Origin of the sequence: Paenibacillus sinensis, from assembly GCF_019904155.1 — a bacterium.
In the GTDB taxonomy this organism is placed as follows: Bacteria; Bacillota; Bacilli; order Paenibacillales; family Paenibacillaceae; genus Paenibacillus_AQ; species Paenibacillus_AQ sinensis.
The window spans coordinates 115,343-173,013 of record NZ_JAHCMB010000049.1 but is presented as its reverse complement, the minus strand read 5'-3'; the positions used below and the strand labels follow the sequence as shown (position 1 = coordinate 173,013).

Here is a 57,671-nt window from a genome sequence, read left to right as displayed (position 1 = left end):
AGTAATGGCTTTTGCCGCTGCCGGGGATGCCAATCAGCATGTGAATAGTACTCATCTTTATCACCTCCTTTCAAAGCATTAGTTTCATTCGGAGGGATTGATAATGGCCAGAACCTGATGATCCTCCCACACTCCGTTAATCTTAACATTGCTCCGGGCGATGCCTTCCTTGTGGAATCCGGCATTCTCAAGCACGCGGATTGAGCCGGGATTCCGGGGAGAGGCTTCTCCAGTGACCCGGTGAAACCTCAGTTCCTCGAAGGCATAGCTTACGACCTGCTTCACTGCTTCCGTCATATACCCCTTGCCGTTATAATCACGGTCCAGACTGTATCCGATCATGCAGCTCTGGAGCGGGCCGCGCACTACAAAGGACAATCCTATGCTGCCAATAATCCGGTCGTCCTCCGCATGGCATAACACGAAGTTATATTTTCGGTCGTCTTCTCTGTCGGACTTACTCTGATAAATGAATTGGAGCTGATGCTCCAATGTGTAGAACTCTTCCGGAACACTTGGCGAAAACTCTTCAAAAAAGTCCCGATTGCGCTTGTACATTGCTGTCAATTCTTCAGCGTCTGCTTCCTCCGGAAACCGGACATACACTCGCTGTTCGCTCATCTGATTCATCCCCGTCTAGTAATCTATTGAAGTCATTATATCAAACGGGATGGGATTTTAATAAGAAAGACTGCCGGCATATTTCTCCGACAGTCTTTCTCTTCCTTATATCGTAGTATGCTTCTCGTCATATTCGCCGGATAATTCCTTGAGCGACTTGATTTTACCATGGGGATGCTGTTCTTGCTTACGTGACTTCCAGGCAGCTTCATTTCTTCTCTTCTGGTGAGCCATACAAGATACCCTCCTCTGGAAATTGAGATGTATACTACTTCCTTATGTTGTCATTCTCTGGCTCCGTTCATGCATGTAATGTAGTCGTAAAGCTGATGAAATGAACTTTTGCGCAATCGTGCATATTATTGATATATTTAGTCTGACGCATAATTGTAACATGTCTAGAGCTGAACGATTCCGCAGAAAATTAATTTTGGAGGGGACCATATGGAGGTTTTTGCAGAATATTTAGCGCATATTGACAATCCGCAGCACCGGGCTCGAACGGAAGAAATTTTGGCTTGGGTAACTGCGAAATTCCCTGGTTTAGTGCCAAAAATTGCCTGGAAACAGCCGATGTTTACCGATCACGGCACATTTATTATTGGCTTTAGCGTATCCAGGCATCATATGGCCGTTGCCCCTGAACGTGCTGGCATGATTCATTTCGCCGATGAAATTGTGCAGGCCGGCTATGACCATACCAAGGAGCTGATTCGTATCCGGTGGGAGCATCCGGTTGACTATGCTTTGCTCGCAAGAATGATCGAATTTAATATTCAGGATAAGGCAGACTGTTCGACGTTTTGGCGGAAATGAACCAAAGAGCCATTTTATTTCGATTGAACGAATAAATAAAGTTAGCCCGATATTAATTCGCTTTTTAAACGGTCGAGCTGCATGAAATGATGCCGGTAATGCATTTCGACCAGCAAGAACCACTCTGTGGCATTTAATCCTCCGAGCCTTGGATGAAGAACTTTATTCGTTATGGGCGCCTGACTTAATGCGGGTTCCGTGCGCTTCATCCGATCCGCAACAGCACGGAGCCCTTCCTTAATCTGCTCTTTGCTCTCCGGCTGCTGCGGGGTGTATTGCGGCGAAGCGGGAACCCGAACACGTACAGGCGGGAAGCTTCCCGCTTCGAATGCCGCTCTGCCATTCTCCGATAAATCCTCAGTGGATAACGCGCTCGATTCGCCTCCGGCCAGACATTGGTCGACATTTTGCAATTGCATGAACTGGGCCGATTGAATCAGATGCATATACATTTGTCCGATGGACCACTCGTCTTCATTCTTTTTTTCAAGCAGCTGCTTCATGTCGAGGTTGTCCAGTTCGTTCAAATACCGTTCTACCGTCGCCTCAAACTCCTGCAATGCTTCTGATGTGCTTCTCACTAATACAACTCCTCTGCTTCATATGATATTTCCAATATAAAAAACCACTGCTGACAACAGCATGTCAGTAGCGGTTCAATATTTTTTCAGCTTCTGCTCGAATACGTCTGCGGAAAGATTCCGGCTCCAGCACCTCAACTTCTCCGCCCCAGCCGAGGACATAAGGCAGAAGCTCCTCCGGTTGTCTGACCCGAAAAGTGACCAGAAGACCGTCCTTCCGTTCTTCGATTTCTTCCAAATAAAAGGCACAGGTCTCGGCGATTTTATCGGCAAGATCGGGATTCGCCCGAATCAGGATCTGCATATTCCGGTCATCCGGCGGGCGGTATCGGCTCAGGTTAAATCCGGACGGCATGGTGAAGCGCTCTTCCAGCACGTCCAGATCTCTCATCCGTGACAAGCGGAAATGGCGGATATCCTGACGCAGATCGCAGCGTGCGACCAAAACCCAATTCCCCTGCACGAGTGTCAGACCATATGGAGCGACCTCCCGTCTGCTCATCCGGCTGCTATCCGATTCCGAGAATTTCTTCAAATACAAAAAGCTTAGTTTGCGCCGTTCCAGAATTGCGCACCGGGCTTGTGCAAGGTACTCCTTCTCCGTCGCCCCCGTTACAGGCTCGCGGACCTGAATGAGCCGCATCGTTTCTCGGACGCGCCTCGACTCGGCACGCACCGGCTCAGGCAGAATCGTTTCAATTTTGCGCTGGGCCGCTATGGCCACGCTGCCGTATTCAGCATCCAGCCTCTGCCCGACGAAATCCGTACCGAGAAGCAGGGCTACGGCTTCCTCCGCCGTAAAGCCGACCGGAGGCAGGAAGTATCCCTCCATCAGCGAATACCCCTGCCCGGGAGCCCCGATTATGGGAACCCCCGCTTCGCTCAGAGCTTGAATGTCACGGTAGATCGTCCGCACGCTCGTCTCGAACTGAGCAGCCAAATCCTCCGCCCGGAGCATCCTGCTCCGCTGCAGCTCAAGTGTTATGGCGAGCTGCCGTTCGGTCTTGTTCATTTTCGTATCCTCCACCGCTGCTTGTATTCTCGATGCTGCCCTTATCCATTTCTACAGAATCATACCCTTCACCTTTCCGATAACCTGTGAATAGTAGAGATTTTCTCGATAACACAAGGAAAAACGCCTGACGGCGTCCTTAGACGCCATGCGTTTACCGAGAAATAGAAGACCTATTGTAAGCAACAGCTTATAAAGTCTTATATTTTGACAAAAGAACCTGGCAGACCGGTTGTTCACACAGTCACCAAGTTCTTGGAATAGGTCTTAGGTCAAGGTGCGCGACCGGCGTTTTGATCGGACGATCAGGAACAGCGAGCTTATCAGCACGGTTGCGAAAATGGCGATCCCCGCCGCTTCGGCGTTAACTTCCACATCCGGGTTAAAGAACGCGAAGACTTGATAGAACGACACACCGTAAGCGAGCAGGACGATCAGCCATCCGATGGCGCGCAGCGAGGATTCGCCCGCTTTCTCCGTGCGCCGGATCATACGATATGTAATCATTCCTCCAAGGGTATCGGTGATCATCATACCGAGCATAAAGACGATTCCCAGCACAACCGGCAAATAGGCGGACTGAGTGCTTGCGGCAAGTGCCCACACAGAGGTTTGACTGATCGTTTCGGCTGCAAGAGCGAAGAGGCTCCCGACCAGAATAATCATCAGCGGATTGGTAGTCCCGCCTGATATTTTGCCAAATATGGCGCCCTTGAGCCCTTTCAGCTCAAAATTCCGGCGCTGACCGGATGATCGCAGCAGATGAGTTAAATTTAAGGTCCCGATTATAAAAAGCGCTGCGATCGAGACCCAGCCTGCGAACGTATCAAAGCCTTTCGGGAGCGTCCAGGTTTTGGCGAGCTGGTTCAGAGCAATGGACATAATGGCGACCATTCCACCGTGCCCAAGTGAGAACAGACTGCCAACCCAACGTGCGATCGGGCTTCCGAGGCGTTCGTTGTAACGAGTCTGACCGTCTATAAAAGCGATATGATCGGCATCCAGTCCATGCCTCAAGCCAAGGACAAAGACAAATAGAATTAGCGAAACCGTGGACATTCAAATCCCCTTCCTGCTGCCGGATTTACGGGATAAATCCGCAGCTTATCGTGGCGGTTCAAGCATCAAGCATATCCGGGCACAGTCCGGTAATTCGATAGACTTCACGGATGTCCAAATGACTCCTGACATGATCGGCCAACCGGTCGAAAGCAGCTTTCTTGCGATGCCGGAAGCAGATCCCGTTATCTATCGGCGGCAATCCTTTATCCTGCCTGATCCGATTGAGCCAGCTTCTGCGGAATGCATCGTTCTCGAAGATGCCGTGAACATATGTGCCCCAGATCTTGCCGTCGGCGGAGATGACGCCTTCCTTCTGCCCTGAGAAATCAAACAGGGACTTCGCGTATTCCCGCACCGCCGTGCGTCCCATATGAATTTCATAGCCCTCAACCGGCATTCCCTCAAGCTCCGTCCAATCTGGATGAGAACATGCCACAATGCCGCGTACCCGCTCCGTTCGTTTGTCGGGATAGAAGACGGTCTCCATCGGCAAATACCCGAGGCCCAGGGTCTCTCCTTCTTCCGACTCCACTTGTTCGGGATCGCTCAATTTCTCGCCCAGCATTTGATAACCGCCGCATAATCCCACAAGCCGGGCCCCCTGAAGCACCTGGGCACGGATCGCTTTTTCCAGGCCGACTTCACGTATCGTTCTCAGATCCGCGAGCGTATTCTTCGTTCCGGGAATGAGAATAACATCCGGGTTCCCCAGTTCATCAGGGTTCTCGACATACCGGACCTTAACATCCGGTTCGTAGAGCAGCGGGTCCGTATCCGTGAAGTTCGAAATCCGGGGAAGCCGGATTACCGCGACATCCAGCTCGGCATCCGATTTCTCGGAGCTCGCCTTATGTTCCAATACAACCGAATCCTCAGCTTCGATTCCAATATCCTTCAGGTAAGGAATAACACCGAGAACAGGAAGACCTGTCCGCTGCTCCAGCCAATCCAGTCCGGGCTGTAAAATCGCAAGATCGCCGCGGAATTTATTGATAATGAAGCCCTTCACCCGGCTGCGCTCATGATCTTCCAGCAGCTCCAGCGTACCGACGATGGAGGCGAATACGCCGCCCCTATCAATGTCCGCGACCAGAATGACCGGAGCGTCCGCCCATCCGGCGAGGCGCATGTTGACAATATCCCGGTCCTTGAGATTAATCTCCGCCGGACTTCCCGCTCCCTCGATCACAACGACGTCATACGCCGACCTCAAGCGGTCAAGCGCTTCCCGGACAATCGTCTCCGCGACAGGCAAATACTCTTCACGGTAACGCCAGGCGCTCATTTCGGCATGCGGCTTGCCATGGACGACAACCTGGGCGGACATATCTCTTGTCGGCTTGATCAAAATGGGATTCATATCCGTAGTAGCCGCAATTCCGCAAGCCTCTGCCTGAACGCCCTGCGCCCGGCCGATTTCCTTGCCGCACAGTGTAACGTAAGAATTCAGTGCCATGTTCTGTGATTTATAAGGAGCCGTTTTGAAGCCATCCTGCACCAAAATCCGGCAGAACGCCGTTGTCAGCACACTTTTGCCCACATCGGACGCCGTACCCTGAAACATTATCGTTCTTGCTCTACTCAAATTTCCTCACCTCCCGATTTCTGGTTTCTAACCGCATTCAATCCATTCTCCATGCTTCAGCGGCTTACCCCAGAAGGACTTGGCGCCGATATGCTCAAGCCATGCGTTGATGACCCCGCCATGGGTCACGATCAGCACAGAGCTGTAAGGCAGCGCGTGAAGCTCTTCCATGAAATTGGAGACTCTGCCTCGCAGCATGGCCAGCGTCTCCCCGCCGCCCGGCGGCGGGATATTCTCCGGATCATCGTACCAGCGGGTCACCTCATCCGGACAACCTTTCATCGCTTCCTCGTATGTCCAGCCTTCGATCGCGCCGAAGTCGATCTCTCGGAGCCTCGCGTCCGGAATCAGCGGAAGATATGTCCCTTCGGTGTTGTTAATAGCCCACTGTACCTCAAGGGCAGTGTCGCGGGTACGCCTTAAATCGCTGCAAAAGACGGCCTCCAGTCCATGATGGGCCAGCGCGCCGCCAAGCTCCTTTGCCTGAATTAAGCCCATCTCATTTAGCGGTATGTCGGTTGTTCCGAGATAGCGCCGCTCGCTGTTCCAATCCGTCATGCCGTGTCTCGCCAGAATAATCCTGGAAGGACTTTGACGTTGCGAACCGATGCCGATGCCGCCCACTTAGGCTCCCTGCCCGCACTCAAGTGTGTTCCGAAGAGCGGCTGCAAGCCGTTCATTCTCCGGACGCGTTCGAACAGCGATGCGGAAGAAGCGGTCGTCCAGCCCCTTGAATCCGGCGCATCGGCGAACCAAAATTCCCTGAGCGCCCAGCATGCGCTGCACTACCGCGGCATTCGGGGCTGTCTCACCAAGGCGGACAAGGATGAAGTTGGCCTGACCCGGATACGGGAAGCAGCCCATCGATCTTAGCTCTTGTTCCAGCCATAACCGTTCCTGAGCAATGATCTGCCTCGTCTGTCGTTCGTATTCGGTCTGCGCCAGCGAGAAGACTCCAGCGGCTTGCGCCAAATGGTTCACGCTCCACGGTACCTGCATCTCCTTCAGAGTCTTGACCATATCCGGATGCGCTACAGCATATCCTAGCCGCAGCCCCGGTATCGCATAGAACTTGGTCATCGACCGGGTGACAATGAGATGTCTGGATTCAGCCGCTTCCCGGATAAGAGTCAGTTCCCGCTCTTGTTCAAAAAAATCAAGGAATGCTTCATCCGCTACGATCACCGTGTTGTGCGAGGCAGCAGTTTCCATCAAACGCAACAGCGTATCCCGGGATAACCAATGTCCTGTAGGATTGTTGGGCTGTCCAATAAACAGCAGATCCGCTTCCCGACATGCGTCAAGCAGTTCTTCCTCAGGGACCGCGAATTCATGCTCCGCATAAGTCGGCACGGCCATAATCTCAGCTCCAGCCTTGATCGCTGCCTCGGCATATTCCCTGAAGGCGGGCTCAATAACCGCCGCTTTCGTCGGCTTCAGGGTGCGAGCGATCAGATCGATCAGCTCTGCGGCCCCGTTCCCGGTCAGAATCGAGGCGGCGTTCACCTCATATTTGGCCGCGATGGCTCTTCTCAGCTCCCGGGATTCGGGGTCGGGATAGTGGGTAAGACTCTCCCACTCCCGCGCCAGAACATCCCGGAGTCCCGGCGGAGGTCCGAGCGGATTGATGTTCGCGCTGAAATCCAGCATCCGCCTGGCCGGCACACCGTACAATTCCTGCGCCGTCGTCAAGTCTCCTCCATGGCCGTTTCGCTCCAGCATAACAATCCTCTCCTGTCCTTCTATACCATCAAATACGCCGCGGCAAGCAAGCCTGCGGTCTCCACCAGCTCGTTCAATGCACCATAGGTATCGCCGGTCAAACCGCCAAGCTTCCTGACAAAATAGCCGGCGAACAGCCCGCCCGCCGCAATCTGGGCGAGCGAGATCCAAAGCCAGTCCGCCGAATGCCACAGAAACAACGGTATGAGCAGCAGCATCAATGCCCCGCATAGATAGCGGGGACGCGCTTCCCGGAACAAGGCTCCCATGCCCTGTTCCCCTCTTAGATAAGGCAGGCGGATGATGGCGGCTGCCATAAGCCACCGGCTCAGCGCCGGGATGGTCAGCAGTATGCCAAACCAGGCGCTCTCGGGTAGAGGCCTATGATCTAGCCGGGTAAGCAGGGTCCAAAGAGACGCCCACTTCAGGAGCAGCACAAAAATTGCGGCAAGCACGCCCATCGCTCCGACTCGGCTGTCCTTCATAATCTCCAGCATTTGCTCCCTCGGCCGGTGGCTGCCGATTCCGTCAGCCGTGTCCATCAAACCGTCCAAATGCAGTCCTCCGGTCAGCATGGCCCAGGCCAGCAGCAGCACTGCTGCCGACAGTGGCGCAGCTTCGTGCGGAAGGAGAGCCGCCGCCAGACTAACAATCGCCCCGATCACCGCTCCAGACAGCGGATAGAACAGTAAGCTGCGGCTTACGTGGTGCTTGTTATAATCCACCCGGACTGGAATCGGCAGCCGGGTGAGGAATTGAAGCGCCACAATCAAAGAAGCCAGCCATTGTCTCATATCACGCATCTCCATTACATTCGGATTTTGCCCGTAAGCAGCCATGCTGTAAGATGACCAAGCACCAGCAGCAATGCGAGAATCACCGCAGTCCGTCTCAAAATCTTGACCGCCTTCCGAATATCTTCGGCGGCCAGCTCCCGGCTGGCAGTTCCCATCCGGGCACGCTCGGACGAGACCCCGCCGTAACTGTTGAGCCCGCCAAGCTGAACCCCCAGCATCCCGGCAACCGCCGCTTCCGGAATGCCGCTGTTCGGGCTTGGGTGCTTGGAAGCGTCCCGGTGCATAACTCGCCAGGCATTCGCAGCGTCAAGTCTGCGGGCAGTCAGGGCGCAGAGATACAGCAGCAGTCCCGTTATCCGGGCCGGGATATAATTGAGGACATCGTCAAGCCGGGCGGAAGCCCAGCCGAAATAGCGATATTTGTCGTTCTTATAGCCGACCATGGAATCCAGCGTGTTGACTGCCCTGTACAGCAAAGCCAGCGGAGCTCCTCCAAGAAGCGCATAGAAGAGCGGTGAAACCACGGCATCGACGATATTCTCGGCAACAGTCTCGACGGCGGCCCTGGTAATTTCCTTCTCTGTCAAATTCCCCGTGTCCCTGCCGACGATGAGGCCGACGGAAGCTCTTGCACCAGCCAGGTTTCCGGCCTTCAAAGGATGGAACACCTGCATGGCCGCATCACCCAAGCCCTTGATTGCAATCGTGGTGGAGATCAGCCACACCGTAGCCAGGGAACGGATTGCGGGATGAAGGAGACCGCATAGCCACAAGACAAGCCAGGCGGCTCCATACGCAGCGGACGGCACTATTATCGCAAGCAGCACACCCTGCGCACGCTCTTTGGCCCGCCCTGTTCCCCATTTGCGCAGAAACCCTTCCAATCGCGAGATCAGCTTCCCGATTCCAACTACCGGATGCGGAATGCCGCGCGGATCACCGATCAGCCAATCCACACCGATGGCCGCCAGGATGTACAAGCTTCCCTGCAAGCTCATTGGCTTCCTCCAGCGGGCCGCCATGCCGCTTCGCGGAGGTTAACGGGCAAGCCGCATACCACCAGAAACACTTCGTCGGCGTGCTCCGCCATAAGCTGGTTGGCCTGCCCGGCGATATCACGGAACACTCTGCCCAGCGGATAGTCGGGAACCAGTGAATCGCCCACTTCATTTGTGACAACAACAGACGAGAAAGGCGCCTGCTTCAGCAGAAGGGCCAGATCCTCCACCCGCCGCAAAATACCCTCGCGATGGTCATGGTTCTCCCATAGCTCTTGTCCCGATTCACCCGGCATAAGCAGCAGGTTCGAAAGCCATAACGTCAGGCAGTCGATCAGAACAACGGATACCGGCTCCCTGGACAACCGCCGGATTTCTTCCTCCAAAGCATAAGGCTCCTCGATTGTCCGCCACTCTGACGGACGCCGCCTGCGGTGAAGCTCCGCCCGTTCGCGCATCTCATGATCCCATAGCTGGGCAGTGGCGATATAGATGGCAGAGCCATCCGATGCGCTGTCCAGCTCGCCGGCGTATTGCTCGGCGAACCGGCTCTTGCCGCTCCGCGCGCCGCCGGTGGCGAGAATCATTTTCTTGTTTCCAGACTCCGTCACAGGCCGTTTTCCCCTCCTTGCAACTCGGGCTTCTTTCAAAATTCGATTCCGGGAATGGCGGGAACGCCATCCCGGTAATAATGCTTCACCGGCTGCATCACGGTCACCAGCTCGGCCGCCTCCATCACTTCCGGCTTCGCCTCGCGTCCGGTAAGCACAAGATGCACATGGCTTGGCTTGCTGGCGATCAATTCCAGCACCTCGGCAGTTGGCAGCACATCGTCAACCGGAAAACGGCTGATTGCCAGCGCGTTGTTGATCTCATCCAGCACGACCACATCCCAGCCGCCTCCCATCACCTCATCACGGGCCGTCCTCCAGGCCTCTTTCAGTGCGGCCCGATGCAACTCCGGTGACCCGGTCCGGGTAAAACCTGCGCCAAGCGACCGGATGTCCACTCCCAGCTTTCGTAGCGCAATATGCTCGCCGCAGATCCGTCCGGATGATTTGATAAATTGCAGAATGAGCACCTTGAACCCTTGTCCGGCAGCCCGGACAGCCAGGCCGATGGCGGCTGTCGTTTTGCCTTTGCCATCGCCTGTATAGACGAGGGTATAGCCTTTCCGGACATATTCTGGATCAGTCTGTTCCATCGGCCAATCCTCTCTTCCGGCTGTATTCGAGGCAGCGCCTCACGAAGCGTTCCGCCGCCGCGGGGTTCGAAGCGAAGTGGACATGCGTATACCCGGCGAGCAGATTACCCGAACGATAGCCTTCCAGCCCCGTTCCGCGCGAGCCTGTCGTTTCAAAGGCGTATGGATAGGATTCTGTTACTTCCTCGACGCTAGGGACCAACCGGGAATAATGAAATTCATGTCCGCGGATGATCTCACCCGCGTTCAGGAGCAGGCAATCCCGGGTGGCCTTGGCTTCGCGGTATCCAAGCGCGGCAGGCCGGTCCTGCATGGCGATGTCAACGGGGACCAATCCCGCCATGACGTGCAGCGTTCCGGCGCGGTCCGTAATCGAGCGGGCCAGATACATGTATCCCCCGCACTCGGCGAACAGCGGCATGCCTTCCTGAACCCGCTTATGCAGCGTTCGCTTCAGCAGTTCATTCGCGGCCAGACCGGCGGCGTACTCTTCGGGAAATCCGCCGCCAAGATACAAGCCGTCGGCTTCCTCCGGCAAATGGTCTCCAGCCAGCGGACTGAAGACTATCAGCCTCGCTCCATACTGCTCTAACAGCTCCAGGTTCTCCCTGTAGTAGAAGTTGAATGCCGCATCATTGGCGACGGCGATCACAGGGTGGGAGCCTGCTGCGGCCGGATCGCCGAACAGCCGCTGCTTGGGCCATTCAAGCTCCGGCACTTCTTCTGCGATAGTCAGAATCGCATGAAGATCGATCCCGGCTTCGACCTTATCAGCCGTCTCGCTGAACAGATCGGCGAGTTCACCGCGTTCGATGGCCGGTATTAAACCGAGATGCCGCTCCGGAATTCCGGGAGCGGATTCTCTTTTGAGCCACCCGACCACCGGTATGCCGCATTCCTGCTCAATCGCGGCTTTAACGATAGCGTAATGCCGTTCACTTCCGCATTTGTTAACAATCACCCCGGCGATCCGGATGCTCTCGTCCAGCTTCTGATAACCCAGCACAACAGCCGCCGCACTGCGGGCCAGACTCTGCGCGTTGACAACAAGGATCACAGGACTGGCAAGCAGCGAGGCTATTTCTGCCGTCGATCCGGTGTTGGACAGAGCTTCTTTACCGTCATACAGTCCCATGACACCCTCAATAACGGAGATATCCGCATCGTGTGATGCTCTGAGAAAAATTTCACGATTTGTCTCGGTCGGCAGCATCCAGGTATCGATGTTCCGCGATTCCCTGCCCGTTACAGCCGTATGGTAAGTCGGATCAATATAGTCCGGGCCGCATTTGAAGCCTTGTACCTGAAGCCCCCGGCGTCTCAAGGCTGCCATCAGGCCGATGGCTACTGTGGTCTTGCCTACGCCGCTGCCCGTGCCCGCAATGACGATCCGGCTTCGCTTCCCGTTCATGTCCGTCCCCCTCCTTCCTCATCGCATCTCTCATAACGAGGTAGCCCGGATACCGATTCAGGGGTGGAAACAGGAATACGGGCAATGGATAATGTCACGTTTCCCTGCTTTTTTTTCTCCAACAGCCAATCACTCGCTCCTGATGCGCGTAGAGCGGCGGGCTCGCTGACTCCATACGCCCCGGTATGTCGGTATACCGTCTCGGAGGGATTGCGGAGAGGAATTTCGTTCAATTGTTCCGGGTTGTAAAAATCCAGTGTCCAGCCATATTTCCGGCAGACGTCCAGCAGACCTTGTTCATTCTTCTTCAGATCGATGGTGGCGGCTCCACGAACGCTCTTCACAGACAGCCGAAGCTCGGCAAGCGAGGACAGCACTGTCTGTTCAATTTCCTCGGCAGAGGTTCCCCTGTTGCAGCCGATTCCGAGAATCAGCGATTTGGGCCTGTACAGAATCCCGTTGCCCAGCAGCGCCTGCTCTTCCTCCTGCTCCAGCAAACGGTCCGTTACAACGAGCGCTGCATCGAAGCCAGCCTCCATTGCGTCCAGCGCGCTGCGGTATGATGTGATGTTCGACGGAAGCGGATTATCCCGTTCCCACCACGAAGGCTCGCCCGCTTCCTGGATTACAGCGATACGCTCTTCATTGATCACAGACGCGCTGACAGTTGTCGTCTTTCCGAAGTTCTCGATCTCCCAGCCGAACCGGCGGCCGAACAGATCGACGGCAATTGTGCCTTGCACGTCTGAGGCCGTAGTAATCACCGGATGGGCGCCAAGCGCCTCCGCCACCTTCAGCGTTAGCTCATTCCCTCCGCCAAGATGACCCGACAGCATGCTGATGGCATGCAGACCGAGTTCATCCGCCACGACGATCGCAGGATCTCGCGTTTTATCCTCCAGCAATGGCGCAATCATCCGCACAGCAGCGCCAAGTGAGATGAACAGAATCAGACCATTGTAGGTACTGAACAACTGTGCCAGCAGCGGTTTGACCGGCCCTTCGAACAGTGTGATGCCAAGCGGCGCTTCATCTCCGCGGGCGAATTTGCCGGGAGCGAACACGTCTGTATCCCGGAAGGCTTCCGCAAGTCTGCGCGCCGTCTCCACTCCGTGTTTGGTAATTGCGACTGCGGCATAACGCTTACTCATGTTCCGCTAGTCCTTGGCGGTAACCGTGGGTGAAAGAACGGTCATACAGTTTCGAGCGGTGAAGACCGCGCTCGCCGAGCTCCGGATCAAGTGCCCAGCCTGCGAGGATCATCGCATGTCTGTCGATCTTTGCGTCCCGGATGTCGCGGACGAGATGTCTCAATGTTGTCCGTACGATAATCTGATCCGGCCAGGTCGCCCTCTGAACAACGGCAACCGGTGTATCCTCCGACCAGCCCGCATCCAGGAAGGAGGAGACGGCTTCTTCAGCCAGCCCGGCGCTCAGGAACAGTGCCACAGTACAATGATGCGCGGCAAGGCTGCGCAGCTGCTCGCGCTCCGGCACAGGCGTTCGTCCTTCTGCCCGGGTCAGGATCACCGTCTGGGTCAAATCGGGAACCGTCAGCTCCGCGCCAAGCGCAGCTGCCGATGCGAAAACGGAGCTGACGCCCGGGATGATCTCGTAAGCGATGCCGCGCTGGCGAAGCAGCGCCATCTGTTCCAATATAGCGCCGTAAAGAGAAGGATCGCCGGTGTGGATTCTGGCCACGCTATTCCCGGCGCGGACAGCCTCGGCCATGGTCTCGGCCAGCTCCTCCAGATTCATGCCCGAGCTTCGCAGCACCGTGGCATCAGCAGAAGCACGGGCGATCAGTTCTTCGCTGACAAGAGAATCGGTGTACAGCACCAAATCGGCATGCTCCAGAATTCGCAGCCCTTTGACAGTGATCAGGTCCGGGTCGCCGGGTCCTGCGCCAACGAGGTAAACCTTTGGTTCGAGCTTCATTATTTTCTCACCGCCATCAGCGTCAAGTATTCCAGCTCACGGCCCTTCAGTTCCCGCACGTCACGCCAGATCATTTCTCCCGGCGAGGTCGCCTTCATCACGACCGACGCCTTGTCTGCGAGGTTCATCTCTTCCAGCACCTCAATGATCAGGTCGAGCGCTTTGGCTACCTTCAGGAAGACCACCGCGTCATGTTCCTCGATCGCCTTCCTCATGGCCGCGCGGTCAAGGGTCGCCGGTATAATCGCGACCTGGTCGTCGCCGTCCGCCAGCGGCATTCCGAGCCGGGCGGCCGCGCCAAGAGCGGAGGTTACGCCCGGAACGGACAGCACCGGAATTTCGGGATGCCGCTCCCGCATCAGACGCGCCAGATGGATAAAGGTGCTGTACAGATTGGGGTCGCCCTCCGTGACAAAGGCAATGTCGCGGCCTTCCTTCAGCTGTTCATAGCAGAGGGCGATCGTCGCCCCCCACTCCCGGTCGAGGGTTTCCTGGTCCCGCGTCATCGGAAAGACGAGCCCGAGCATATTTTTCTCCGTTGTGTCGATATACAGCTCTACGATCTCCAGCGCATAAGAGGCGCCGCCCATCCGCTTCTTCGGGAAGGCGATAACGGGGCATTCTTTCATCAGCCGAAGCGCCTTCAGCGTAACAAGCTCCGGATCGCCGGGGCCGACGCCAATACCGTACAAGGTGCCGCATGGCAACGTCTTTTTGCTCATGATTGCTCTGTTCCTCCTCTTATTACCTTGCCCGGCTGCCTGAATCCGGTAATGATATAAATCGGGTTCAGTCCGACAAACCGGGTTTTGTCCATTATCGGTGCGCTCCGCGATACCTGCATAAGCGTAGCCCGGGAGTCGAACCCTTGCTCGGCCAGCGCCTGACGGGTCTCATACAGCGTCTCTATCGTGGCCGCGTTCACCACAATCCGCCCCTCTGCTTGCAGACGGGAACAGCAGATTCGAAGCAGCTCCCGCAGTTCTCCTCCGCTGCCGCCAATGAATACCGCGTCGGGATCGGGCAGCGCCTCAAGTCCCTCCGGAGCTTTCGAGTGGATCGCGGTGAAGTCGGCGCGAAATTTAATACGATTCCTCTCCATATTGGCCAGTTCTTCCCTATTCTTCTCAATGGCGAACACCTGGCCGTTCCGCGCGGTTAACGCGCATTCGACCGCGACCGAGCCCGAGCCCGCTCCGATATCCCAGACGATGCTGTTCTCCCTGAGCTTCAGCTCGGACAAGCTGACAACCCGGATCTCTCTCTTCGTAAGGAGTCCTTGGTCGGGCCGCCGTTGATGGAACTCTTCATCCTCGATTCCAAATCCAAACCGGGAAACTTCCGCCTCCACCCGGCGGCGCAGTATGACTACAGACAAAGGCGAGCAATCAGCCTCAGCCAGCTCTTCCAATTTCCAAAAGCCGCAAATTTCCCGGTCTCCGCCCAGATTTTCAGCGACGAAAGCTTCATATTCGGTCATCCCGAAGTCAAGCAAGTAACGGGCAATGGCGGCGGGATTGTTCACCGGGTCCGTCAACAGGGCAATTTTCTCCCGTCCCCCGATCCGCTGGGCAAGACCTTTCAATGGACGGCCGTGAACGCTATCCAGCAGGGCGTCCTGCCAGCTCTCCCCCATTTTGGCGAAAGCGAGCTGAAGGGAACTTACATAGGGGTATACGTCTACCGAGTCTGGACCCAGCCTTTTCGTCATATAACCGGCAATGCCGCAGAACAGCGGATCGCCCGAGGCCAGCACCACAACCTCTTTCTTCAGCCGCAAACGGTCAAGTCGTTCGACCATGACGCTTATTCCTTCACCTAGTTCCAGCTTCTCTCCCGGATGCCCCTCGAACATGGACAGATGTCGCGCGCCCCCGGCCAGAATCTCCGCCTTGTTGATCGTTTCCAGTAATGATGCCGGAAGCCCCGACGGACCTTCATCACCGATGCCGATAATCTTAATGCGCTTCCCCATCATATTCCTTCCTCCCCAATACATCGCCCTTCAGAGTAAGAAGGACGACCTCCACCGTCAGTCCACCGCCGACATGCCGAAGGCAATGCTGACAGGCGTACTCGCACAGTATGTCAAAAAAAACGGCAAGCCCGGCTTCCGCTGCAAGCTCGGCCGCCTGAGCGGCGGTGTTGCATCCCTTGATCGCATCAACCAGCTCTGCAGCTGCCCCCGCCTTCTCGGCGACTCCGGCGAGAAACCCGAAGTCGACGTCAACTTTGCGGGAGTGGATCAGCATAGCGCCCTGAGCCAGCTTCGAGAACTTGCCGATCATACCGACGAGGCTGACACGGGTCAGTCCTAGACGCTTGGCCGCTCCAAGCGTGAAGCCGACGAAATTCCCCATCTGTATTAAAGACTCTTCCGGCAGCTGCGGATATAGGCCCATCGCATACTTCTCGCTGCTGCCTCCCGTAGTCAGCACTACATGATTCTGACCAGCGGCGCGGGCTACCCGGAGGGCTTGAACGATGCTAGCCTTATAGGCAGCGGTTGAGAAGGGAACCACCGTTCCTCTCGTGCCCAGAATCGAGATTCCTCCGACAATGCCCAGCCGGCTGTTGAGTGTCTTCCCGGCGATCTCTTCACCGCCGGCAACCGAGATGACGACCTTGACTCTTCGGAGAGCGCCGTATTCGTCCAGAATCTCCTGCACTTCCCTTCGGATCATCCGCCGGGGAACCGGATTGATCGCTGCTTCTCCTACCGGAACGGGAAGTCCCGGCTTCGTCACGCGCCCAACCCCAGGACCGCCGTCAAGCTCCAGCCCCGTTCCTTCCAGCCACTGCGCCGTTGCAGCGATCTTCGCCCCGTGCGTGGCGTCGGGATCATCACCCGCATCCTTGATCACGGCGCAGCTGGCGATATCCCGGGCGCACTCGCTCTCGGCAATGTCGAACGTATGGAAGAAGCCGGCGGGAATCCAGACCGTCGATTGCCTTGCGGGAGAGCCTGTAATCAGCGACAGGACCGCTGCTTTGGCGACTGCCGCCGCACAGGAACCGGTTGTGAAGCCATGACGCATTGATGGACCCTTCTGATTATCCGGCTGTTCTCTATGCTCACTCATGAAATCCCTTTCCTGAATTCATGCCTGCTCTGCCATAATGGAGAGCGCGTTAACAGCGGCGGCGACTGCCGTGCTGCCGCCCTTGCGGCCGAGATTCGTAATAAACGGAATATCGAGTCTGCGGAGCTCGTCCTTCGATTCCGCTGCGGACACGAAGCCAACCGGCATGCCGACAATGAGACCGGGCTTCGCTTCTCCGGTTTTGATGAGCCGGATCAGCTCAAGCAGGGCTGTCGGCGCGTTGCCGATGGCATAGATGCCGTTCTCCGCTTCTCGTGCCGCCTTCCGGATGGCCATAATCGCGCGGGTTGTGTTGAAGCGCGCTGCCTCCGCAGCGACATCCGAATCTGAAATATAAACGCTGACGCGCCCCCCGTACTTCTCGATTCGTGGCTTGCTGATGCCCACTTGCACCATCTGCACATCGGCTACAATGGTTCTTCCATCCCGGATCGCTTTGATTCCCGCCTCTATCGCTTCGGAATGAAACACCATGCTTCTTCCTAATTCAAAGTCCGCCGTCGCATGGATGATCCGGCGTACAACCGGAAATTGCTCGGGAGTGAAGGGATGCTCTCCGAGCTCCTCAGCAATCATCTTGAAGCTTGCGCTCTCAATTTCCTGAGGTTGAATCGTCTGGGGCTGAAATTCCGTCCTGAAATCCATGCTGCGCCCTCCTCATTCCTTCTCTTCATGAATCGTATCGTTCAGTTCCCGGATCACATCTTCGAAATTCCTGAACACAGTTCCGAAATCAATGTTCGGCCTCGAAATCATAATTACATGAATTCCCATTTGCATCGCGGCATCCACCTTCTCGTCGACCGATCCGGGAACACCGCTCTCTTTCGTAATCATCACGGTCGTTTCATACTGCCGGTACAGCGCCTCATTCAGCTCCCTGGAGAACGGTCCCTGAAGCGCAATAACGTTACGCTGCTCGATGCCCAGCTCCTCGGCTTTTTCAATACAGTCGCGCCTTGGCAGTGTTCGGATGGCAAGCCGAATCCCTGGATCGCCAAGCAGTTCCCTGGTGAACAGATGGAGCGTCTTGCTGCCGGTCGTCAGCATAACGGAGCCTTTGCGTCTCTTCGCTTCAGCTGCTGCTTCTTCATAAGAAGCAACGATGGTCAGCTTCGGATCGCTGCCATATTCCTGTGAGGTCCGTTCATAGCGGATATAGGGAATCCCGTTCTCTTCGGCTGCCGCCATGGCGTTCCGGTGTGCCTCTTCCGCAAAGGGATGACTCGCGTCCACAATAGCCCTGATCTGCTCCTGCCGCACGAGCTCTACCATTCCGTACCGGTCCAGCTGGCCTGTGCGAACGGGGATTTCCGCTTTACGGAGGCTGTTCGCCGCCTGATCGGTTACGACTGAAGCCAAGAGGCGGAAGCTGTTACTTTGGATCAGGACGGCAAGTTCCCTGGCGTCGCTGGTGCCGCAAAGTGCCAAGATCATAGTTCCTCCTAAAGGGGCTGATATCCGCAAGGCGGTTCTTGCCGCTGCTTATCTTGAACTTTGCTATCGGCATGAGCGCCGCCCTCATGGTCATGATTGCTGAGCGAATGAGGGGTATGTCCGCCACAATGCTGCCCTTCATGCGAATACTCATGCCCATGGTGCTGCTCGTGATGATGCTAATGTCCATGAGCATCGGAATGACCGTGTCCATGTGAATGCCCATGTACATGCGAGTGGTCGTGTCCGTGAGAGTGTCCATGTCCATGCGAATGATCGTGTCCGTGTGAATGTCCATGTCCATGCGAGTGATCGTGTCCGTGAGAGTGTCCATGTCCATGCGAGTGATCGTGTCCATGGGAATGATCATGTCCGTGATGATGCTCATGCCCGGCGGATACAGCCTGCCGGTAATCAAATATCCCGTCATTCGTGAGCGCTTGTCCGCCCAGCGCCTCTTCGATCCGTTCAACCAGCATCTCCACCAGCTTCGGGTGGCTGCCGAAATATCCGGCCAGTTCGAACTCAATGTTCGGGTACCGGAGTGCGAAGCCCCCCGCCATCTCCTCAATTCGCTTCATGAGCACGCCGGTAAAAAGAAAGTAAGGCAGCATAAACACCTTCTTGGCCCCTAGCTGCAAACAGCGCTCCAATCCTTCCTCAAAGGTAGGCTCTGTCACGCCGATGAAGCCGTTTTCCACCCATCTCACCGGAAGCCGCTCCCAGAGAAGACGGGACATTTTGTAGAAATCGCCGTTGGCGTCCCTGTCGCTGCTGCCCCGCCCGATCAGAAGCACGGCAGTATCCGGCTCGCGCCGGGGCAGCTCTATCGGGAACTCGGCGCTGCTTGCCGGGAAGCCTGCCGCTTCCATCCGGCTGGTGAGAATATCCATGACCTTCTGGTGAACGCCGATCGGACGGCCGTACACGAACTCCACATCAGGATACCGTTTGCTGGCCTCATTGATTTCAAACGGAATATGATACTTGGCATGCGCCGCTGCGAACAGCATGATCGGGATTACGATCACCCGGGTAGCCCCAAGCCGGACACAGCGAGCAATACTCTCGCCGATATCCGGCTCCACAAGCTCCAGAAAGCAGGTTTCAATGTTATACTGCGACGCGGCCCGCCGGACCTCGTCGACAAAATGCAGCAGTTCTTCATTACCCTCGGGGTCCCGGCTTCCATGACCCACCAGCAAAATCACGTCCATCTTGTTCCTCCTTGTGAATTATCGATTTATCATCGCTTTAATAAGCTTAATCGTATATTTATGAGAGCTTTGTTCCTTCGGCGCCAAGAGCCCATGGCTCAGCCTCCGCTTTCAGACGCTCATGCGGCCGCAAGGACTGCTCATCCGAGTTTAGCTCGTATTTTCGCTGGTAGCCTCTTGGCGTAATCATGACCCCGTTATAGACGGTGGTTGTTGAATTGCCGATGATCACCGTGGTCAGCATCCCGATTTCATGCTCCAGCATATCCGCAAGCGTCGTCAGCACTACCTGCTGACGCTCCCGGTACGCGCTCTTTACCAGCCCGACCGGAGTCTCCGGCGACTTGTGCTTCAGCAGAATGCGCTGCGCCTCTTCGATCTGACGGGTACGTTTTCCGCTTTTCGGATTGTACAGGGCGATGACGAAATCCGCCTCCGCTGCCGCGTCAACCCGCTTCGCAATCGTCTCCCAGGGAGTCAAATGATCACTGAGACTGATCGTACAGGCATCATGCATAATTGGCGCTCCCAGCAGGGCCGCGCACGAATGGATGGACGATATGCCGGGGATCACTTCCACTTCAACGTTATCCCCATCGTTCCAGTTTCTCTCGGCCAGCACCTCGTAGATCAGCCCTGCCATACCGTAGACGCCTGCGTCACCGCTTGAGATTACGCCCACACTTCTTCCCGCATAGGCCTGATCGACCGCTTCCCGGGCCCGGCTTACTTCCTCCGTCATGCCGGTGCTGATGAGCTCTTGACCATTCAGAAGATCACGGATCAATTCCACATAGGTGTTATATCCGACAATGACTTCGCTCTCTTCAATTGCCGTGCGGGCGCGTTCCGTTATATGCGCGGCAGCGCCCGGGCCCAATCCGATTACCAGCAGCTTTCCCTTAGTTCCAAGCATATGACGCTTCTCCTTTGCTCCTCGATTCTTGTTCCGTCACTTTTAATGGGAAGCCGACTCTTCATGGAGACCTGCGGCAGCTCCGCTGTCCACATTCAGCGCGTATTCATCCTCATCGGGAGCCGGGCTTGGAATGCCCAAATCATCAAAGGTAGCCATTTCCGAAACCAGGCGGATAGCCGATTCGATGATCGGCAGGGCTAACGCGGCACCGGTCCCTTCACCCAGACGCATGTCCATTACGAGCAGCGGCTTCAGTCTTAGCTCGTCCAGAACGATGATGTGCGCCGGTTCAACGGAGACATGCGAGGCGAACAGGAACTCCCGGCAGCGGGGTTCGATGCGGCAAGCCGCAAGCGCAGCCGCTCCGGTAATAACCCCGTCCACTACGACAGGAATTTTGTTCGCAGCTGCTCCCAGAATCACTCCGGCAAGCCCGGCAATTTCCAATCCGCCCACCTTGGATAGCACGTCGACGGCATCCCCGGGATCGGGGCGGTTGACCCGGATCGCCTGCTCGATTACCTTGATCTTGGAGTTCAGCGCCTCCGCCGTTATTCCCGATCCAAGCCCGGTGATCATCTCAACCGGCTGGCCGGTCAGCACCGCAACGATGGCGCTGCTGGGCGTGGTGTTGCCGATTCCCATTTCTCCGAGGGCAATGATCCCGATCCCCTGATCGATAAGCTCCCGGGCGGTATCAATACCGGCATGAAGCGCCGCAACCGTTTCCTCCTTGCTCATCGCCGGTCCTTGGGCCATATTGGCCGTGCCCGCCCTTACCTTCCGGCGAATGACGCCTTTCGGCGGGTCGGACAACAGTGTCCCGACATCCACAACATGCACCTCCGCGCCCGCTTGACGCGCAAGTACATTGACGGCAGCCTTTCCGTTAATGAAATTGGAGATCATCAGGCTTGTCAGCTCCTGGGGAAATGCGCTGACGCCTTCCTCGACCACTCCGTGATCACCGCACATGACGACCACCGCTTTGCGGCCTAAACTAGGCATCTCGCTGCCGGTTATCCCGACCAGACGAACGGCAATCTCCTCCAGCCGTCCGAGACTTCCCAGAGGCTTGGTCAAATTATTAATGCGTCTGCGCATTTTGTGCATCGACACCACATTCGGGCGTTCAATCCGGTTGATGATGTTCCATAACTGTTCCAACACTTACACGTTCCTCTCTGTGCGATTATTGGCGATCCTATACATTACAGAAAGATAGGCAAGAACTTGCTTGGGCACCGGCATTATATGCGGCTGGACGCAAAAAAAGCACCACCCACGCAAAAGGAAGCGTAGGAGTGCCTTGTAATCGTCGAAGATATGAGCGCTCTACGCCTCCCTATCCTCGTAGGTCAGTCGTTCATTGCGGAATAAGGCAGGTCTCCTGACTCATGGATCAAACGCAATGCACGGATGTTCACATCCGCTGCCTAAGCCTTCCCGTTAACACAGTGACTTAAGCTTGCTCTCCATTTACAGTGGCGGGACCGTGACGGATTTGCACCGTTCTTCCCTTTTAAGAAACGCCTGGGCGTTTCACCATATTCGCCTATGAAGTTGTTGGCATATTATAGTGTTGAACTAGGAGAACTGTCTGTGAATCAGGTCATAGCTCGTCCGTTTAAAGCGCTTATAACATTCATTCCCTTGTTTTATTTTGAGCTAATTTCATGACTGGTTTCTGCCGTGGGCTGTCTTCGCAGCTTCATTTCGTTTTCAAGCAATTTCCCGTTATAGTCGTTGATTTTTCTGTCCAGTTTCTTGATTAAATGGTCATATTCATTCCGTTTCCCGATCAGTTTCTCTCTTTCGTTAAGCAGGATGTTTTTGCGGGCACCGATCGTATGATCTCCTTTGATAAATAAAGCGGTATATTCATTTAATGCCTCTATGGATAATCCGGCATCACGCATGCATTTAATAAATTCTATCCATTTGACGTCATTCCGGGTAAAATCTCGCACGCCGTTTTCATTTCGTCTTACCGGTGGAATTAGGCCTACGCTTTCGTAATATCTCAGTGTTGCAGCCGTTAAGCCGAACTGGTCGGCAACTTGTTTAATGTTCATTATGTCCACCCCGCCGCATCATACTTCTTGCTCCATAGTAGGCAATATAGATCCAAAGCCCCATCATAGCCAGATATTCCGCAAAGAATAAGATCGGCGAACGATCAAAGTCAAAAAAAATGAACGTGTTCTTCAAAAAAAGATATGATGAAATATCGTGCCGAATTAACCCATACACGCCGTATGCAGCAATCGCGGTGGCTATACCCCGTGCGACAACCTTGCGGTTACTGGAAGCCGGAGCGGCTTTAGCCGTTTTTCTCACCATGCTCATGATCATGTTCCAATGCAGCCCAAGATGCAGCGACATAAAGATATAACCCCAATAGGAGGCAAGCATGTGCAACTCTCTTGCGAAAGACATTCCACCATTAATAGATAAAAGAGCGAATACATAACCGGACATCATGATACCGCTGACCATCAGCCCGATCATGGACATAAGCACTGCGAGATTCACTACTGTCTGGACGATGCGCAAGGGGGTGTATCTGCCCTTCAGCAGATTTTTGTACCATTTGAAATTCAGGATGTTGTGAGTGATGAACATTACAATCATTGCAGCTCCGAACCATTCATGCGCTTTCTGTCCGGTAAGCATAAATGCCATCAGTATCAGAAGCAATATTGTCATAACTAGATCTATCCCAATTTTTACGATTGCTTTTGGTTTCATCTTTTCTCCTTTACGATGCTTCGTTTAACATTCCAAGCTGCTGCAGCCATTCGTACACATCACGCTGTGCGCCGGCGGCTTCACTGCCTCTGACGGCAAGACCGTCCAGTACGGTTGCGCCTGTCAACTTCTTTTCAATCGTATCCCTGTTGCCAGAAAATCCGCTGCCTTCATGGGTGGTAAACGGAATAACAGTTTTTCCCGAAAAGTCGTACTCCTCCAAAAAGTTGTATACAGCCATAGGCAGGTCGTACCACCAGTTCGGAAAGCCGATAAAGACCGTATCGTAATCCTGCATATCGGCCACATGGGCGCTCAGCTCCGGACGTATCTGATCACGCTTCTCCTGCTGAGCGAAATCGACAACCGTGTCATAATCAGCTTGATATTTATTTACGGTTTCAATGCGAAACAGATCGCCGCCGACAGCATCATGAATCATATCTGCTATCAATTCTGTATTGCCTGCCAGCGCACCGTTTTTATTAAGGTTAAGACTTGCGGAGGAGACAACGTCCACAGTGTCATCAAAATCCGTATTCCCAACCCGGGAAAAGTAGGCGATCAGAATCTTCCTGTCGCTGTTGTCAGAGGTGGCGGTTTCAGCGGATGGAACCAGAGCAGAAGAACCGGGAGTGGAGGGAAACGAAGTGCTGCCCGCACTGCTTGTACGGCTCTCAACCGCGCTTTTCGTTCCGCACGCCGCCAGAGTAAGAATCAGAAGGATTACCTGAAATAATAACAATGCCTTTTTCATGATTAATGCCCCCTTGCTGAATATCGTTAGATTGGGTTCAAATAACCATCCCACTTCGCTGCTGCCTAATTGATCAACCCCGAAGCATATCCGGAGTTTTTATAGAAAATCGCCAGATTTACCCGAGGAGTAGGCTTGTATTCCCTTTTTCAGACGCTGCAATCCATCTTCAAGCCGACCGATCGGGCATGCGTAGTTTAATCGAATGAAATGACGGCCATTCCCGCCAAAAACACCTCCCTCTGAAACAAATAATCCGGTTTCTCTCCGGATATATTCGCACAGGGTTGTCGTATCAGCGGTCACTGCCCCGCAATCGATCCAGGCTAGATAGGTAGCTTCTGAGTGAATGATGCGAAGCTCCGGGAGTTCGTTTGAGAGATACTGCTCAAGAAATTGTTTGTTCGCCATCAGATAATCCAATAACGACATAAGCCATGGCTCACCCTCTGTGAAAGCCGAAATGGCTGCTTCAACTGCAAACACATTGGGTTCAGCAACCTCATCCGTATTAATCCCGCGATTAACGAGTTGCCGGATATGGGGGTTGGGAACGATAATACTCGACGATTGAATTCCAGCCAGGTTAAAAGCCTTCGTAGGCGCAACGCAGGTGATGCTGTTCTGGGCGATTTCTTCTGATACGGAAGCAAAGGGTGTATATGGGTGGCCGGGATGAGTCAGATCACAATGGATTTCATCGGAAAGGATCAGGACATGATGCTTGATACACAGGTTGCCTATTCTTTGCAGAGTTTCTTTGTCCCACACCTTGCCTATTGGATTATGCGGATTGCAGAATATCATCAGAGTCGTTTCGGGATCGGCCAGTTTTTCTTCCAAATCGTCAAAATCGATCGTGTACCGGAGATCCTTATACACCATTTCACTTGTAATAACATTTCGCTGATTGTTCACTATGGAATTGTAGAAAATATTATAAACCGGGGCCAGTACAAGAACGTTGTCGCCGGCTTTGGTCATTTTGCGTACGATCGAGGATATCGCCGGCACAACACCGGTGCAGAACATAATCCATTCTTTTGTAACATGGAATTGATGCCTCTTCCCCCACCACTGCGTGATCGCATCATAATAGTCATCCGGTACGGACGTGTATCCAAAAATACGATGATCGAGCCGCTGTTGAAAGGCAGCAATAATGGCCGGAGACGTCTCGAAGTCCATATCCGCCACCCACATGGGAAGTTCATCGGGACCAACATCCCATTTATATGAGTTCGTCTCGAAGCGGTTCGTCAGTTTATCAAAATCATAATTCACAAGGTTCACCTGCTTGATCCAGCTCATACCGGGTTAAGGCGGGAATAATCTCTTCATCATCCAGAATGATTTCACCAATACCTTTTGCTTTAATCGTTCCTGCAACCGGGTTTTTCACACTGTCTATCTGTGTTGTCGCATCCACATTAATCGTCGAATATTCAAACGCCAAATCCGTATTGAGGATCGTTCCATTCTCTATAAGTAAATGCTCCATATAACACATTCCCTGATTGCTTTCGATGGTGCAGTTAATGAAATTGATATTTTTGGAGTTCCAGCCGAGATACTCGCCGATGATGAGCGAATCATAGACGGTAACATTCTCGCAGTTCCAAAAAGTGTCTTTGGAAATGAGCTTCGCATTGCGAATTTCAATATTCTTGGCTCCATCAAACGCATAGTTCCCTGTCAGGCTGAAGTCGTCGATTCGTATATTCTTGCTGTTCATTCCGAAGTAGTCCCCTCTGGCCGTCACATGCTTCAAGTCTATATCTTCACAATTCCATAGAGTCTCCTGCGCATTAGGCAGATCTACGTTCGTCAGGCAGATATCGCTGGAGCGGCGAAAAGCCTTGGGCGCTTCGATGACGCTGTCGCTGATTGAAATATGATGCGTATACCAAATTCCCGAGCGTGCCATTTCCAGCAGCGTACTGTTCGTAACACGGATGTTGTCACAATACCACAAAGGATATTTCCATTTGAAAATGCTATTATGAATCGAAATGTCGCGGCTTTCCTTCAGCGGGGATTCACCATCCGCAAAAACAGAATTTGTGATGATGAGATCCCTGCTCTTGAACAGAGCACGTTCTCCGGCTAGCTTTTGCTGATTTATTGTTTTCAAAGATTATTCCTCCCATCTCTAAAGATAAGCGTACTCCTTAAAGCTAACTTTAAGTCAAATCAAAAAGGCGCAAGGAGTCCTTTTTCTGATGAAAAGTTCTTCCCCGGCCTCTTGTGCCTAGAATTATTCTACGATGGGTATATTTTTGAGTTCAGCCTCGATTTCAGTCATGTTACCGTCGCAGTCGTTAATTTTCACATCCAATCTCTTGATAATCTGGTTAATCTCTTCCCGCCTCTCGATCAGCTTCGTTCTCTCGCTAACCAGAATTTCTTTACGGGCTTTGAGAGTCTCGTCTCCTTCGGAAAATAATGCCGTGTATTCGATTAATGACTCGATTGTTATTCCGGCGTCCCTCATACATTTAATGAATTCGATCCAGTAGATATCTTCCTGGCTGTAATCGCGAATGCCGTTGTTTCTCCGGTTTATCGGTGGAATTAAGCCTATCCGTTCGTAATATCTCAGTGTTGCAGCCGTTAAACCGAACTGGTTGGCGACTTGTGTGATGTTCATTCTTCACTTCACCTCGCTTCTCTGATAGACCGAATTTATCACTTGAAGTTCACTTGAAGTCAAGACAATTTGACCAACAGCATTATCTTTCCAGTGGACAAAAAAACACTCCCTACACACCCAGTATTAAGGTGCTTCAGAAGTGTTTATTGTTAGTTCTGTCAGAATCCGATTAGCAGCAGCAGTTGCACTTGCATGATTCTTCTCTTCTTCTCATCGGCAAAAAATAACCTCGAACGGCATACAGCCGCCGAAATCCGCGTCTCGCAAGAATTCTGGCCGCTTTCCTTTGCTGCAACCAGTTCCGGGAGACAATGACCACTTCATCATCGGGGGATAAATCCTTTCCCCACACTACAGGCAGCCGGCCAACCGAAATATTGATCGAGTCCGAAAGATGATCCTCCCAATACTCGCTGGAATCTCTTACGTCGAGAAGCTTCACCTGTGACCAGCGTACAAACGACGGGTCCCATTCCTCACCGTCCACATAAGTAAGAGAGGGTACGGGCCATAGCTGAACCAACGCCCACAAGAGTAAGATCCCAACCACGAAATATATAAATGTCATGATAATGATGTCCTTTCTGCAGAGCTTCAAGGGTATTATAGCGCTCGGCTAAGCTTGACACAACCCGTGAACACGCGGAAGGGTAAACAAATGGCATCCCCCCTTCAGCTTGCCTCCGATTTGCTTGAAAGCGGCAAACTGCGGGAACGGCTGAAGGCTACGGCCGCAATGCCTAAAGCAACGGCGACGGATACTGCTCCGGTCCAGCTTATCGCCAGCATAGAGGAGCCGGAAGCGGCGATCCCGCCAATGCCTGCGGCAGCGGCAATGCTTAGCTGAAGAACAGAACCGAATAGGCTAAGCATAATTCCCGCGGCATTGGGTGCGGTCACAATCAGGTTATATTGCAGGCCGGGGCCGGACGACCATGCCGCAAATGCCCATAGCATCAGCAGAGGAACAGTGACGAAGACTGAACCGGAAATCGTCGAGAGCAACAGAAGCGCGAGTACATGAACCGTTAAGCTGCCCAGGAGTGTTCGGTGGATGCCGAGGCGATCAGTCAAATAGCCGCCGGACTTGGAGCCGATCAAGGTTGCGATGCCGAAGGCAAACAGGGACAGGCTCACTTCACGCTCGCTCATATGATGAATGGTTAGCAGGAACGGAGCAATATAAGCGAAGAGCGCCGCATATCCCAGCTGCCAAAAGAACGTTACAAGTAGTCCGGTGAAGATTTTAGGTTCTTTCAACAGTGCGAGTTGGTTCTTCAATGGAACGGTCTCCGCTTCTTTCGAAGACGGAATGGTCCTTGATACGGCAAAGATCGCCAGCAGACTGAACAGTCCGATCCCCCAGAAGATAACCTTCCAATCGTATATCGAAGCCACGACCCGGCCAATGGGAACACCGATAATTAGAGCCGCACTGGAACCTGTAATAACGGTAGCAATGGCTCCGGCGCGCCGCTCGGGAGACGCCAGCTGGGAGGCGTAAGTCTTGGCGATGGTGCCGAACACTCCTGTGCCTACAGCGAGCATTATGCGGGAGAGGATTAGAAATCCAAAGCCCGGGAGGGTGATAGTCATAACGCTGCCGATCACAAGGATTCCCAGGGCCAGCATCAGTAAATGCCTGCGGTCCACTCTGGCTGTCGACATCATGACAATGGGTGAGCCGATCGCATTGGCGATTGCAAAGACAGTAATGAGCTGTCCCGCTGCCGCAACCGGAATATTTACAGAGTCAGCCACCTTATCCAGAATCCCGGCAATGATAAACTCCGTCGTGGCAGTCATAAAGGTAATGAACGCGAGCATGTAAATCTTCAAGTTGTTGCTCAATAGTAGTAATCCCCTTTCGCTTTCGTGACAGCAAATCACAAAATCAATATTGATTGAATAATCAACATGCGTCTATAATTATAGAAAGCGAAGGAATGTATGCAATAGTTAATAATCTTGGATTCGTTCATTACTGTACAGTTGATTTCAAATTGTTCAATATATAGGAGGCAAGGTGAAAGAGGAATAAGCAGGAAACTTGCTGGAGGGAGATTTGTGAATTGCCTACGAACAGGGAGGGGCCAGCCGTTTCAGGCTGACCCCTCCCCTACTTTATTCAACGCTATCGCTGGAAGAATGCATCAAGGCAGCTCCGGCAATTCCCGGTTCCGTCATTTCAAACGGGTTAAGTATCAGATTCAGCGCTTCCTGACTTAGAATCCCTCTCTCCAGACAAATATCCCGAACGGGCTTGCCGGAGCTTAGCGATTCACGGGCGATCATGGAAGCCGTCTCATACCCGATATGGGGATTTAACGCTGTGATAAGTCCGATGCTCTTCTCGACATATTCCAGACACTTCGCTTCATTGGCTGTAATTCCGTTCAGGCACAGCTCTGTGAAGGATTTCAGCGACCGGTCCATCATTTTGAGAGACTGGAGCAAGTTGAATACAAGAACAGGCTCCATTACGTTAAGCTCAAGCTGCCCTGCTTCGGAAGCCAGGCTAATCGTATGGTCGTTGCCGATTATCTGAAAGGCGACCTGGTTGACGACCTCGCACATGACCGGGTTGACCTTGCCGGGCATAATCGAAGAGCCAGGTTGTCTGGCGGGAAGCTGGATTTCATATAATCCGGCGCGGGGACCTGATGCCATCAGCCGCAGATCATTCGCGATCTTGGACATATTGATCATGCTGATTTTTAATGCGGCTGACACTTCCGTGTAAGCATCCGTATTCTGGGTTGCATCAATCAAATTGCGGGCAGGAGTCAACTCATAGCCGCTGATCGCGGTTAGGAACCGGGTCACCTTCCCGATATAAGTTGAGCTGGCGTTCAATCCGGTGCCGACGGCGGTCGCCCCCATGTTAATTTCAAGAAGATTGCTGCGGGTACGTTCAATTCTCTCGATATCCCGGAGGATTACACTTCCATATGCGGCGAATTCCTGGCCTAATCGAATGGGAACCGCGTCCTGCAGATGTGTTCTTCCCATTTTAATTATCGAATCGAATTGCCGGGCCTTGCGGGCGAATGCCGCCTGCATATTCTGAAGGGTTAATAGAAGACGGTCGATTCCCTTCAATACAGACAGATGGATGGCTGTTGGAAACACATCATTGGTCGATTGGGACATATTTACATGAGTATTCGGACTCAGGAGCTTGTAATTCCCTTTTGAATGCCCGAGCAGCTCAAGCGACCGGTTCGCAATAATTTCATTCATATTCATATTCATGGAGGTACCGGCTCCGCCCTGGATCGGGTCCACAATAAAGTGATCATGCCACTTGCCGGATATGATTTCCTCGGAAGCCTGGACAATTGCCAACCCCCGCTCGGAGTCCAGCTTTCCAGTCTCCATATTCGCCAGGGCCGCCGCTTTCTTGACCATTGCCAATGCGGTGATCAGCTCTTCCTGTACCTTGTATCCGGTAATTGGAAAGTTCTCCGCCGACCTTAGAGCCTGAATGCCATAGTAGGCTTCACCCGGAATATTCTTCTCTCCCAAAAAATCATGTTCAACTCTATATTTCACATCAATCATGAATGAGCTCCCCTTCTGATCCTTGATTCCGTTCAGTAACGACGGTCTGTGAGCTGATTTCTTCCTTGGATAATTTGAACAGGACAAGTGCCGTCAGGGCAGTGCTCAAGCAGGACCAGAACACATTCCGATAACCGAGCCATTCAACCAATACTCCCCCTCCCACATTTCCCAGCAGCATACCGAAGCTTGCCGCATTGGAATAGAGGGTGGTAGCCACACCGGACTGATTCGGGAGCAGGTCCTGAAAGTAACTGATGCCAATGCTTGTGGCGATTGCAATAAAGACAGCCAGAAAGAATTGGGCGGCCAGAATATGCCACACTTGCGTAGATAGAATCACGATCACGAAGAACATAACGGAGCACACACCGCCCAGTATCAATAGATGCCGGTTGGAGACTCTCCTTGAAGCCAGCACGAGGAACAGCATCGTCACAATTTCCAACCCGGCGCAAATGCTGGATGCCAGGCCTACATAGCTGGCTGAACCCTGGAGCTGTCTGGTGATTAGCAATGGGCCGCCGATTCCATAAATCGAGTTGGATGCGAAGAACAGCAGAAGGGCCAGAAAGGGAAACAGGATGTTCCGGTTCTTCAATTGCTCGCCTATGCCTTGCACTTTCGCGGCGGAGCCGGTGCTTGCAGGACTCCGTTTCAGAAAGAGAAGAACCAGGACGCCGAAAGATAAAAACATTGTTGCAGAGCCCAAGAACAGAGCATTGTATCCGCCCTGTGCCAGCAGGAAGGTTCCCACCAACGGTCCGATGAGAAATCCTGCTGAAAATAGCGAACGAAGAAGCGCGTTGGCGGATGAGCCATTACGGCGATCGCTGCTTTGATTGAGGATATCTCTTGCATGAGCGAAAATTTGCGGCAGCGCAGGAGCGCCTAGCCCGAGAAATACAGGAATGACAAACAGCAGAAACCGGAGATCATGGTATACGAGATAACAGCCAATATAGGCGACAACCGAGAAGGCGGATGCCAGTATTATGAGCTTTTTCCGGTCAAATCCGCTGTCCGATCGTTTGGCAAGCAGTGTGTTGACGAGAATTCCGCACAGGGAGTTTGCCGCAATCCAGGCACCGAAAATCCCCGAGCCCAGGCCCAGCTCCTCCACACCGAACAGAAGCAGAAAAGGTGCGGTCACGGCATTGCCTATTCCCAGAAATAATAAGCTGATCGCCAGAATTCTCATTTCTTTATTCGCAAATAATTGAAATCGCTTGGCAGGCATTGGCTACACCTCTTGCCCATCTGCAATGAGGATATCATCAGGGATTACAAGTGCCGCTCCAGTCTCTGCTGCTGCGAGAATCACGGCCTTTCTTACGTTGGGAACGATTTGTTCATTAAATATGTCCGGGATTATATACTGGGCGCTGCGTTCTGCGTCGGACACGGAAGCCGCGATAGCATGAGCCGCCGCCATCTTCATCGCGTCATTGACTACCTTCGCCCTGCAATCGAGTGCCCCGCGAAAAATACCCGGAAACGCCAGCACGTTATTGATCTGGTTCGGAAAATCGCTTCTTCCCGAGGCATACACCGCGACATAAGGAAGCGCTTCGGAGAGCATGATTTCGGGCTCCGGGTTGGCGAGCGCAAATACGATGGCGCCTGGATTCATGCGCTGTAAATCCTCTCCCTTCAACAAGCCCCCCTTGGATACCCCTATGAACACATCCGCTCCATGAATCATGTCTTTCAAACTGCCGGGTTCCTGGCCGGTCTGCGGCTGGTCGGCAAGCCACTGCCACATCGGGTTCTCATAAGCGCCCCCCTGGACAATGGCTCCCTGTCTGTCGACAGGGATAATCCGGCCTACCCCGGCTTTTATCAATAATTTGCAGATCGACACACCAGCGGCGCCAATCCCGTTGACAACAACACGCAGATCCTCCATACGCTTGTTAACAACCTTGATCGCATTAATCAGGCCGGCGAGTACAACGATAGCCGTACCATGCTGATCGTCATGGAATACCGGAATGTCCAGCTCCTCCACCAGACGCTTCTCAATCTCAAAACACCGGGGGGCACTAATATCTTCGAGATTGATTCCGCCGAATACGGGACTTACCGCTTTGACAGTGAAAATGATTTCCTCCGTGTCCTGCGTATTCAGACATAACGGGAACGCATTGATATCAGCAAGCTGCTTAAACAGCATCGCTTTTCCTTCCATTACAGGCAGGGCCGCGGCAGGTCCGATATCGCCTAGTCCGAGGACAGCGGTTCCGTCCGAGACGACAGCTACCGTATTGCTCTTCATAGTCAATGAATGGACATGCTGTGGATTGTGGTGAATGGAAGTGCATACTTGTGCCACTCCGGGTGTATATACCTTGGATAGCATTTCCCTATTCTTGATTTCCATGGAGGATTGAACAGATATTTTTCCTCCGAGATGAACCCGGAATACCGGATTGGCAAGATCAGCATCAGCGGCCGAAGGCCGGGTAGACGGTGCAGCTTGGTTATGATCCATCGTTTTCTTCCTTTCCTTTTCAAAGAATCCCTATTACTAGTTAATAAAAAATGAAAGAAAGAAAGTAGGACTTCGTTTTTATATTTTGACTCTTCAGTTGAGAGAAATTGCGCCGTGTCATTCAGAAGTGTTCTTTTTTTACTTCGTGGTTAAAAAATGATACCTGTTAGCGATTTTGATGTCCGATAATGTTACAATAAAAAACGCTAAAGCATGAATACGCCAGATTCCAGCCATAATAGCTAACATGGCTTCTTCTGTTCTACCCTTTATTGAAAAGTAATGTTACTTTTTCTTTCATATTGATTTGCCTTGGGGGGTCAACACATGTACAAACTTCTTATCGCCGATGACGAGAGCGAGATCAGAAATGGCTTAAGCCAATATTTCCCCTGGAACGAGATTGGTTTCGAAGTGGTTGGATTGACTGTGAACGGCTTGGAAACCCTTGATTTCATCTCTAATCATGCTGTTGATATTTTGCTGTGCGATATTAAAATGCCGGTCATGGGCGGTCTTGACGTCGCCAAAGAGCTGTACGAGCAGCGCTCCAAAGTGAATATGGTGATGCTCAGCGGCTATCGGGAATTTGAGCTCGCGCAAATGGCCCTGAATTTCGGGGTTAAGCATTACTTGCTCAAGCCGACGAAGTACACGGAACTGACCCGGGTATTCGAGCGTTTGAAGGAGGATCTCGATCAAGAGAGGAATCTCGCCCGTGAAGGGGAGGAAACCGGGGATTCAGGCCAACAGGCGGTCAGCGAGAAGACCATCGACAAAGTCAAGGCCTATATAGATGAGCATTACAAAGAGGCTTCACTTGAGAATGCAGCCAAGATTGCATATATGAATCCCTACTATTTAAGCCGCTATTTCAAGCAGAAGACTGGCAAGAATTTCTCCGAGTATTTAATGGAAATCCGAATGGAGAAGGCAGCTGAACTTCTGAAGGATGAAAGCTATAAAACCTATGAAGTCAGCGAAATAATCGGCTACAGCAACGCGAAGAATTTCACACGCACTTTTCGCCGCCATTTTGGCAAAACGCCGCGGGACTACAGAAACGAAAACTAGAGGAAGCTGCCTATGAACAACTTATACCGAAGCTTTTTTGTCAAAAATCTGCTCACACTTCTGATTCCGCTGCTTATCCCGATTACGATTCTGGGAATATTGTCCACGGTGTTGATTCAGCAATATATCCGCGCCGAGATCAGTCAGGCCAATAAGAATCTGCTTCAGCAGAGTATGGAAAATATTGAAATGATCTTCGACGAAATGGACACGCTGAACATGCATATCATCGCCAGCGCGACCCAGTTCACCAATCTGAAGAGCATGATGCAGAAGAATCTGCCAACACTCGATGACTATCAGCAGCTCTCGACGTTAAAGAGCTTTATCGACTCCCCGTCGATCAGCAAGCCGTATATTAACTCCATTTATATTTATATCGAGAATTCCAACCAGAGGTTTATCTCCTCCGCTATGGGCGGGATCGTGTCATTCGTAGATTACTTCGATACGGGTTGGTACGAGGATTACGTGAATCATTCGCCTAATGATGAAATTTGGACGGAGCAGCGCTCCTTCGAGATGCCGGGTGCGAATAATACGAATGTGAACACGGAGGTCATTACTATTTTTCGCCGGATTACATTATCGGATAATAGTAAAGGAGTGATCGTCCTTAATATTAAGCCTTCGTATATCTCCGAGCTTTTGAGCAAGCTTGAGACCCCTCAGGACCAGAGTTATTTAATTCTCGACAGCAATCACAGACTGATATTCACGAATATGTCCGAGCCACGCTTCTCTCTGCAAGATATTCAGACGATTGCCGGCAGGGTGTCATCTTCCTTCAGGATGGATGTGGACGACAACCAGGTAGTAGTGAATAAAATGATCTCCGCCAAATATCCCTGGACCTTTATTTCCATAGTGCCCAGCCGCTCGCTGTACGGTATTCCGTCCCAACTGACCGTCACTACGGTGGTTCTGCTGATTATATCGCTAGTAATGGGAAGCCTCCTGGCCTATTATTTGACGAGAAAAAATGTGAATGCGATCAAGCTCATTATTTCCGTATTCGACTCCGCGCAAAAAGGTGTCCCGCTGCCGCCTATGCCGAGCAAGGACAAGGACGTATTCGGGTATATCATACAGAGCATCTTGAATAATTTCATCGAGCGTAATTATCTGAGGGTGCAGTTATCGGAGAGAAAATACAAATCCCAGGCACTTGAGCTTGCGGCATTGCAATCCCAGATGAACCCCCACTTCCTGTTCAATACGCTGGAGACGCTGAACTGGAAGGCGCTGAAGCTTGGCGGGAAGCCTAACGAAGTGAATGAAATGATCGGCAACCTCTCCGACATACTGAGGTATTCGCTGGAGGGGAACGGAGAACTGGTTACCCTGAAGACAGAGGTTAAAGAGACGCTTCCGTATATTGAGATTCAGAAAATGAGATATAAGGACAAATTCAATGTCATCTGGGACTGTGATCCAGAGACTCTGAAATATCATGTTCTCAAGCTAAGCCTTCAGCCGCTGATCGAAAACAGTCTGTATCACGGGATCAAGGAAAAGGAAGGTAAAGGGCAAATCAAGGTCAGAACCCGATTAATTAACTCCCGACTTGTAATATCCATCGTCGATAATGGAGTAGGCATTCTCCCCGAGCGTCTGGAGGCGATACGCGAGACACTGGAAGAAGATCCGGACAGTCAGAATCATATCGGATTGTTCAATACCGACAAGCGAATGAAGCTGATCTACGGAAGCGCGTACCGGATACAGATTCGCAGCAAATTCGCCTGGGGAACCGCGATCTATATGAGTATTCCGGTAGACTGAACGGCTCCGTGAATGGAATACAACAAAAACAGGGCATCCCAGGCAGCCAATTCATAGCTGCTTCCGGGATGCCCGCTTAATTATCCTTTTATTATGGGTTGAGGCACAAAGCCTTCGGGGATGGGACACTCGTAACGTCTGTTCTTCATTCGTCCCGACCACTCCTGCTTCGCCTGCTCGATGATTTCAGGATGCTCGAACAGACCGACTACCGCTGCGCCGAGCAATTTGCTGGCATGGAGCATTCCCTTATGTCCAATGGATGTGCCGAACTGGCTGACGGCCTGCCAGGAATGCAGCGAGGTGCCAAGCGCCATGCTGGCAATCCAGGCCTGCGCGGTAGGTACGTTCCAGCTAACATCGCCAACATCGGTGGAACCCATTGCGACTTTAACCTCTTCGGTCGGCTTGTACGACTCAATACGGTTCGTAAATACCTCGTCGTTCAATTCCTCCGGAATATGACGAAGCTCCGCTTCCGACATTGTCGAACGAATTTCAGCGGCAAATCCCTTCTCCAGCTCGCTGAATTCGGGAATCCCGAGCTCGTTCAGCTTGTCGAACAGGAATTGCTCCAGAACCCGGTTCACAATCAATTCCGATGATCCGGAATCATACTGGATGCTCAGCTCCGTGCCGGTCATTAATGCCGCGCCTTTGGCAACATTACATACCCGTTCATATAGCTCGGCGAGCTGCTCGGATTTCGGTGTGCGAATTTTGTACAGCACCTCCGCATCCGATTGCACGACGTTGGGGGATACTCCGCCTGTTCGGGTGATTGCATAGTGAATGCGCGCTTCCGGAATAATATGCTCGCGGAGATAATTGCAGCCGACATTGGTCAGCTCAACCGCGTCCAGGGCGCTTCTGCCCAGATAAGCATCTCCGCCGGCATGGGCGCTCTTTCCCTTGAAGCGGAAGAAGACTTGGGATGTTGCCAGACTGGATACGTCCATAATATTGGTTAATCCGCCAGGATGCCAGGTAACGGCTGTATCTACATCCGAGAACAGCCCTTTCCGTACCATATAGGCCTTTCCGCCTCCCCCCTCTTCAGCCGGGCATCCGTAATAACGCACCGTTCCTTGAATGTGATGCTGCTCCATAAAGGTTCGAACCGCCAGGGCGGCGCCAAGTGCGCCTGTCCCCAGCAAATTATGTCCACAGCCATGGCCGTTCCCGCCGGGCATCTGCGGGATGTACTCCGGTTTGCCTTTTTCCTGGCTAAGATCGGACAGCGCATCGTACTCGCCCAGAATGGCAATGACCGGCTTGCCTTCGCCATAGCTGGCGACAAATGCCGTCTCGATCCCGCCGGCGTTCCGTTCAACCGTGAATCCTTCCTCTTCCAGCACGGACGCAAGAAGCTCGGCGGACTTGTACTCCTCATAGCGCGTCTCCGCGAAGGACCAGATTTGATCGCTTACCCTTGTCAGCAGCTCTTCCTTCTGCTCCACTATCTCGACAACCTGCTTGCTGTAGTTCAAATCATGCCGTTCAATCGCCATCAGGCATACCTCGCTTTATCAAACTTATTCGGCTACATCCCATTTATAAACATCGATGAATGTTCCAAAGTTCTTCGGCTCGCCAACCGTTACTCTTTTATTGATCGCCCGTAGTTGCTTGTCCGAATATAAGGTGAGCTGAGGGAGCTCGGCCTTGAATTTCTCCTGGATTTTATTGTAGATTTCCTTCTTCTTCGCCGGGTCCATCTCTTTGTTGCCGGATGCCAGCAGCTGCTCCATTTCGGCGTCTTTGTATCCGCTCAGATTGAAGCTCCCTTTCTCGGACAATGTGGTCGTCAAGTCGGGATCAATGGTAATCGCTTGTCCCAGAAGGTCAATATCAAACTGTTTATCCTGGACCTTCTGTACCGAAGTCGCAACATCATACTTCTGAATTTGCGTCTCAATGCCGACGGCCTTCAGATTCTGTACGATTATATCGGCAGCCTGTTCTCTCGTCTTGTTGCCTGTCGGCACGACGAACGTCAGCTTCTTGCTGCTGTCCCAGCCTGCTTCCTTAAGCAGCTCTTTGGCTTTGGTCGGATCATAGGCATAAGGAACAAGCTCTTTATCGAAATAAGGCTGCTGACTTGTATAAGGTCCGTCAACGATTTCAGCCTGGCCTTTCAGCAGATTCTCAACAATCAATTGACGGTTAATCGCATAGGCGATGGCTTGTCTGACTTTCACATCCGTAAGCGACTGCATGTTAAAGATGATCGTCTGGTAACTGACAGGGATGCCCTCAACGGTACGGAGATTGGACATATTCTTGACCCGTTCATAATCTCCTACGTCGATTGCGCCCACACCCGGCAGGTTCATATCAATCTCGCCGCTCTGCAACTGGGCGACCAGGTTGGCGGAAGGCATAATTTTGAGATTCAGTTCATCAATTTTCGGAGCGCCCTTGAAGTAATCCTTGTTGGCTTCGAACTGGATGTATTGATCCTTGGCATAGCTTACGAACTTGAATGCGCCGGAGGTTACGTCCGGTTTCTGGAAGAATTCATTCTGATCCCAGGTATCTACGGCAGCATCCTTCAATACATGCTCAGGCAGCGTCTTGACGTTGGTTCCAACTTTGGATTTGAACAGATCCAGATCCATCTTGTTCTTCGTGCGGAATTCCAGCGTATGGTCATCCACCAGCTTGACTCCCGTCACGCTCTCAAAGCTGCCTTGGACCTTGCCTGTATCGTCAAAGCCTTCGAGTACGTTCAGGTTGGAAGCAACACTGGCATTGATTTTCGGGTCAGCGATCATCTTGATCGTAAACAGGACATCTTTGGCTGTAACCGGTTGTCCATCACTCCATTTGGCGGCCGCGTTCAATTTCACGGTAAACACCTGATTGTCGCTCGTTCCAATACTGTCTGCGAGCATCGGTTGAAATTTCATTTCATCGTCCTGCTCGACAAGCGGCAGGAACATGATCGAGGTTACGATAGCTGTAATATTGTTAGGCGTATTAATCGGATTAAAAGCGGAAGGAGAAGTTACAATACCGACATTAATTACTTTTTTGGCGGCGGCTGTCGTTCCACCCGTCTCAGCTTGCCCGGAATCCGCCGATTTGCTGCTGCATGCAGTCAAGAATAACAGAAGGCACAGGAATACAGGACTAACCCCTCTTTTTCTCATAAAAATCCTTTTCACTAAAACTCCTCCTCGATATTGGTTTATCTATCGCAAGCTTTTTGGATCCATGGCATCCCGCAACCCATCGCCGATAAAGTTAACCGACAGTACGCTAAGGACAATCATAATGCCTGGAGGCAGCCATAACCAAGGCTCGGATGTGAGCACGGTCAACGATTGGGCCCCTGTCAGCATATTCCCCCAGCTTGCCGTCGGCGGCTGTACGCCCAGGCCCAGGAAACTCAGCGCTGCTTCGATCATAATTGCGCCGGCAATTCCGAATGTTGCATTAACCAGGATCGGTGCGACTGTATTCGGCAGAATGTGACTGATCAGTATACGAGGGGTGCTAAAACCCAGTCCTACACTGGCTTTCACATAATCCATTTGCTTAATGGACAGAACGCTGCCTCTGACCAGTCTTGCGACTGTCGTCCATCCCAGTATGCCCAGGACGACAATAACATTGGTTAAACTTGGTCCAACCACACTGACAACTACCAGAATCAGCATTAATTGCGGAAATGACATGAAGATATCGGTGAATCTCATGATCACGTTGTCGATCCACCCTCCGAAATAGCCGGAGACAAGTCCAAGCACGGTTCCGATAATTACGCTGATCGCTACCGAACCCACACCTACAAGGAGGGATACACGGGCGGCATAGATCAGCCGGCTTAATACATCACGGCCAACCTGGTCCGTACCGAGAAGATGCTCCGCGCTTGGGGGCGCCTCGAAGCTTGCCGTTAAATCATAGGGATTGCCTGGTGATAACCAGGGAGCAAAGATGGCGATCAGCGCGAGCAGGATCATAACTACGAGTCCGGCAACCGCCAGCTTATGCTTGGTGAATCTTTTGGCAACCATCCGCAAGTAGCTTTCCTGCCTGGCTGCTGTTGTCTTGTCTGCATCGGAGGGTGAACCGCCTCCTTTGGTATCCAGACTAATGTTTGCATTGACCGTGGCCATTTCATACCTCCTTATTGATACTTGATGCGCGGATCAACGATCGAATAGACGATGTCGGTCAGGAGATTGCTGAACAGTACAATCAGAGCCGCCATCATATTAAGAGCCATTAGCGTAGGATAATCGCGATTGCTGATTGAGCCGATCGTCAGCTGCCCAAGTCCGGGCCAGGAGAAAATCTGTTCAATCACGACCGCCCCGCCTAATAATGAAGGAATCTCCAGTCCAACGACGGTTATGATGGGAATCAATGCGTTGCGCAGGGCATGCTTGTTGACGACCAGAAATTCACGGACACCCTTTGCCCTTGCGGTACGAAGATAATCCTGATCCAGAATTTCAAGCACGCTGGATCTGACGTAGCGCATTTTTTTTCCGGCCATCCCGATCCCGAGCACCATGACCGGTAAGATAAGGTGCTTGAGCACATCCAGAAAGCCTCCCCCTTCGCCCAGGGTGAACATTCCGCCGGTTGGCAATATTTTTAACTGCAAGGCGAAGATATAGATCATGCCCAAACCGAGGAAAAAATGCGGAACAGAGATTCCGATAAGGGACGACACAGATGCCAGATAATCCAACTTGGAATACTGCTTGACCGCACTCAGGATGCCTAACGGGATAGCGATAATCAGTCCGATAATCATGGCCAGTCCCATCAATAACAGCGTCGGTCCGATCCGCTCGCCGATCATCTGGGCAACGGGCTGATATGTGGTATAGGAGAATCCCAAATTCCCCTGAAAGACATTGCCCAGCCAATGGAAGTACTGCATATACATCGGATCATTCAACCCGAGTGCTTCCTTCTTGGCTTCAATGACAGATGCCGGAATACTCGGGTCGATCATCATGTCCACCGGGTTGCCCGGCGCCATATTGATAATGATAAAGTTAATTATGGTTACGCCGAACAGCACGGGAACGGCTATTAATAATCTCCTGATAATGTAGGACAGCACTCCGATCTCACCTCTTCATTCTTATTCCGCAGCAAAACAAGCAATCGCATGCGTCGTTCCCTTTAATTCCGGCTCCTGTTCTCTGCAAATCGCCTTGGCCAGCGGACAGCGGGTATGGAATCTGCAACCGCTCGGCGGGTTGGCCGGACTTGGAACATCCCCCTGGATCACAATTCTTTCATTGGATCGCAGAGTCGGGTTCGGAATCGGGTAGGCGCTCAGCAGCGCTTTTGTATAAGGATGCTTCGCGTTCGTGAAGATGTCCTCTTTGGTTGCGATCTCAACCACTTTCCCCAGATACATTACCGCGATCCGGTCGCTGATATATTTGACCGCACCGAGACCGTGCGCAATGAACAGATAGGTCAGGTTGAACTCCTTCTGTAAATCCTTTAGAAGGTTCAGGATTTGAGCCTGTATCGATACATCCAGCGCAGATACCGGTTCATCGCAGACGATCAGCTTGGGCTTCAAGGATAACGCTCTTGCGATCCCGATTCTTTGTCTCTGTCCGCCCGAAAATTCGTGAGGATACCTGAACTTGTAGCTTTTGGGCAGGCCGACTACCTCAAGCAGCCTGTCTACTTCCTTCGAAATTTCGGAAGCGGGGATGATGTTATGAACCCTCATCGGCTCTTCGAGAATGTCGCTGATCCGCTTTCTGGGATTGAGCGACGAGTACGGGTCCTGGAAGATCATTTGCAAGTCCGCGCGAACCTTCTTCATTTTTCCATTGGAGTAATGGGCGATATCCTGTCCCTCGAAGAGAATCCGCCCCTCTGACGGCTCTTCGAGCCGGACAATCGAACGGCCAATCGTCGATTTGCCGCAGCCCGATTCACCGACCAGACTTAATGTTTCCCCTTGATAAATGTTCAGGTTCACTCCATCCACAGCTTTAACGTAGCCCGCTGTGCGTGATATAATGCCTTTGCGTATCGGATAATAGGTTTTGAGCTGTTCCACTTGAAGAAGCGGAGCAAGGTGAGATTCAGCCATGTTCGACCTCCTGAGCCTTATTCGTTATGATGGAGAAGCCAGCAGCGCGCTTTATGATTAACCTCAACCTCTGCCAGCGGCGGCGCCTTGGTCAGGCAGCGTTCTTCAGCTAATGGACAGCGTTCAAAGAACCGGCAGCCGGAAGGCATGTTCATCAAGGAAGGAACCGTACCCGGAATAGAGGCAAGACGTTCTTCGCCATCCAGATCCAGATGAGGGATCGACCGCATCAACGCCTGGGTGTATGGATGCTTCGGCTCCTTGAACAAGGTGAATACATCGGTCTCTTCCACAACCTGCCCCGCGTACATCACAATAACCTTATCCGCCATTTCCGCGATAACCCCAAGGTCGTGAGTGATCAGCATAATCGCCGTACCCGACTCCTCACGGAGTGATTTCATCAGTTCAAGAATCTGGGCCTGAATGGTGACATCAAGTGCCGTTGTCGGTTCATCCGCAATGAGCAGCTTGGGCTTGCAGGACAGTGCCATTGCAATCATGACCCGCTGTCTCATACCGCCGGAGAGCTTATGCGGATATTCGTCGATAATGACCTCCGGGCGGGGAATTCCAACCTTTCGCAGCATGTCTACTGCGTAGCTCTTTGCTTCTTTCTTCTTCATGTTCAGATGCAGCCGGATTCCTTCGATCATCTGATGCCCTATCGTAAACACAGGATTAAGAGATGTCATGGGTTCCTGAAAAATCATAGATATTTCGTTTCCTCTAATATCCCTCATATCGCTCTCGCTTTTTTGGGCCAGATCAGTTCCGTTAAAGAGCAGGGAGCCATTAATGATCCGGCCTTTTTTACCGAGCAGCCGCATGATTGAGAGAGAGGTGACACTTTTTCCGCAACCCGATTCCCCCACGATACCGATTGTCTCGCCCGGCTTCAAAGAAAAGCTGATATCGTCGATGGAGACGACCTCCCCCAGGTCTGTGTTGAACCCGGTTCTTAAATGATTGATTTCCAGCAGATTTGTCATTCTCTCACCACTTTTCGAGCATTTTATTGTCGTTGGATAGGCATCATGTTGGAGCGGATGTCACTATCTATAACATAATTTAATTAAATAAAAAAAGACGCCCTGTGAACAGGCGTCGGATTTTAGATAATCGCTCCAATTCTTGCTTCATTCACTGCCGCTTTCTGCAAAAAGGTATCCGTTTTTAACAGAATCACTAGTAAGGATACCTTGTTAAAAAAGGGGAGCCTCCATTCGTTCTTTTATGTCAGTTTATTTGCCGCGATAAGATAGCTTGTTGATCGCTTCATTCGTCTGCTTCATGCGTCCAACCTGTTCGGATTTATCGAATCAGCTCAAGGAGCTCTTCAGCGCTTGCCTTGTACTGCGGCTTGAAGTCCGGAGATTTCATGTATCGTCCAAGACTGGACAGGAATTGTCTGCCTTCCGGCGTGCCTTCTATCTTGCCAGAGTCCAGCGGGCAGACCAGCAGGCGGCCTGCGCCAACGCGGCACTCAAGCAACAAGCCCAGCTTGTGATTGCGCTCGAAATTGTCGATGGTCTGGACAATCGGGCTCCATTCCTTGGCGGTTTCGTCCATGATGAGCGACTTGGAATTCTGGACGATATTCCACCACGGATATGTGGAATGCTCCTCGCTCGGGAAGTCGCGTAATACGGGATGACGATTATCGATCAGCAGCCCCATAGTGCCGACCGGCACCGGCCGATTCATGCTCTCGGAGATGGAGCGGAACATCGGGTAGCACCAGAACTCCGTGCAGTAGAAGCCTTCAACCGCATTTTGAAGAAGCTCCGGCTTCGGCATAAGCAGCACGTCCCCGCCTTGTTCCAGCAGCGCAAGCGCCTCGGTGGACAGCTTTTCGAATACCTGGATGCCGGTCAGTCCCGCATCATTGATCGAGGGATAAATCCAGAAGTTATAGCATTTCCGGATATCGGTTCCTTCGATTTGGAGCGTGAGCTCGGCTTGGGTCATCCCCGGTACATCTGGAAGGAGAATGTCGATATCACAAATGTCGATATAGTTCGTTCCAGCAGGAATACCCGTTTCCTGGCTTCCTTGAGCCAGCGTGCTGCCGTCCGCCGTTACTCTCCAGCTCAGGACAAGAGGAGCGTAAGTCCGGCCCCGGAACCAGCTCAGCTCGGCGTGGGCGCTGAACATTTCGCCGGAGACATAGTTATATTTGGGGAATCTCGCAAGCAGAACCGCATCATTGCAGAAGGTGCGCCACTCCTCGGGCGTGATCATTCCCTTGGAATCCATAAAGGCGTCGAGAACGCCTACAAGAGCCGTGCCCTGGCCGCTGAAATCCTGCAAATCCAGCAGCTGGAATCCGGCAAGCCGCCGCGTGCGGAAGGCTGCCTCCAGCTCTTCTTTGTAACAGGCTACCGCCAGCTGACCCGAGATCTCGAAGTATTTGGCTGCCAGATGGCCCAGTCCCTTTTCCTCCAGCCGCTGACGGAAGATTTTGAAATTCTCGGCTTTAAGGGAGCCTGTGTACTTGTCAATCTCATCAAAATCCGGAAATGTCGCATACTGCCCGATCTCATGGGAGACGACCGGAACTTGCGGAATCCATTCTCCGGACGCATCTCCAAGCTGTACCGTCTTCGCCTCGGTGCCGTATTGAATCTGGATCGTGCCGCTTGCTTCCGTGCCAAGTTCCCCGTTGCTGCGGAGGTCAGGAGGGACGATCTGGTCGTCGTAATCCTTCATCGTACCGGGCAGGTCGTTCTGGACATGGCCCAACGGGGCGTCGCACATTGCATACGAGCCTCTGAAGAGACGGTCGCGGGAGAAGCGCACACCGCTGAAGAAATCGTCATGCTCAAGCACGCTCGGCATGAACTGGTGGTTATTGGAGCCCTGTGTATATAAAACCCTGTCATCGAGTTCCTTGTACGCTTTCAGTATGGCATCGATTCTCTCTTTGCTGCCCCATAGCTCATTGCCAAGCGACATCATAACACAAGAAGGATGATTGCCAAATGCTTTCAAGATCGCAAATCCCTCTTTGACCAAATAATCCTGCTCCGCCTGGTTATGGTTCTCATCGCCCTCCTCCGTGATGGTTCCCCAGAACGGCAGCTCGGGCTGCATGTAAATTCCCAGCATATCCGCGGCGGTGAAAGCAGCTTCCGGTGGACAGCAGGTATGGAAGCGGTAGTGATTGATGCCGTACGATTTGGAGATGCCGAGGATTCTCAGCCATTCCTCCACATCGGTCGGGGCGAATCCGGTCAGCGGAAAGATCAGGCCGTCATGCTTGCCCCTCAGAAAGGTGTTCTCACCGTTTATCGTGAATTTGTCGCCGTTCGTCTTGAATTCTCTCAGGCCGAAGATCAGCTCCTGCCGATCGCTTTCCGCTCCATTCTCATCCTTCACGATGACACTTAATGTATACAGATTGGGCTCGGCATCACTCCAGAGCAAGGCGTCTTGTCCCAGCTCGTAGCTGAGGTCAATGCTGCCCGGTTGAACGGTGAATTTCCGCTCATCAGCCTTATGCGAGACAGTTCCGTTAGAGCTGACAGCGGATATGGAGACGGTTCCTGAGAAAGCGCCTTCCAATTTCGCTGCAATCCGAACCGATCGGGATGACAATTCCGGAGTTAGCCGGATACCGCTTAAGTACGAAGCGCCGAAGAATTGCAGCTCGATGCGTCCGGTGATCCCGTTCCAGTTCGTCTGGGTATCCGGCGAGGTCAAGTGGCCGCCTTTGGTGAGATAACCGGTATTGTCAACACGGATGGTGAGTGTTTGACGGCCGGCCCGCAAATGTCCGGTCAGCTCATATATATGAGCCGTGTTCAGGCTGTCACGGCTGCCGATTTCCACTCCGTCCAGCCACACTGTCGTCAATCGCGTCCGCTCCAGATAGAGTGAGCAGGTCTTTCCGGCCAGCTCATCCGGAATCGTCACTTCCTTCGAATACCAAGCAAACCCTTCGAACAAGTATTCATCGGTTAGAGAGCCGACTAATACTTCTTCGTTCTTCGGACCCTTCCGAGCATGAGACGTTGTGCCGGGCAGCGTGATGACATCCGTGAACGGAAGCGACAGTCCCTGCTTGCCTGCGTCCAGTTGCAGGTTCCATTCGCCTTCCAGGCTGATTTTGGTTTGCATCATATTCCTCCTAAACCAGGTGCATCCTGTAATTATAATTTGAGAACGTTTACTTCAATCCATTCTCAAGTATCATAAGCGGCATTGCCCCTGACGATCCACCTAATAATTAGTGCAAAAATCATATGCTTTTTTCAGTAAACAAACGGTAAACAGCAGCTGTCAGCGCATATCGGTCCGCCTGCCTATCTGGCCGGCTCTGTCACATTCGGGTCGAAATCAGCCACGATCAGCATGTCCATATGCCGCGCGTTCCGGAGCAGGTAATGGACAAGGCTTTCTTTGAACCAGGTCAGCCACAGAGGCTTTCGGGACTGTCCAATAATAAGTTGGGTCGTATGAAGGACGTTCATCCGGTCCAGCAGCTGCCGGTTAACGTCTACTCTGCCCTTGACTTCGGTGATCTCCATGTTGCCTCCAAGCCGCTCGGTCAACAGGCGAAGCGCATCCAGCCGCTTACGTTTCTCTTGTGTCAATTCCGCTCCGCAGTGAACATAATGCACGTACCATTCGGCCTTAAGACGATGCGCGATGCGAAAACCGCGGCGAATAAGCCGTTCCGCTCGAGCATCCATGTCCACGCAGACGAAGATGACCTCCTGCCTGCTCCATGCTCCCCGAAAGGCAGAGTCCCGGTCCCATGCTTCCAGCCGCTCATCCACATCGTCGGCGATCTCCCTCAGCGCCAATTCCCGAAGGGCGATCAGATTGCCGATTTTGAAAAAGGACTCCAGCGCCTGATTGACTTTATCTGCTGCGTAAATTTTCCCCTCCCGCATCCGTTCCTGGAGCATTTGCGGCGTAACGTCAATCAGCTCAACCTCATTCGCCATTTTCAGAATGGCATCCGGCACCGTCTCTCTTACCCGTACGCCCGTCAATTGCGCTACCGCGTCGTTCAGGCTCTCCAAATGCTGCACATTCACGGTCGTTATCACGGAGATTCCGTTCTCCAGCAGCGTGATTACATCTTCATACCTCTTGCGGCTCCGGCTGCCCGGTACATTCGTATGTGCAAGCTCATCGACAAGCACAACCTCCGGATGCCGCGCAATGATGTACTCGGTATCCATTTCCTCGAGTACGGCGGATTGATAGGCGATCTTGGCACGCGGAATAACCGGCAAGCGCCCGATCTGCTCCTGCGTCTCTTTTCGCCCATGCGTTTCCAGCAGACCGACCATCACATCGATGCCTTTGTTCAGGAGCAGGTTGCCCTCCTGCAGCATTTTATAGGTCTTGCCTACACCTGGGGACGCGCCGATATACACCTTGAGCGTGCCATGCCGTATTCTCTCGATCTTCTTCTGCATCTCCTGGCGGGTCAGACGGTGAAAGGGCTCCTCAGGGCTTTTGGCCCCGGGTTTAATAGGCAGAATGCGTTCCCCTTCCCGCTCGGCCCGGTCCGCCATCAGGAAGACATCGATATTCCTCGTCTTGCGCAGCACACGGTTGGCGATGGAGCCCTGCCATTTTTCCTGCCAGCGGCTTTTTTGGGAGTGGCCCATCACAATTCTTGTCACCTTGCTCCGGATCGCGTAACGTACGAGCAGCACAGGCAGATGGCGGATATGGATCAAAGGCAGCTCTTCGAATCCCGCATCCACACGCTTGACCAGCTTCGTGATCGACTGCTTGAAGGTCATCTGCTCTTTGCTCAGCGGCTTGCCCGGTTGCACAAAGGTGACAACCATTAACTCTCCGTTCAGCCGTTTGGCGATTTGCTGCCCTCTTCTTACATATAAAGAGCCGTTCCAGTGATACTGGGCGGATACCAGAATTCGTTCAATCGCCCCGGAAGGTCCGACCAGACCATTCTCATCCCGGTGTTTCTCAAGCGAGTCGTTGACGCCCTCTGCCACCAGACGCAGCGCAGCCTCGCGAAGCACAGCCAGATTTCCCCTGCGTGACAGGGCGGGATGCGCCGATTGGCCAAGCACGCCTTCTTCAATCCGGGACAGAATGGTCTCAGGTGAGACGTCGATCAGGCGCACTTCATCCGCGAGCTCCAGCGTATCCAGCGGAACCGTTACCTCTGCCCGGATACCCGTTTTCTGATAAATGACTTCCCCCGCTCCTTCCAGCTCATAGACATTGACGGTTGTAATGACACTGATCCCGTTATTCATCAAGAACCGGATATCCTCAAGTCTAGTGCGAAACTGCGCACCCTTACGGTTGCGATGGGCGAGGCCGTCGACCAGCAGCACTTCCGGATTCCGTTCCAGAAGTACCTCTACCGGAAGGTCTTTCTGCTCCTTGCCATCCATCCACCAATGAACACTCGGTATACGCTCCAGATCGATGAGCTGCTGAACCGTCTCCGCCCGCTGCATGGTTGAAACGGCGCTGTATACCACATCGATGCCCTGCTGCTTCAGCTGTCTGCCCTCCTGGAGCATATGGTATGTTTTGCCCGATCCGCTGACCGGACCGATAATAATCTTCAGCCTGCCCCGGTGCAGCCGGGAGATTGATTCCAGAATTTCATCCGGCGTCTTGCGTTTATACGGTGCCATCCGCGTACTCCCCCCATCATATCCGAAAGGCAATCAGCCCTGTCACCTCGTAAAGGCAGACAGGGCTTATGCTCGATATTATTGCTTGTTCGCCGGCAATTTCGATAATGCGATATTCAGCTTCAGCACATTGACATGCTCCTCGCCGAACAATCCAAGATCGCGTCCGGCCGTATGCTCCTTCACCAGCTGCTCCAGCTTCACCGCCGGAATTCCGGTCAGGCTGCTGATTCTTGGGATCTGGGCGCGCGCCGAAGCGGGTGAAATATCCGGATCTAGACCGGAACCCGAATTCGAAATGAGATCGATAGGTAGCTGCCGGATAGGCACCTCCGGGTTATTGGCCTTCCACTGCGCGATGGAATCCTGAACCCGCTTCAGCATATCAGGATTGGAAGGAGCGTAGTTCGGCGTGCCTGAGGATACCGCGTTGTAGTCAATGCTGGAGACTCTTCCTTGAAAATACCTCGGCGAGGTGAAGTTCTGTCCGATCAGCTCCGAGCCAATCAGCTTCTTCCCGTCGTAGAGCAGGCTTCCGTTCGCCTGATGCGGCATCGCTGCCTGCGCAATGCCTGTAACCGCCAATTGATACACGAGTATGAGCAGCATGAGCACGATGCTCGTTCTGACCGTTACGATAATCGTCTTCATGGATGTTGTCTTCATCTATTGGTCATCTCCTAAACCATAAATTGAACGAGCAGGTCGATCAGCTTGATGCCGATGAACGGTGCGATGATGCCGCCGAGTCCATAGACCAGCAGGTTGCGGCTCAGGAGCTTGGATGAGCTCATCGGCTTGTAGGCGACCCCCTTCATCGCCAGAGGAATCAGCAGAGGAATAATGATGGCATTGAAGATAAGAGCCGACAGTATGGCTGACATCGGTGAATGAAGCCCCATTATATTCAGCACTTTCATCTCGGGAATTGCCACCATGAACATCGCGGGAATGATTGCGAAATACTTGGCGATATCATTCGCAATGCTGAAAGTCGTCAGCGCTCCGCGCGTCATCAACAGCTGCTTCCCGATCGATACGACCTCAATAATCTTCGAGGGGTCGGAATCCAGATCGACCATATTGGCCGCCTCTTTGGCCGCCACGGTCCCGCTGTTCATGGCGATCCCGACATCCGCCTGCGCCAGTGCCGGAGCGTCATTCGTTCCGTCGCCCGTCATGGCAACCAGCTTCCCTTCCGCTTGCTCGCGACGGATAACGGCGATTTTATCCTCCGGCTTGCTCTCGGCGATAAAAGCGTCCACGCCTGCCTCCGCGGCGATCGTTGCGGCCGTCAGCGGATTGTCGCCTGTACACATGATCGTCTTGATGCCCATCTTCCGCATCTGATCGAAGCGTTCTCTCATCCCCGGCTTGACGGTATCCTTCAAATAAATCAGTCCGTATATCGTCTGATCCACGGCCACCGCCAAGGGCGTGCCTCCCGCGGTTGCGATGGCGTTGCTGTTCTCCTGCAGCCCGGAGGGAATGACGCCTCCCTGATCCGATACCCACTGTTTGACGGCATCGACCGCTCCTTTTCTGACCTTCCGGCCGTCCTTCAGATCAACGCCGCTCATACGGGTCTCCGCCTTGAATTCGATAAAATCGGCGCCCTCCGCCACACTCTGTGGGAACGACAAGCCTTGCTTGTTCAGCAGCTCCAGCACAGAGCGGCCCTCCGGCGTCTCGTCCTGAACCGAGCTGACTGCGGCCCATACGCCCACTTCCTGAGCGCTGTAATTGCCGACCGGAACGAACTCGCTGGCCATGCGATTGCCGTAAGTAATCGTCCCCGTTTTATCAAGAATGATGGTGTTGATATCTCCCGAAGCTTCGACAGCCTTGCCGGACATCGCCAGCACATTGAACTGGGTGACGCGGTCCATCCCCGCAATCCCGATTGCGGACAGCAGGCCGCCGATCGTCGTCGGGATCAGACATACAAGAAGTGCGATCAGGACGGGAACCTGAAGCTGAATGTCCAGGTAATCGGCGAAGAACGGCAGCGTGATGACCACAAGCAGAAAAATGATGGTCAAGCTCACCAGAACGGTATTGAGCGCAATTTCATTAGGCGTCTTTTGGCGTTTGGCTCCCTCAACCAGCGAAATCATCCGGTCCAGAAAGGATTCGCCGGGATCGCTCGTAATCCGCACCTTGATCCGGTCGCTGATTACCTTGGTCCCCCCGGTTACCGAGCTGAAGTCGCCGCCCGCTTCCTTAATGACAGGCGCAGACTCGCCGGTAATTGCCGATTCATCAACCGAAGCCAGCCCCTCAATTACCTCACCGTCGCCCGGAATCATCTCGCCCTGGACGACAACGACCACATCGCCTTTGCGCAGCTCGGTAGAGGGCACCTGCTTGATGCCCTGTCCGGTTATTTTATTTGCCATAATCTCTTTCTTGGTCTTCTTAAGTGAATCCGCTTGAGCTTTCCCTCTTCCCTCGGCCAGCGCCTCCGCGAAATTGGCGAACAGCAGCGTAAAGAGAAGAATCAAGGCGACGGAAATGTTGAAGCCTGTTGATACTCTCACACCGAACGCATCCGGCACAAAGATCAGGAACAGGGTGATCAGAAATCCGGCCTCCACAACGAACATAACGGGATTCCGCAGCATGATCCGAGGATCGAGTTTGATAAAAGATTGCTTGACCGCCTGACCCACAATGTCTCGCGTTAACACAGTTTTTCGGTTGCTCATAGGTTTGGTTCCTCCATCCGGGTAGCTCTATGGTTTCAGCGTCAAATATTCGGCAATCGGTCCGAGCGCGACGGCCGGAAAGAATGTCAGTGCTCCTACAATGAGCACCGCTCCTATAAACACGGTCCCGAACAAGGCATTGTCTGTTCTGAACGTCCCCGCCGTCTCCGGCACACTCTTCTTGGAGGCCAGAGAACCGGCAACAGCCAGCATGGTGATGACGGAGAAGTAACGGCCCAGGAACATCACGATGCCGGTGGAAATGTTCCAGAACGGATTGGCATCTCCAAGCCCCTCGAAGCCAGATCCGTTGTTAGCCGCAGAAGATGTGTATTCATACAAGGCTTGAGACAATCCGTGATAGCCGGGATTCGAGATCGTATCCGGATGAGCGTACAGCGCCAGGGCGGTAGGCAGCAGGATCAGGAGCGGGTTAATAATCAGCGTGACCGCGATCAGCTTCATCTCCTTGCCCTCGATCTTCTTGCCGAGGAATTCCGGTGTCCTCCCGACCATCAGCCCGGACAGAAAGACGGCGATCATGGCGTACATCAGTACGTTGATGAATCCGGTGCCTACCCCGCCGAAGACCGTGTTGAGCATCATATTGCCAAGCGTGACGAGACCGCCAAGAGGCGTCAGTGAATCATGCATCGTATTAACCGCCCCCGTCTCGGAGGCTGTAGTTACGACTGAATACAAGGCCGATTCGGCGACGCCGAAACGCACTTCCTTGCCTTCCATGGAACCTTGATTATGCTGAACGCCCATTGCGTTGATCACCGGGTTGCCTGCGTTTTCGCTCGCCAGAGAGGTGCCCAGCAGAACGATCAGCATCACGATCATGGATACGAACAGAACGCGGCCCTGCTTCTTGTTGCCCACCATTTTGCCATAGGTGAAGGGCAGCGATGCCGGCAGCAGCAGCATAAGAATAATCTGGACAAAATTGCTGAGCCCGGTTGGATTCTCAAAAGGATGCGCCGAGTTGACGCCGAAGAATCCGCCGCCGTTATTCCCGAGCTCCTTGATCGACAGAAACGATGCCACAGGTCCTCTGGCAATCTCCTGCGCCGCTCCCTCAAGCGTGGTGGCCATCGCCGTCCCATGCAGTGTCTGCGGGACGCCCATTGCGACGAAGATCAGAGCAAGCACGAAGGATATTGGCAGAAGAATGCGGGTAATGCTTCGGATCAAATCGACGAAGAAGTTGCCCAGCGGCTTGCCCGAAAGCCCGCGAATGAAGGCGATCACGCCTGCCAGGGCGGATGCAGGAGCGGCAAACATCATGAAGACGATGGCGATCATCTGCGATAAATAAGACAAGCCGCTCTCGCCGCTGTAATGCTGCAGATTCGTGTTGGTCATGAAGCTGACCGCCGTATTGAAGGCAAGCGTCGGCTCCATAGAAGGAATTCCGCTTGGATTAAGCGGCAGCACGCCTTGCAGACGGAAGATCAGATAGACAAGCAGAATCATAACGGAGTTGCTGAGAACGAGCGTTAGCGCATATTGCTTCCAAGTCTGGTTCTCCTGCCGGATGCCCCCTAGCTTGAATAGCGGCTTCTCGATCCATCCGAACCACCGGTCAAGGCCGGTTGCTTCATAATCGAACGCCTTCGCCATGTACAGCCCCGCAGGACGTGCCAGCAGAAAAGCGATTAATAGAGTTACTGCGATTGCGAGATAAGAAATCATGGTCACTGGAAATCCCTCCTGGAGTCACCCTAAAAACGTTCCGGATTAATAAGTGCGTAAGTCAGATACAACAGAAGTGCGGCTATGATGACAAGCAATCCCCAGATCATCAGCGTTCGCTCCCCTCTTCAACCGTATGGACTGCCCATCGCTCAAGTCCGATCATGAGCAGGGCAAGCACCAGCAGCGTGGCCGCCATATAAACATCCAGCATGGTAATCTTCCTCCCTGTTATCTTTGTGTATGGTTTCTTTATGGGATTAATCGTAGCATTTCCATCATTAATTCAGGATTAGAATCTAGCGGCAAGAGATTAAGAACGCATTAAGATTTCACAAGTACACGTCATCTCCCAACACCTGATTTGCAGCCTGAAGAAAGCTATGATACCCTCCGTCAAGATCATTCCGGTGAGGGAGTGCAATGCGCAGCGTATCCTGAGCCATTGCTTCGTTGAACTGGTAGCTGGTCAGCAGCAGCTCCCGAATCCGATCAGCCGGCACCCCTTTGGCGAACTGCTCGGCCGCCTGATAGACGATGCGATCCTCATAGATTCCGCCTTCGGTCAGCTTTTTCAGGCTCAGATTATCCCAGAATCTCTTGGCAAGGTACAGGACCGCCGCAATCAACGCAATCAAACCTATCAGTTTAAAAAAACCATTCATCTGCCTCTCTCCCCTGTTATCTACGTGGTTTCCGGCATTCAGCGTAACACTCCGGCCGTTAGTTTGGGATTAGAGTGTGAAGCATGGAGTTAAGATCGTCTAAAGATTGGAGCAAGTTACTTCCATAACAAAAAGACCATGCTCTTAATGAGCATGGCCGGTGAGCCGCTTAGCGGATTCCGTTCATGTTACGAAAGGGGTGACGCTGTTCACGTCTCGTCTCCTACCTGAAGCATACGGTATCCGATTCCGATATGGGTTTGAATCAGCTTCTGCTGGGACGATGATTTTTCAATTTTCTTGCGCAGCGTCGCCATAAATACACGAAGCGCAGGGACATCGTAGGGATGGTTGCCCCAGATGGCATGCAGGATATAATTATGCGTCAGCACTTTGCCCACATTTTTCGCGAGCAGGCACAGAAGTTTATATTCACTTGGCGTCAAATGAATCTCCTCATCGTCCAGCCAGACGCATCCCGCCGAATAATCGATCTTCAGGGGGCCGTTCACGAAGCTGGACGCATCCTTCTGCAGCTTCTCGCTGTCATAGCGGATTCGCCGCAGACTGACGCGAAGTCTTGCCAGCAATTCCTCAACGCTGAATGGCTTGGTTAAATAATCGTCTGCGCCTGCATCCAGCGCCTCGATCTTGTCGCGATCCTCGCTGCGGGCGCTGACGACGATAATCGGCAGGTTCGACCAGGCCCGCACTTTTCGGATGATGTCCACCCCATCCATGTCGGGCAATCCCAAATCCAATATCATTAAATCCGGCTGCCGGGATACTGCCTCGATGATCGAGGCTTCGCCTGTCTCTGCCGTATGATACCGGTAACCCTGGGTTTCGAGAGTCGTCGTAATCAGCTTGCGGATCGGTCTGTCGTCTTCCACGACCAAGATAAAGGGTTTATTCATACACATTCACCTCCGCCGCCTGTAGGGTAAAAGAAAACACGGTCCCTTTTGGAGCCTGATCTCTGACATTTATAGTGCCGCCATGAGCATTGACAATCGATTTGCACAAGGAAAGCCCAAGACCGAGCCCTCTCCGCCCGTCCACGCGGGTATTGTTCGTCGTGAAGAACATTTGAAACAGCCGGCTCTTCGTATCATCCGGAATGCCAGGGCCGTCGTCCGCCACTTCAATTATCACCCACTGGCCCTCCCGCCTTGCCGAAACCTTGATATGGGAGCCAACCTGGGTGTAGGTAATGGCATTGTCCACCAGATTGATCAGGACTTGAATAATCAAGCGCGGGTCCATCCGGGCCATGAGCAGTTCATCTTCGATATCCGTTTCGATGATATGCTTCTCGCGGTTGCGGTTGAGATGAAGCATAGCCTCGGAAATGACCTCATCGACCAATTCCGCTTGCAGATTCAGATGGATCGAATCGTTCTCAATCCGGCTGATGGAGAGCAGATTCTCCACCAGATTGATAAGCCACATCGAGTCGTCGTAAATATCCGTATAGAGGCTTGTCTTCTGCTCCTCGCTCAGTACGCCGGAATTGCCGATAAGGATTCCCGCATTCCCCGAGATGCTTGTTAGGGGAGTGCGCAGATCATGGGAAATGGCCCGAAGCAGGTTCGCACGCAGCTGTTCCTGCCGGATCTGCATCGATATTTCCTGCTGCCGCTCATTAAGCCTGTGTTTCTCAAGCGCCAGCGCACATTCCCCGAGCATCGCAATCAAGAGACTTTTCTCAAAAACGTCAAGCGGCTCTTCCTGCTCCATCACGACACCGGCAACCGCGAAGACCGTGTCCCCGCCGCGTACGGCATGATACAGACACCGGGCACCGAAGAATGTATCCGTGGTCGCGCCCGCACGTTTGTTATTGGTATAGACCCAATCGGCGACCGCCCGTTCATTCTCATCGATATACAGCTCCGGAATGCTGGACAACTCATTTTTGAGATAAATCATTGGCTCCGAAAGTCCCGCTTCCGAAGCGGTATAGAAAATAACCGTCCGGTCAAGCAGCTTCACCATCTGACGGGCTGTCTCACCGACGATGGCCTGGAAATCCTCGGCCTGCTGCAAATTCCGGCTCGTCTCCAACAGAACCTCTGTACGGTATGCCTTCTGCGAGGATTCACGCGCCTGATCCCGTACCCGCATGGTCAGTGTGCTCGTCAGGAACGAAGCTGTCAGCATGACAAGGAAGGTCACCGGATAACTGGAGTCGTACACATTGAGCGAATAATAAGGCTTGGCGAAAAAGTAATTGAACACCAGCACACTCAGCAACGAAGACACCACGCTGTACACCCGTCCCCTCGTGATCATCGCATTGAGCAGGACGCCGAGTATATACACCGTAATGATATTTGCTTCTCTAACATTCATATATTGAAAGCCGAGTCCGATCAGGGTACAGCCCGCTATAATGACCGCAGTCTTGCCCAAATCGGCCAGAGACAGATGAAGCGGCTTCGGCTGCCTTGATAACTTGCCAGATGCAGCAGGCTGCGGGTATGGAATAATGTAGGTCTCGACACCCGGAACAAGCGCCGTCAGTTTATCGACCACGCTCGCTTTGCCTAACCCTCTCTTTTTGTTGGGGGATCGACCAAGTACAATTTTGGACACCTGGCTCGTCTTGACGTATTCGGCAATCTGGACGGGAATGTCGTCGCCGTATACGGTTGCAATCTGGGCGCCCAGCTGTTCTGCCAGTCTCAGGTTGCTTCTCAGCTCTTCCTTGTTCCTGGGGCTCAGCGTCATCGTCTCCGGCGTCTCCACGAACAATGCGGTAAAGCGTCCGTGAAAGGCTTCAGCCATTCTCGCCGCTGTACGGATGACTTTTTTGTTGGACTCCGCCGAAGAGAGACAGACCAGAATATGATCCTTCGTATCGTATTCATTTCTTGAAGCCTGCTCGCTGATCTGTATAGCGATCCGGTTCAATTGGCTTGCGGTGCTGCGCAGCGCGATTTCGCGCAGGGCAGTCAGCTTTTCCCTTGTGAACAGCTCCTCTGCGGCCTGCTGCGCTTCAAGCTCCGGATAAATCTTGCCTTTATTTAGCCTGTCTATCAGGTCTTCCGGCTCGATATCGACCAGGTTTACCTGATCCGCGCTGTCAAATACGCTGTCCGGTATGCGCTCCTGAACGGGGAAACCGGTAATCGAATCGACTATATCCGCAAGGCTCTCGATCTGCTGCACGTTAAGGGTCGTATACACATCGATGCCCGCCCGGAGCAGCTCTTCTACATCCAGATACCGCTTCTTATGACGGCATCCCGCCGCGTTGCTGTGGGCCAGATCATCCAGCAGCAGAAGCTCGGGCCTTCGGTTCAGCGCACGGTCCAGGTCGAATTCGTGGATGGTGCTCCCCTGACCGGAGAATATCCTTGGCGGCAGCTGCTCCAGACCGCCAAGAAGAGCCGCTGTATCAGGTCTCGAACGAGCGTCAATGAAACCCGCAACGACATCGATTCCGTCTTTAAGTTCCTCCTGGGCTGCGCTCAGCATGGCGCTGGTCTTGCCGACGCCCGGCGCATAGCCGATGAATATACTCAGCTTCCCCCGGACTTTGGCTGCGGGCTGCTCTTCCGGCCATACGGGCGGAACACTGCCGTTCTTTTTTTTCGCTGTCATCTTAAGCCTGCTTTCCGTCGATCCTCTATGCATGACTAATACCTGTTAGTATAGCATGTGCAAAATCAGCATCGTATTACAAGTTTCAGCCTGACATTAAGATTGCGTTAAGATGACATAAAAATGCGTTTCTTCATTATCTGTCGTCGCTGAATGTGAAAAATGCCCCCGGTTACCCAGGGGCCTTCGTCTTCCTCGTCATCTTCGTCTTTTGAGGTGTTATATGAGGATTTGCAGATGACTTTATGGATTCAGTATTTCCAGCACCAGTACACCATACGGCGGCATCTCTACCTCACGCTCCAGACGGGCATCGGTTAACAGATCCTTAGCCGCTTGATTAACATACACAAGTGACGGCTTGTCCGAGTAATTCAGCGCAAAAAGATACTGCTTACCGTCCGCCGCCCGAACTCCCAGCTCAACCTCGGCGGGAGCGGTCACGAGGTCTGCGGCGGGAGAGGTCAGACCCAGCTTCTCGATCAGAGCGCCGGCCACCTGTTCGCTGAAAGCGGCGCCGAGATACCAGGCATAGCCTTTACCATAGGCGCGACGAGTGAGTGCGGGGCTGCCAGCGTAATATTCGGACGCGTATTCGGCCATCACTTCCGTCACTTCGTCTTGAGTGGCCAGAACTTCATTGAAGCCTGGCGCAGCTGCACCCGCCGGGAGAGCAAGGACTTCCGATTTCAGCTCCGCAGGAGCTACGGAACCCTTGATCAATGTGAAATCTTCGACGGTGATCCCGCATAATCCGGCA

General features: G+C 52.9%; 53 protein-coding genes, 1 pseudogene and 1 riboswitch (2 of these 55 running past the window's edge). Of the genes and pseudogenes, 3 read left to right on the top strand and 51 right to left on the bottom strand.

What is annotated here, in order from left to right:
• The 3 genes from KIH86_RS06615 to KIH86_RS06605 all read right to left on the bottom strand — a co-directional run.
• Window positions 1-55, bottom strand: the 5' portion of a protein-coding gene (locus KIH86_RS06615; RefSeq protein WP_223081938.1) for an AAA family ATPase. Its footprint begins 905 nt before the window's first position; only the first 55 of its 960 coding nucleotides appear in the window; the start codon lies at window positions 53-55; its stop codon lies beyond the left edge, outside the window.
• 29 nt (window positions 56-84) lie between these two features.
• The gene (locus tag KIH86_RS06610) at window positions 85-621 is read right to left on the bottom strand and encodes a GNAT family N-acetyltransferase (RefSeq protein ID WP_223081935.1); all 537 of its coding nucleotides are present in this window, start codon (window positions 619-621) and stop codon (window positions 85-87) included.
• Between the two features lie 105 nt (window positions 622-726).
• A complete protein-coding gene (locus tag KIH86_RS06605) occupies window positions 727-855 on the bottom strand; it encodes a DUF6254 family protein (protein ID WP_223081933.1) in 129 nt (42 codons plus the stop codon).
• Window positions 856-1,065: 210 nt separating this feature from the next.
• On the opposite strand from KIH86_RS06605, the gene KIH86_RS06600 reads away from it, so the two are divergent.
• Entirely contained in the window at window positions 1,066-1,437 is a 372-nt protein-coding gene (locus KIH86_RS06600) for an iron chaperone (protein WP_223081930.1), read from the top strand.
• Between the two features lie 41 nt (window positions 1,438-1,478).
• Here KIH86_RS06600 and KIH86_RS06595 read toward each other — a convergent pair whose 3' ends face one another.
• From KIH86_RS06595 to KIH86_RS06440, 32 genes and pseudogenes are all read right to left on the bottom strand, one after another.
• On the bottom strand, window positions 1,479-2,018 hold the full coding sequence (locus KIH86_RS06595) for a DinB family protein (protein WP_223081928.1): 540 nt from the start codon (window positions 2,016-2,018) through the stop codon (window positions 1,479-1,481).
• Window positions 2,019-2,082: 64 nt separating this feature from the next.
• Window positions 2,083-3,030: a helix-turn-helix transcriptional regulator gene (locus tag KIH86_RS06590; RefSeq protein WP_223081926.1), complete on the bottom strand. Its 948-nt coding sequence runs from the start codon at window positions 3,028-3,030 to the stop codon at window positions 2,083-2,085.
• A gap of 267 nt (window positions 3,031-3,297) precedes the next feature.
• Window positions 3,298-4,089 carry a HoxN/HupN/NixA family nickel/cobalt transporter gene (locus KIH86_RS06585; protein WP_223081924.1) on the bottom strand — a complete coding sequence of 264 codons (792 nt, stop codon included), beginning with the start codon at window positions 4,087-4,089 and terminating at the stop codon, window positions 3,298-3,300.
• A 58-nt stretch (window positions 4,090-4,147) separates the two neighbouring features.
• The gene (locus KIH86_RS06580) at window positions 4,148-5,677 is read right to left on the bottom strand and encodes a cobyric acid synthase (protein ID WP_235775291.1); all 1,530 of its coding nucleotides are present in this window, start codon (window positions 5,675-5,677) and stop codon (window positions 4,148-4,150) included.
• 27 nt (window positions 5,678-5,704) lie between these two features.
• Window positions 5,705-6,301: a histidine phosphatase family protein gene (locus KIH86_RS06575; protein ID WP_223081922.1), complete on the bottom strand. Its 597-nt coding sequence runs from the start codon at window positions 6,299-6,301 to the stop codon at window positions 5,705-5,707.
• Window positions 6,302-7,399, bottom strand: a complete 1,098-nt coding sequence (cobD, locus tag KIH86_RS06570) for a threonine-phosphate decarboxylase CobD (RefSeq protein ID WP_223081919.1) — start codon at window positions 7,397-7,399, stop codon at window positions 6,302-6,304.
• Window positions 7,400-7,419: 20 nt separating this feature from the next.
• Window positions 7,420-8,193: an adenosylcobinamide-GDP ribazoletransferase gene (gene cobS / locus KIH86_RS06565; RefSeq protein WP_235775290.1), complete on the bottom strand. Its 774-nt coding sequence runs from the start codon at window positions 8,191-8,193 to the stop codon at window positions 7,420-7,422.
• A gap of 14 nt (window positions 8,194-8,207) precedes the next feature.
• Window positions 8,208-9,194, bottom strand: a complete 987-nt coding sequence (cbiB, locus tag KIH86_RS06560) for an adenosylcobinamide-phosphate synthase CbiB (RefSeq protein ID WP_223081917.1) — start codon at window positions 9,192-9,194, stop codon at window positions 8,208-8,210.
• Window positions 9,191-9,781, bottom strand: a complete 591-nt coding sequence (gene cobU / locus KIH86_RS06555) for a bifunctional adenosylcobinamide kinase/adenosylcobinamide-phosphate guanylyltransferase (RefSeq protein WP_223081972.1) — start codon at window positions 9,779-9,781, stop codon at window positions 9,191-9,193. Before cobU ends, cbiB begins: the two co-directional genes overlap by 4 nt.
• A gap of 59 nt (window positions 9,782-9,840) precedes the next feature.
• Window positions 9,841-10,398, bottom strand: a complete 558-nt coding sequence (locus KIH86_RS06550) for a cob(I)yrinic acid a,c-diamide adenosyltransferase (protein WP_223081915.1) — start codon at window positions 10,396-10,398, stop codon at window positions 9,841-9,843.
• On the bottom strand, window positions 10,385-11,809 hold the full coding sequence (locus KIH86_RS06545; protein ID WP_223081913.1) for a cobyrinate a,c-diamide synthase: 1,425 nt from the start codon (window positions 11,807-11,809) through the stop codon (window positions 10,385-10,387). The genes KIH86_RS06550 and KIH86_RS06545 overlap by 14 nt, the downstream gene beginning before the upstream one ends.
• On the bottom strand, window positions 11,806-12,960 hold the full coding sequence (locus KIH86_RS06540; RefSeq protein WP_223081911.1) for a cobalt-precorrin 5A hydrolase: 1,155 nt from the start codon (window positions 12,958-12,960) through the stop codon (window positions 11,806-11,808). Before KIH86_RS06540 ends, KIH86_RS06545 begins: the two co-directional genes overlap by 4 nt.
• Window positions 12,953-13,747 (bottom strand): precorrin-4 C(11)-methyltransferase, encoded by a 795-nt coding sequence (cobM, locus tag KIH86_RS06535; RefSeq protein ID WP_223081909.1) that lies wholly within the window; start codon window positions 13,745-13,747, stop codon window positions 12,953-12,955. Before cobM ends, KIH86_RS06540 begins: the two co-directional genes overlap by 8 nt.
• A complete protein-coding gene (gene cobI, locus KIH86_RS06530; protein ID WP_223081906.1) occupies window positions 13,747-14,469 on the bottom strand; it encodes a precorrin-2 C(20)-methyltransferase in 723 nt (240 codons plus the stop codon). The genes cobM and cobI overlap by 1 nt, the downstream gene beginning before the upstream one ends.
• On the bottom strand, window positions 14,466-15,722 hold the full coding sequence (gene cbiE / locus KIH86_RS06525) for a precorrin-6y C5,15-methyltransferase (decarboxylating) subunit CbiE (protein WP_223081970.1): 1,257 nt from the start codon (window positions 15,720-15,722) through the stop codon (window positions 14,466-14,468). Before cbiE ends, cobI begins: the two co-directional genes overlap by 4 nt.
• On the bottom strand, window positions 15,706-16,830 hold the full coding sequence (locus KIH86_RS06520) for a cobalt-precorrin-5B (C(1))-methyltransferase (protein WP_223081904.1): 1,125 nt from the start codon (window positions 16,828-16,830) through the stop codon (window positions 15,706-15,708). The genes cbiE and KIH86_RS06520 overlap by 17 nt, the downstream gene beginning before the upstream one ends.
• Window positions 16,831-16,848: 18 nt before the next feature.
• Complete coding sequence (locus KIH86_RS06515) at window positions 16,849-17,496, bottom strand: precorrin-8X methylmutase (RefSeq protein WP_223081901.1); 648 nt, start codon at window positions 17,494-17,496, stop codon at window positions 16,849-16,851.
• A 12-nt stretch (window positions 17,497-17,508) separates the two neighbouring features.
• Entirely contained in the window at window positions 17,509-18,288 is a 780-nt protein-coding gene (cobK, locus tag KIH86_RS06510) for a precorrin-6A reductase (protein WP_223081899.1), read from the bottom strand.
• A 179-nt stretch (window positions 18,289-18,467) separates the two neighbouring features.
• Window positions 18,468-19,505 (bottom strand): sirohydrochlorin chelatase, encoded by a 1,038-nt coding sequence (locus KIH86_RS06505; protein ID WP_223081898.1) that lies wholly within the window; start codon window positions 19,503-19,505, stop codon window positions 18,468-18,470.
• An 85-nt stretch (window positions 19,506-19,590) separates the two neighbouring features.
• Window positions 19,591-20,421 (bottom strand): annotated as a pseudogene (gene cobJ, locus KIH86_RS06500) (precorrin-3B C(17)-methyltransferase); the annotation flags it as partial.
• A 42-nt stretch (window positions 20,422-20,463) separates the two neighbouring features.
• A complete protein-coding gene (gene cobT, locus KIH86_RS06495; RefSeq protein ID WP_235775289.1) occupies window positions 20,464-21,594 on the bottom strand; it encodes a nicotinate-nucleotide--dimethylbenzimidazole phosphoribosyltransferase in 1,131 nt (376 codons plus the stop codon).
• Between the two features lie 193 nt (window positions 21,595-21,787).
• Window positions 21,788-21,989, bottom strand: a riboswitch (cobalamin riboswitch).
• A gap of 93 nt (window positions 21,990-22,082) precedes the next feature.
• Complete coding sequence (locus tag KIH86_RS06490; RefSeq protein WP_223081896.1) at window positions 22,083-22,499, bottom strand: MerR family transcriptional regulator; 417 nt, start codon at window positions 22,497-22,499, stop codon at window positions 22,083-22,085.
• Window positions 22,489-23,175 carry a DUF4405 domain-containing protein gene (locus KIH86_RS06485; protein ID WP_223081895.1) on the bottom strand — a complete coding sequence of 229 codons (687 nt, stop codon included), beginning with the start codon at window positions 23,173-23,175 and terminating at the stop codon, window positions 22,489-22,491. The genes KIH86_RS06490 and KIH86_RS06485 overlap by 11 nt, the downstream gene beginning before the upstream one ends.
• A 10-nt stretch (window positions 23,176-23,185) precedes the next feature.
• Window positions 23,186-23,932: a flavodoxin gene (locus KIH86_RS06480; protein WP_223081894.1), complete on the bottom strand. Its 747-nt coding sequence runs from the start codon at window positions 23,930-23,932 to the stop codon at window positions 23,186-23,188.
• Window positions 23,933-24,031: 99 nt separating this feature from the next.
• Window positions 24,032-25,243, bottom strand: a complete 1,212-nt coding sequence (locus KIH86_RS06475; protein ID WP_223081893.1) for a MalY/PatB family protein — start codon at window positions 25,241-25,243, stop codon at window positions 24,032-24,034.
• A complete protein-coding gene (locus KIH86_RS06470) occupies window positions 25,206-26,066 on the bottom strand; it encodes a DUF3737 family protein (RefSeq protein ID WP_223081892.1) in 861 nt (286 codons plus the stop codon). Before KIH86_RS06470 ends, KIH86_RS06475 begins: the two co-directional genes overlap by 38 nt.
• Before the next feature lie 123 nt (window positions 26,067-26,189).
• A complete protein-coding gene (locus KIH86_RS06465; protein ID WP_223081891.1) occupies window positions 26,190-26,582 on the bottom strand; it encodes a MerR family transcriptional regulator in 393 nt (130 codons plus the stop codon).
• Window positions 26,583-26,754: 172 nt separating this feature from the next.
• Window positions 26,755-27,153, bottom strand: coding sequence for a rhodanese-like domain-containing protein (locus tag KIH86_RS30075; RefSeq protein ID WP_223081890.1), 399 nt, complete (start codon window positions 27,151-27,153; stop codon window positions 26,755-26,757).
• A 104-nt stretch (window positions 27,154-27,257) separates the two neighbouring features.
• On the bottom strand, window positions 27,258-28,436 hold the full coding sequence (locus KIH86_RS06455) for an MFS transporter (protein WP_223081889.1): 1,179 nt from the start codon (window positions 28,434-28,436) through the stop codon (window positions 27,258-27,260).
• A 273-nt stretch (window positions 28,437-28,709) separates the two neighbouring features.
• Window positions 28,710-30,149 (bottom strand): aspartate ammonia-lyase, encoded by a 1,440-nt coding sequence (aspA, locus tag KIH86_RS06450; RefSeq protein ID WP_223081888.1) that lies wholly within the window; start codon window positions 30,147-30,149, stop codon window positions 28,710-28,712.
• Window positions 30,142-31,389: a sugar efflux transporter gene (locus tag KIH86_RS06445; RefSeq protein ID WP_223081887.1), complete on the bottom strand. Its 1,248-nt coding sequence runs from the start codon at window positions 31,387-31,389 to the stop codon at window positions 30,142-30,144. Before KIH86_RS06445 ends, aspA begins: the two co-directional genes overlap by 8 nt.
• Before the next feature lie 3 nt (window positions 31,390-31,392).
• On the bottom strand, window positions 31,393-32,643 hold the full coding sequence (locus KIH86_RS06440; protein WP_223081886.1) for an NAD(P)-dependent malic enzyme: 1,251 nt from the start codon (window positions 32,641-32,643) through the stop codon (window positions 31,393-31,395).
• Between the two features lie 327 nt (window positions 32,644-32,970).
• Between KIH86_RS06440 and KIH86_RS06435 the strand changes: the two genes are divergently transcribed.
• Both KIH86_RS06435 and KIH86_RS06430 read left to right on the top strand, forming a co-directional pair.
• Window positions 32,971-33,717, top strand: coding sequence for a response regulator transcription factor (locus tag KIH86_RS06435; protein ID WP_223081885.1), 747 nt, complete (start codon window positions 32,971-32,973; stop codon window positions 33,715-33,717).
• Between the two features lie 12 nt (window positions 33,718-33,729).
• Window positions 33,730-35,502 (top strand): cache domain-containing sensor histidine kinase, encoded by a 1,773-nt coding sequence (locus tag KIH86_RS06430; protein ID WP_223081884.1) that lies wholly within the window; start codon window positions 33,730-33,732, stop codon window positions 35,500-35,502.
• Between the two features lie 80 nt (window positions 35,503-35,582).
• On the opposite strand, the gene KIH86_RS06425 is transcribed toward KIH86_RS06430, so the two are convergent.
• From KIH86_RS06425 to KIH86_RS06350, 16 genes are all read right to left on the bottom strand, one after another.
• Entirely contained in the window at window positions 35,583-37,013 is a 1,431-nt protein-coding gene (locus tag KIH86_RS06425) for an amidohydrolase (protein ID WP_223081883.1), read from the bottom strand.
• A gap of 24 nt (window positions 37,014-37,037) precedes the next feature.
• Complete coding sequence (locus tag KIH86_RS06420; RefSeq protein ID WP_223081882.1) at window positions 37,038-38,672, bottom strand: ABC transporter substrate-binding protein; 1,635 nt, start codon at window positions 38,670-38,672, stop codon at window positions 37,038-37,040.
• Between the two features lie 27 nt (window positions 38,673-38,699).
• Entirely contained in the window at window positions 38,700-39,629 is a 930-nt protein-coding gene (gene opp4C, locus KIH86_RS06415) for an oligopeptide ABC transporter permease (protein WP_223081881.1), read from the bottom strand.
• A gap of 11 nt (window positions 39,630-39,640) precedes the next feature.
• Window positions 39,641-40,591, bottom strand: coding sequence for an ABC transporter permease (locus KIH86_RS06410; protein ID WP_223081880.1), 951 nt, complete (start codon window positions 40,589-40,591; stop codon window positions 39,641-39,643).
• 21 nt (window positions 40,592-40,612) lie between these two features.
• A complete protein-coding gene (locus KIH86_RS06405) occupies window positions 40,613-41,590 on the bottom strand; it encodes an ABC transporter ATP-binding protein (RefSeq protein WP_223081879.1) in 978 nt (325 codons plus the stop codon).
• 17 nt (window positions 41,591-41,607) lie between these two features.
• Entirely contained in the window at window positions 41,608-42,582 is a 975-nt protein-coding gene (locus tag KIH86_RS06400) for an ABC transporter ATP-binding protein (RefSeq protein ID WP_223081878.1), read from the bottom strand.
• A 322-nt stretch (window positions 42,583-42,904) separates the two neighbouring features.
• Window positions 42,905-45,712 (bottom strand): glycoside hydrolase family 2 TIM barrel-domain containing protein, encoded by a 2,808-nt coding sequence (locus KIH86_RS06395; protein WP_223081877.1) that lies wholly within the window; start codon window positions 45,710-45,712, stop codon window positions 42,905-42,907.
• 185 nt (window positions 45,713-45,897) lie between these two features.
• Window positions 45,898-48,231 carry a histidine kinase gene (locus tag KIH86_RS06390; protein ID WP_223081876.1) on the bottom strand — a complete coding sequence of 778 codons (2,334 nt, stop codon included), beginning with the start codon at window positions 48,229-48,231 and terminating at the stop codon, window positions 45,898-45,900.
• Between the two features lie 78 nt (window positions 48,232-48,309).
• Window positions 48,310-48,897, bottom strand: a complete 588-nt coding sequence (gene kdpC, locus KIH86_RS06385) for a potassium-transporting ATPase subunit KdpC (protein ID WP_235775288.1) — start codon at window positions 48,895-48,897, stop codon at window positions 48,310-48,312.
• 14 nt (window positions 48,898-48,911) lie between these two features.
• Window positions 48,912-50,939 (bottom strand): potassium-transporting ATPase subunit KdpB, encoded by a 2,028-nt coding sequence (gene kdpB / locus KIH86_RS06380; RefSeq protein WP_223081875.1) that lies wholly within the window; start codon window positions 50,937-50,939, stop codon window positions 48,912-48,914.
• Window positions 50,940-50,966: 27 nt separating this feature from the next.
• Window positions 50,967-52,634 carry a potassium-transporting ATPase subunit KdpA gene (kdpA, locus tag KIH86_RS06375; protein WP_223081963.1) on the bottom strand — a complete coding sequence of 556 codons (1,668 nt, stop codon included), beginning with the start codon at window positions 52,632-52,634 and terminating at the stop codon, window positions 50,967-50,969.
• A gap of 32 nt (window positions 52,635-52,666) precedes the next feature.
• Window positions 52,667-52,747, bottom strand: coding sequence for a K(+)-transporting ATPase subunit F (gene kdpF / locus KIH86_RS30070; RefSeq protein ID WP_223081960.1), 81 nt, complete (start codon window positions 52,745-52,747; stop codon window positions 52,667-52,669).
• 222 nt (window positions 52,748-52,969) lie between these two features.
• Complete coding sequence (locus KIH86_RS06365) at window positions 52,970-53,302, bottom strand: hypothetical protein (protein WP_223081874.1); 333 nt, start codon at window positions 53,300-53,302, stop codon at window positions 52,970-52,972.
• A 209-nt stretch (window positions 53,303-53,511) separates the two neighbouring features.
• Window positions 53,512-54,219, bottom strand: a complete 708-nt coding sequence (locus tag KIH86_RS06360) for a response regulator (RefSeq protein WP_223081873.1) — start codon at window positions 54,217-54,219, stop codon at window positions 53,512-53,514.
• On the bottom strand, window positions 54,212-56,911 hold the full coding sequence (locus tag KIH86_RS06355; protein ID WP_223081872.1) for a sensor histidine kinase: 2,700 nt from the start codon (window positions 56,909-56,911) through the stop codon (window positions 54,212-54,214). The genes KIH86_RS06360 and KIH86_RS06355 overlap by 8 nt, the downstream gene beginning before the upstream one ends.
• Before the next feature lie 243 nt (window positions 56,912-57,154).
• Window positions 57,155-57,671, bottom strand: partial view of a beta-galactosidase gene (locus tag KIH86_RS06350; RefSeq protein ID WP_223081871.1) — the 3' portion only. The gene runs 1,547 nt beyond the window's last position; only the last 517 of its 2,064 coding nucleotides appear in the window; its start codon lies off the right edge, out of view — the gene reads right to left on this strand; the stop codon is at window positions 57,155-57,157.

Bases quoted from the DNA above. Each gene is read 5' to 3' on its own strand.
- KIH86_RS06610 (WP_223081935.1), bottom strand. From the start codon at position 621: ATGAGCGAACAGCGAGTGTATGTCCGGTTTCCGGAGGAAGCAGACGCT.
- KIH86_RS06605 (WP_223081933.1), bottom strand. From the start codon at position 855: ATGGCTCACCAGAAGAGAAGAAATGAAGCTGCCTGGAAGTCACGTAAG.
- KIH86_RS06600 (WP_223081930.1), top strand. From the start codon at position 1,066: ATGGAGGTTTTTGCAGAATATTTAGCGCATATTGACAATCCGCAGCAC.
- KIH86_RS06590 (WP_223081926.1), bottom strand. From the start codon at position 3,030: ATGAACAAGACCGAACGGCAGCTCGCCATAACACTTGAGCTGCAGCGG.
- KIH86_RS06585 (WP_223081924.1), bottom strand. From the start codon at position 4,089: ATGTCCACGGTTTCGCTAATTCTATTTGTCTTTGTCCTTGGCTTGAGG.
- cobD (WP_223081919.1), bottom strand. From the start codon at position 7,399: ATGCTGGAGCGAAACGGCCATGGAGGAGACTTGACGACGGCGCAGGAA.
- cobS (WP_235775290.1), bottom strand. From the start codon at position 8,193: ATGAGACAATGGCTGGCTTCTTTGATTGTGGCGCTTCAATTCCTCACC.
- cbiB (WP_223081917.1), bottom strand. From the start codon at position 9,194: ATGAGCTTGCAGGGAAGCTTGTACATCCTGGCGGCCATCGGTGTGGAT.
- cobU (WP_223081972.1), bottom strand. From the start codon at position 9,781: ATGATTCTCGCCACCGGCGGCGCGCGGAGCGGCAAGAGCCGGTTCGCC.
- KIH86_RS06550 (WP_223081915.1), bottom strand. From the start codon at position 10,398: ATGGAACAGACTGATCCAGAATATGTCCGGAAAGGCTATACCCTCGTC.
- KIH86_RS06545 (WP_223081913.1), bottom strand. From the start codon at position 11,809: ATGAACGGGAAGCGAAGCCGGATCGTCATTGCGGGCACGGGCAGCGGC.
- KIH86_RS06540 (WP_223081911.1), bottom strand. From the start codon at position 12,960: ATGAGTAAGCGTTATGCCGCAGTCGCAATTACCAAACACGGAGTGGAG.
- cobM (WP_223081909.1), bottom strand. From the start codon at position 13,747: ATGAAGCTCGAACCAAAGGTTTACCTCGTTGGCGCAGGACCCGGCGAC.
- cobI (WP_223081906.1), bottom strand. From the start codon at position 14,469: ATGAGCAAAAAGACGTTGCCATGCGGCACCTTGTACGGTATTGGCGTC.
- cbiE (WP_223081970.1), bottom strand. From the start codon at position 15,722: ATGGGGAAGCGCATTAAGATTATCGGCATCGGTGATGAAGGTCCGTCG.
- KIH86_RS06520 (WP_223081904.1), bottom strand. From the start codon at position 16,830: ATGAGTGAGCATAGAGAACAGCCGGATAATCAGAAGGGTCCATCAATG.
- KIH86_RS06515 (WP_223081901.1), bottom strand. From the start codon at position 17,496: ATGGATTTCAGGACGGAATTTCAGCCCCAGACGATTCAACCTCAGGAA.
- cobK (WP_223081899.1), bottom strand. From the start codon at position 18,288: ATGATCTTGGCACTTTGCGGCACCAGCGACGCCAGGGAACTTGCCGTC.
- KIH86_RS06505 (WP_223081898.1), bottom strand. From the start codon at position 19,505: ATGGACGTGATTTTGCTGGTGGGTCATGGAAGCCGGGACCCCGAGGGT.
- KIH86_RS06490 (WP_223081896.1), bottom strand. From the start codon at position 22,499: ATGAACATTAAACAAGTTGCCGACCAGTTCGGCTTAACGGCTGCAACA.
- KIH86_RS06485 (WP_223081895.1), bottom strand. From the start codon at position 23,175: ATGAAACCAAAAGCAATCGTAAAAATTGGGATAGATCTAGTTATGACA.
- KIH86_RS06480 (WP_223081894.1), bottom strand. From the start codon at position 23,932: ATGAAAAAGGCATTGTTATTATTTCAGGTAATCCTTCTGATTCTTACT.
- KIH86_RS06475 (WP_223081893.1), bottom strand. From the start codon at position 25,243: ATGAGCTGGATCAAGCAGGTGAACCTTGTGAATTATGATTTTGATAAA.
- KIH86_RS06465 (WP_223081891.1), bottom strand. From the start codon at position 26,582: ATGAACATCACACAAGTCGCCAACCAGTTCGGTTTAACGGCTGCAACA.
- KIH86_RS30075 (WP_223081890.1), bottom strand. From the start codon at position 27,153: ATGACATTTATATATTTCGTGGTTGGGATCTTACTCTTGTGGGCGTTG.
- aspA (WP_223081888.1), bottom strand. From the start codon at position 30,149: ATGATTGATGTGAAATATAGAGTTGAACATGATTTTTTGGGAGAGAAG.
- KIH86_RS06445 (WP_223081887.1), bottom strand. From the start codon at position 31,389: ATGCCTGCCAAGCGATTTCAATTATTTGCGAATAAAGAAATGAGAATT.
- KIH86_RS06440 (WP_223081886.1), bottom strand. From the start codon at position 32,643: ATGGATCATAACCAAGCTGCACCGTCTACCCGGCCTTCGGCCGCTGAT.
- KIH86_RS06435 (WP_223081885.1), top strand. From the start codon at position 32,971: ATGTACAAACTTCTTATCGCCGATGACGAGAGCGAGATCAGAAATGGC.
- KIH86_RS06430 (WP_223081884.1), top strand. From the start codon at position 33,730: ATGAACAACTTATACCGAAGCTTTTTTGTCAAAAATCTGCTCACACTT.
- KIH86_RS06425 (WP_223081883.1), bottom strand. From the start codon at position 37,013: ATGGCGATTGAACGGCATGATTTGAACTACAGCAAGCAGGTTGTCGAG.
- opp4C (WP_223081881.1), bottom strand. From the start codon at position 39,629: ATGGCCACGGTCAATGCAAACATTAGTCTGGATACCAAAGGAGGCGGT.
- KIH86_RS06405 (WP_223081879.1), bottom strand. From the start codon at position 41,590: ATGGCTGAATCTCACCTTGCTCCGCTTCTTCAAGTGGAACAGCTCAAA.
- KIH86_RS06400 (WP_223081878.1), bottom strand. From the start codon at position 42,582: ATGACAAATCTGCTGGAAATCAATCATTTAAGAACCGGGTTCAACACA.
- KIH86_RS06395 (WP_223081877.1), bottom strand. From the start codon at position 45,712: ATGCAAACCAAAATCAGCCTGGAAGGCGAATGGAACCTGCAACTGGAC.
- KIH86_RS06390 (WP_223081876.1), bottom strand. From the start codon at position 48,231: ATGGCACCGTATAAACGCAAGACGCCGGATGAAATTCTGGAATCAATC.
- kdpC (WP_235775288.1), bottom strand. From the start codon at position 48,897: ATGAAGACAACATCCATGAAGACGATTATCGTAACGGTCAGAACGAGC.
- kdpB (WP_223081875.1), bottom strand. From the start codon at position 50,939: ATGAGCAACCGAAAAACTGTGTTAACGCGAGACATTGTGGGTCAGGCG.
- kdpF (WP_223081960.1), bottom strand. From the start codon at position 52,747: ATGATCTGGGGATTGCTTGTCATCATAGCCGCACTTCTGTTGTATCTG.
- KIH86_RS06365 (WP_223081874.1), bottom strand. From the start codon at position 53,302: ATGAATGGTTTTTTTAAACTGATAGGTTTGATTGCGTTGATTGCGGCG.
- KIH86_RS06360 (WP_223081873.1), bottom strand. From the start codon at position 54,219: ATGAATAAACCCTTTATCTTGGTCGTGGAAGACGACAGACCGATCCGC.
- KIH86_RS06355 (WP_223081872.1), bottom strand. From the start codon at position 56,911: ATGACAGCGAAAAAAAAGAACGGCAGTGTTCCGCCCGTATGGCCGGAA.